48 protein-coding genes, 2 rRNA genes and 3 riboswitches (2 of these 53 cut by a window edge) are annotated in these 56974 nt (G+C 71.5%); of the genes, 22 read left to right on the top strand and 28 right to left on the bottom strand.

Annotated elements, in window-relative coordinates:
* Positions 1-1193, bottom strand: partial view of a cytochrome P450 gene (locus tag OEIGOIKO_RS36615; RefSeq protein WP_125057638.1) — the 5' portion only. It extends 139 nt beyond the left edge of the window; only the first 1193 of its 1332 coding nucleotides appear in the window; it begins with the start codon at positions 1191-1193; its stop codon lies beyond the left edge, outside the window.
* Positions 1194-1706: 513 nt separating this feature from the next.
* A riboswitch (cobalamin riboswitch) is annotated at positions 1707-1931 on the top strand.
* 219 nt (positions 1932-2150) lie between these two features.
* Here OEIGOIKO_RS36615 and OEIGOIKO_RS36610 point away from each other — a divergent pair.
* The 8 genes from OEIGOIKO_RS36610 (at position 2151) to OEIGOIKO_RS36575 (ending at position 10797) form a co-directional block, all read left to right on the top strand.
* Complete coding sequence (locus tag OEIGOIKO_RS36610; RefSeq protein ID WP_125057637.1) at positions 2151-3059, top strand: GHMP family kinase ATP-binding protein; 909 nt, start codon at positions 2151-2153, stop codon at positions 3057-3059.
* Entirely contained in the window at positions 3056-4099 is a 1044-nt protein-coding gene (locus OEIGOIKO_RS36605) for a cysteine synthase family protein (RefSeq protein WP_246177779.1), read from the top strand. Before OEIGOIKO_RS36610 ends, OEIGOIKO_RS36605 begins: the two co-directional genes overlap by 4 nt.
* Positions 4096-5448, top strand: a complete 1353-nt coding sequence (locus tag OEIGOIKO_RS36600; RefSeq protein ID WP_125057636.1) for an ATP-grasp domain-containing protein — start codon at positions 4096-4098, stop codon at positions 5446-5448. Before OEIGOIKO_RS36605 ends, OEIGOIKO_RS36600 begins: the two co-directional genes overlap by 4 nt.
* Complete coding sequence (locus OEIGOIKO_RS36595) at positions 5441-6808, top strand: MFS transporter (RefSeq protein WP_125057635.1); 1368 nt, start codon at positions 5441-5443, stop codon at positions 6806-6808. Before OEIGOIKO_RS36600 ends, OEIGOIKO_RS36595 begins: the two co-directional genes overlap by 8 nt.
* Entirely contained in the window at positions 6777-7526 is a 750-nt protein-coding gene (locus tag OEIGOIKO_RS36590; protein ID WP_125057634.1) for a class I SAM-dependent methyltransferase, read from the top strand. The genes OEIGOIKO_RS36595 and OEIGOIKO_RS36590 overlap by 32 nt, the downstream gene beginning before the upstream one ends.
* A gap of 95 nt (positions 7527-7621) precedes the next feature.
* A riboswitch (cobalamin riboswitch) is annotated at positions 7622-7805 on the top strand.
* Positions 7806-7835: 30 nt separating this feature from the next.
* A complete protein-coding gene (locus tag OEIGOIKO_RS36585; protein ID WP_125057633.1) occupies positions 7836-8885 on the top strand; it encodes an ABC transporter substrate-binding protein in 1050 nt (349 codons plus the stop codon).
* Entirely contained in the window at positions 8882-9982 is a 1101-nt protein-coding gene (locus tag OEIGOIKO_RS36580) for a FecCD family ABC transporter permease (RefSeq protein ID WP_125057632.1), read from the top strand. The genes OEIGOIKO_RS36585 and OEIGOIKO_RS36580 overlap by 4 nt, the downstream gene beginning before the upstream one ends.
* Positions 9979-10797: an ABC transporter ATP-binding protein gene (locus OEIGOIKO_RS36575; protein WP_125057631.1), complete on the top strand. Its 819-nt coding sequence runs from the start codon at positions 9979-9981 to the stop codon at positions 10795-10797. Before OEIGOIKO_RS36580 ends, OEIGOIKO_RS36575 begins: the two co-directional genes overlap by 4 nt.
* Before the next feature lie 88 nt (positions 10798-10885).
* Here OEIGOIKO_RS36575 and OEIGOIKO_RS36570 read toward each other — a convergent pair whose 3' ends face one another.
* The 3 genes from OEIGOIKO_RS36570 to OEIGOIKO_RS36560 form a co-directional block, all read right to left on the bottom strand.
* Complete coding sequence (locus OEIGOIKO_RS36570; protein WP_125057630.1) at positions 10886-11878, bottom strand: ferric reductase-like transmembrane domain-containing protein; 993 nt, start codon at positions 11876-11878, stop codon at positions 10886-10888.
* Between the two features lie 257 nt (positions 11879-12135).
* On the bottom strand, positions 12136-12552 hold the full coding sequence (locus OEIGOIKO_RS36565) for a VOC family protein (RefSeq protein WP_031005272.1): 417 nt from the start codon (positions 12550-12552) through the stop codon (positions 12136-12138).
* A 10-nt stretch (positions 12553-12562) separates the two neighbouring features.
* Positions 12563-12982 (bottom strand): helix-turn-helix domain-containing protein, encoded by a 420-nt coding sequence (locus OEIGOIKO_RS36560; RefSeq protein ID WP_125048403.1) that lies wholly within the window; start codon positions 12980-12982, stop codon positions 12563-12565.
* A gap of 309 nt (positions 12983-13291) precedes the next feature.
* Here OEIGOIKO_RS36560 and OEIGOIKO_RS43265 point away from each other — a divergent pair, with 309 nt between their 5' ends.
* Positions 13292-15754 (top strand): S9 family peptidase, encoded by a 2463-nt coding sequence (locus tag OEIGOIKO_RS43265; protein ID WP_246177777.1) that lies wholly within the window; start codon positions 13292-13294, stop codon positions 15752-15754.
* A gap of 121 nt (positions 15755-15875) precedes the next feature.
* Entirely contained in the window at positions 15876-16424 is a 549-nt protein-coding gene (locus tag OEIGOIKO_RS36545) for a Rieske (2Fe-2S) protein (RefSeq protein ID WP_125057629.1), read from the top strand.
* A 223-nt stretch (positions 16425-16647) separates the two neighbouring features.
* On the opposite strand, the gene OEIGOIKO_RS36540 is transcribed toward OEIGOIKO_RS36545, so the two are convergent.
* Complete coding sequence (locus OEIGOIKO_RS36540; RefSeq protein ID WP_125057628.1) at positions 16648-17316, bottom strand: cysteine hydrolase family protein; 669 nt, start codon at positions 17314-17316, stop codon at positions 16648-16650.
* 265 nt (positions 17317-17581) lie between these two features.
* Between OEIGOIKO_RS36540 and OEIGOIKO_RS36535 the strand changes: the two genes are divergently transcribed.
* From OEIGOIKO_RS36535 to OEIGOIKO_RS36520, 4 genes are all read left to right on the top strand, one after another.
* A complete protein-coding gene (locus OEIGOIKO_RS36535) occupies positions 17582-18046 on the top strand; it encodes a pyridoxamine 5'-phosphate oxidase family protein (protein ID WP_125057627.1) in 465 nt (154 codons plus the stop codon).
* Between the two features lie 182 nt (positions 18047-18228).
* Entirely contained in the window at positions 18229-19683 is a 1455-nt protein-coding gene (locus tag OEIGOIKO_RS36530; protein ID WP_125057626.1) for an acyl-CoA synthetase, read from the top strand.
* 115 nt (positions 19684-19798) lie between these two features.
* Positions 19799-21550 carry a carboxyl transferase domain-containing protein gene (locus tag OEIGOIKO_RS36525; RefSeq protein WP_281288445.1) on the top strand — a complete coding sequence of 584 codons (1752 nt, stop codon included), beginning with the start codon at positions 19799-19801 and terminating at the stop codon, positions 21548-21550.
* Between the two features lie 31 nt (positions 21551-21581).
* Positions 21582-21980, top strand: a complete 399-nt coding sequence (locus OEIGOIKO_RS36520; protein WP_246177775.1) for a GNAT family N-acetyltransferase — start codon at positions 21582-21584, stop codon at positions 21978-21980.
* A gap of 194 nt (positions 21981-22174) precedes the next feature.
* Here the strand turns inward: OEIGOIKO_RS36520 and OEIGOIKO_RS36515 are convergent, their stop codons facing one another.
* Positions 22175-23083: a LysR family transcriptional regulator gene (locus OEIGOIKO_RS36515; protein ID WP_125057624.1), complete on the bottom strand. Its 909-nt coding sequence runs from the start codon at positions 23081-23083 to the stop codon at positions 22175-22177.
* A gap of 74 nt (positions 23084-23157) precedes the next feature.
* Here OEIGOIKO_RS36515 and OEIGOIKO_RS36510 point away from each other — a divergent pair, with 74 nt between their 5' ends.
* The gene (locus tag OEIGOIKO_RS36510) at positions 23158-24180 is read left to right on the top strand and encodes a DMT family transporter (protein ID WP_125057623.1); all 1023 of its coding nucleotides are present in this window, start codon (positions 23158-23160) and stop codon (positions 24178-24180) included.
* 33 nt (positions 24181-24213) lie between these two features.
* On the opposite strand, the gene OEIGOIKO_RS36505 is transcribed toward OEIGOIKO_RS36510, so the two are convergent.
* The 3 genes from OEIGOIKO_RS36505 to OEIGOIKO_RS36495 form a co-directional block, all read right to left on the bottom strand.
* Positions 24214-25335, bottom strand: a complete 1122-nt coding sequence (locus OEIGOIKO_RS36505; protein WP_125051381.1) for an IS630 family transposase — start codon at positions 25333-25335, stop codon at positions 24214-24216.
* A gap of 79 nt (positions 25336-25414) precedes the next feature.
* Positions 25415-25978, bottom strand: coding sequence for a GNAT family N-acetyltransferase (locus OEIGOIKO_RS36500; protein ID WP_125057622.1), 564 nt, complete (start codon positions 25976-25978; stop codon positions 25415-25417).
* A gap of 287 nt (positions 25979-26265) precedes the next feature.
* Positions 26266-27597, bottom strand: coding sequence for an aminotransferase class I/II-fold pyridoxal phosphate-dependent enzyme (locus OEIGOIKO_RS36495; protein WP_125057621.1), 1332 nt, complete (start codon positions 27595-27597; stop codon positions 26266-26268).
* Positions 27598-27632: 35 nt separating this feature from the next.
* Here OEIGOIKO_RS36495 and OEIGOIKO_RS36490 point away from each other — a divergent pair, with 35 nt between their 5' ends.
* Positions 27633-28307, top strand: a complete 675-nt coding sequence (locus OEIGOIKO_RS36490) for a pyridoxamine 5'-phosphate oxidase family protein (RefSeq protein WP_125057620.1) — start codon at positions 27633-27635, stop codon at positions 28305-28307.
* Between the two features lie 11 nt (positions 28308-28318).
* Complete coding sequence (locus tag OEIGOIKO_RS36485) at positions 28319-28960, top strand: FMN-binding negative transcriptional regulator (RefSeq protein WP_125057619.1); 642 nt, start codon at positions 28319-28321, stop codon at positions 28958-28960.
* Between the two features lie 552 nt (positions 28961-29512).
* Here the strand turns inward: OEIGOIKO_RS36485 and OEIGOIKO_RS36480 are convergent.
* The 4 genes from OEIGOIKO_RS36480 to OEIGOIKO_RS36465 all read right to left on the bottom strand — a co-directional run bounded on the left by OEIGOIKO_RS36480 (position 29513) and on the right by OEIGOIKO_RS36465 (position 33226).
* Complete coding sequence (locus OEIGOIKO_RS36480) at positions 29513-30520, bottom strand: EamA family transporter (RefSeq protein WP_125059433.1); 1008 nt, start codon at positions 30518-30520, stop codon at positions 29513-29515.
* Positions 30521-30806: 286 nt separating this feature from the next.
* Positions 30807-31337, bottom strand: coding sequence for a Clp protease N-terminal domain-containing protein (locus OEIGOIKO_RS36475; RefSeq protein WP_125057618.1), 531 nt, complete (start codon positions 31335-31337; stop codon positions 30807-30809).
* Between the two features lie 284 nt (positions 31338-31621).
* Positions 31622-32221 carry a PadR family transcriptional regulator gene (locus OEIGOIKO_RS36470; protein ID WP_125057617.1) on the bottom strand — a complete coding sequence of 200 codons (600 nt, stop codon included), beginning with the start codon at positions 32219-32221 and terminating at the stop codon, positions 31622-31624.
* A gap of 657 nt (positions 32222-32878) precedes the next feature.
* Positions 32879-33226 (bottom strand): MerR family transcriptional regulator, encoded by a 348-nt coding sequence (locus OEIGOIKO_RS36465; protein WP_125057616.1) that lies wholly within the window; start codon positions 33224-33226, stop codon positions 32879-32881.
* Positions 33227-33402: 176 nt separating this feature from the next.
* Here OEIGOIKO_RS36465 and OEIGOIKO_RS36460 point away from each other — a divergent pair, with 176 nt between their 5' ends.
* Positions 33403-34206, top strand: a complete 804-nt coding sequence (locus OEIGOIKO_RS36460; protein WP_125057615.1) for an aminotransferase class IV family protein — start codon at positions 33403-33405, stop codon at positions 34204-34206.
* 215 nt (positions 34207-34421) lie between these two features.
* A complete protein-coding gene (locus OEIGOIKO_RS36455) occupies positions 34422-35246 on the top strand; it encodes a PhzF family phenazine biosynthesis protein (protein WP_125057614.1) in 825 nt (274 codons plus the stop codon).
* Positions 35247-35387: 141 nt separating this feature from the next.
* Here OEIGOIKO_RS36455 and OEIGOIKO_RS36450 read toward each other — a convergent pair whose 3' ends face one another.
* On the bottom strand, positions 35388-36191 hold the full coding sequence (locus OEIGOIKO_RS36450; protein WP_125059430.1) for a CPBP family intramembrane glutamic endopeptidase: 804 nt from the start codon (positions 36189-36191) through the stop codon (positions 35388-35390).
* A gap of 371 nt (positions 36192-36562) precedes the next feature.
* On the bottom strand, positions 36563-38092 hold the full coding sequence (locus OEIGOIKO_RS36445; protein ID WP_125057613.1) for a glutamate-cysteine ligase family protein: 1530 nt from the start codon (positions 38090-38092) through the stop codon (positions 36563-36565).
* Positions 38093-38713: 621 nt separating this feature from the next.
* Between OEIGOIKO_RS36445 and OEIGOIKO_RS36440 the strand changes: the two genes are divergently transcribed.
* Positions 38714-39301 (top strand): hypothetical protein, encoded by a 588-nt coding sequence (locus OEIGOIKO_RS36440; RefSeq protein ID WP_031005225.1) that lies wholly within the window; start codon positions 38714-38716, stop codon positions 39299-39301.
* Positions 39302-39665: 364 nt separating this feature from the next.
* Complete coding sequence (locus tag OEIGOIKO_RS36435) at positions 39666-39872, top strand: DUF5999 family protein (protein WP_030019934.1); 207 nt, start codon at positions 39666-39668, stop codon at positions 39870-39872.
* Between the two features lie 160 nt (positions 39873-40032).
* Here the strand turns inward: OEIGOIKO_RS36435 and gcvP are convergent, their stop codons facing one another.
* Positions 40033-42918, bottom strand: coding sequence for an aminomethyl-transferring glycine dehydrogenase (gcvP, locus tag OEIGOIKO_RS36430; protein ID WP_125057612.1), 2886 nt, complete (start codon positions 42916-42918; stop codon positions 40033-40035).
* A gap of 188 nt (positions 42919-43106) precedes the next feature.
* Positions 43107-43204: riboswitch (glycine riboswitch) on the bottom strand.
* A gap of 114 nt (positions 43205-43318) precedes the next feature.
* Here gcvP and OEIGOIKO_RS36425 point away from each other — a divergent pair.
* Complete coding sequence (locus tag OEIGOIKO_RS36425; RefSeq protein ID WP_170251961.1) at positions 43319-43708, top strand: PRC-barrel domain-containing protein; 390 nt, start codon at positions 43319-43321, stop codon at positions 43706-43708.
* Here the strand turns inward: OEIGOIKO_RS36425 and OEIGOIKO_RS36420 are convergent.
* The 12 genes from OEIGOIKO_RS36420 to OEIGOIKO_RS36365 all read right to left on the bottom strand — a co-directional run.
* On the bottom strand, positions 43612-45516 hold the full coding sequence (locus OEIGOIKO_RS36420; RefSeq protein WP_125057611.1) for a DNA polymerase IV: 1905 nt from the start codon (positions 45514-45516) through the stop codon (positions 43612-43614). The two genes, OEIGOIKO_RS36425 and OEIGOIKO_RS36420, sit on opposite strands and share 97 nt — an antisense overlap.
* 230 nt (positions 45517-45746) lie before the next feature.
* A complete protein-coding gene (locus tag OEIGOIKO_RS36415) occupies positions 45747-46349 on the bottom strand; it encodes a MerR family transcriptional regulator (RefSeq protein ID WP_031005217.1) in 603 nt (200 codons plus the stop codon).
* A 186-nt stretch (positions 46350-46535) separates the two neighbouring features.
* Positions 46536-47009 carry a bifunctional nuclease family protein gene (locus OEIGOIKO_RS36410; protein ID WP_003984965.1) on the bottom strand — a complete coding sequence of 158 codons (474 nt, stop codon included), beginning with the start codon at positions 47007-47009 and terminating at the stop codon, positions 46536-46538.
* A gap of 53 nt (positions 47010-47062) precedes the next feature.
* Positions 47063-47809 (bottom strand): transcriptional regulator FtsR, encoded by a 747-nt coding sequence (gene ftsR, locus OEIGOIKO_RS36405; RefSeq protein WP_125057610.1) that lies wholly within the window; start codon positions 47807-47809, stop codon positions 47063-47065.
* 17 nt (positions 47810-47826) lie between these two features.
* Entirely contained in the window at positions 47827-48639 is an 813-nt protein-coding gene (locus OEIGOIKO_RS43635) for an FHA domain-containing protein (RefSeq protein ID WP_218040073.1), read from the bottom strand.
* 148 nt (positions 48640-48787) lie between these two features.
* A complete protein-coding gene (locus tag OEIGOIKO_RS36395) occupies positions 48788-49759 on the bottom strand; it encodes a DUF881 domain-containing protein (RefSeq protein ID WP_371859001.1) in 972 nt (323 codons plus the stop codon).
* 5 nt (positions 49760-49764) lie between these two features.
* Positions 49765-50097 (bottom strand): small basic family protein, encoded by a 333-nt coding sequence (locus OEIGOIKO_RS36390; RefSeq protein ID WP_003984969.1) that lies wholly within the window; start codon positions 50095-50097, stop codon positions 49765-49767.
* Positions 50094-51008, bottom strand: a complete 915-nt coding sequence (locus OEIGOIKO_RS36385) for a DUF881 domain-containing protein (protein WP_125057608.1) — start codon at positions 51006-51008, stop codon at positions 50094-50096. The genes OEIGOIKO_RS36390 and OEIGOIKO_RS36385 overlap by 4 nt, the downstream gene beginning before the upstream one ends.
* Before the next feature lie 116 nt (positions 51009-51124).
* Entirely contained in the window at positions 51125-53620 is a 2496-nt protein-coding gene (locus OEIGOIKO_RS36380; protein WP_125057607.1) for a mannose-1-phosphate guanyltransferase, read from the bottom strand.
* Between the two features lie 115 nt (positions 53621-53735).
* A complete protein-coding gene (locus OEIGOIKO_RS36375) occupies positions 53736-54344 on the bottom strand; it encodes a CDP-alcohol phosphatidyltransferase family protein (RefSeq protein ID WP_125057606.1) in 609 nt (202 codons plus the stop codon).
* A 227-nt stretch (positions 54345-54571) separates the two neighbouring features.
* A 5S ribosomal RNA gene (rrf, locus tag OEIGOIKO_RS36370) occupies positions 54572-54688 on the bottom strand.
* A gap of 76 nt (positions 54689-54764) precedes the next feature.
* A 23S ribosomal RNA gene (locus OEIGOIKO_RS36365) occupies positions 54765-56974 on the bottom strand (it continues 912 nt past the right edge of the window).

The following is a 56974-nucleotide window of genomic DNA, read 5'->3' as shown; positions in this document are numbered from 1 at the left end:
ACCAGTTCGGCCTCGACCATGGCGAGCTGGGCGCCCTCGCAGCTGCGCGGCCCGATGCCGAACGGGATGTAGGCCAGCCTCGGCCGCCCGGCCACCTGCTGCGGGGTGAACCGCTCGGGGACGAACTGCTCGGGCTCCGGCCAGTGATCGGGGTTCATGTGCACGGCCCAGAACGGGTAGAAAACCGTCGTCCCGGCCGGGAGTTCGTAGTCGCCCAGGACGAGCGGCTCGGTCGTCTCCCGCGCGCCGTACGGGCCGGGCGGGTAGAGCCGCATCGCTTCCTTCAGGACCATGTCCAGGTAGGTGAGGTGCCGCAGGTCGGCGTACTCGGGCACGGCGCGGTCACCGAGGACGCGGTCCAGTTCGGCGGCGACCCGCTCGGCCGCCTCGGGGTGGCGGCCCAGGAGGTGCAGGGTCCAGGAGACGGCCACCCCGGTGGTGTGGTGGGCGGCCAGCAGCGTCACCATGACGGTGTCGCGGATGCGCGCGGGCCGCTCACCGGCCTCCACGAGTGCCCCTATGAGATCGCTGCGGTCCGCGCGCCCCCCGGAGTGGTGCGCCGCGACCACCCGGTCGACCGTCGCGCGCAGGTAGGCGAGGGCCCGGGCCGCCCGCTCGGCGCGTTCCTCCTCCGTGCCCGGAACCGGCACCTGGTAGAGCCGCCCCAGGTACTCGGTGAGCACCTCCTCGAAGGCCGTGACGACGCCCTCCGGGTCCGCGGCCTCGCCCTCCAGCGCGTACGCACAGATCATCCGCAGCGACAGCGCGGTGAGGTCCTTCTGCAGCGCGACGGGCCCGTAGCGGGCCTGCTCGCCCCAGTGGTCGGCGAGTCCGGCCGCCAGCGCGGTGAACCGCTCGAAGTGCCGCTCATGTGACGGGCGCCCGGCCAGCACCGACAGCAGGACGCGCCGCCACGGGGTGTGCTCCTCGGCCGGCAGCACCTGCAAGTTGCCCGCCTCGCACAGCGGGGCCAGGAACGCGAACAGCCGCTCCGGCCGTTTGTCGATGTGGGCCGTGGCCTCCAGCAGTACGGGGTCGGCGACCGACACGGCCGTCTCCGCGCCCGGCAGCTGGAACCGTACGACGGGCCCGTACTCCGCGTGCAGGCGCAGCTGGTAGGTGTGCAGTCCGCCCGCCGCGGCGACCGCCCCCGCCCCGCCGTCCGGCCGGGGCTCGGGTCCAGGGATCCGCATGGCCAACGCCTCCTGACTGACAGCCCGGCCCCGCCGTGCGGAGTGGCCCGCGCGGCGGGAGTGCGCCTCCATCATCGTCCGTCACCGGCGGCCGGGAGCCTTCCGGCTCGCCTCGTCCGCGTAGATCTGCTGGTAACTGTTCCGGTCGAAACAGGCGGCGCCCGAGTCCTTGATCTGCCGCTCCTCTCGTGTGCCGGGGGGCCGGCCGACGGTGGGGAAAGAGCCCGATCACGGGCCACATCGGTCCCAGGACTCCCGTGCGCCTCACCAGCCGAGGGCCCGAAGGCTCGAACCGGCCACCGGGTCCGGCGAGTGGATCTGTGGCAGGACCGTGCCGAGCCGTACCGACATGACATGTTTGAAGCGGGGCACGGGCGGTGTGCTGCACGGCAGGATCGCTGGTGGCAGGCTCCCGCGGGCCGCGGGCCCGTACTGCACACATCCCGCGCCCTGTCAGCGGCACCAATCGAGACAACCACACAGACCTCTCTGTTGCGGTGGCGCGAACACCTCTACGCTGATGTGCGCAGTCGGTTCGCGCCACTCTCCGTGGGGCGTCGTAAGAGGGAACCCGGTGGAAATCCGGGACTGTCCCGCAGCGGTGAGTGGGAGCGAAAGCCGCCGATACAGCACCGGACCCGGTCCAAGGGTGCGGGAAGCGGTGGCCGGTAGTTGTTGCCGGAAGGCCCGGCCGACATGCCCATGAGTCCGGATACCTGCCACTGCGCGCGTGCGAGCGAGGACCGGCGTACGCGCTGTCCACGGTGACCTCGAGGGCTGGGTCGGCGGTGCAGGCGGAGCAACGCGCGTCCCGGCGCGGCCGCCCTCTCACTCACCGGTCGAGATCCTCGGGCCGGGTGCGGCGAGAGAGGGCGTGTTCGTGACCGAGGAATACCGCAGGGAAAGTCTCCGGGGCGGCCGACGGCCGGGCCCGGCAGGGCCGTTGTGCGGTGCCCGATGCTGACCACCCCCGTCGGCGCGCCGGCACGGTGGGTCTCCGGCGTCTGCCAGGGGACGCTGGGCGAGTTGTTCCAGGGCCCGCTGCGCCCCGGCGGTGACGCGGACATCGCGATCGTCTCGTTCCCCGTGGACCGCCACTCCTGGGTGTACTTCTCGCCGGACGCCGGCCCCGGTGACGCACCGCCCGACGCCCCGCCCCACGCACCACCTCTCGGCGCGAAGGCGGCCACGGCCGCGCGGCTCTTCCTGGAGCACTTCGGCCGGACGCTGCCGCCGGGCCGCTGGAGTTCCCACTCGGACCTGCACGTCGGGGTGGGCATGGCCAGTTCGACGGCGGACATCGTGGCGACCCTGCGCTGCCTGTTCCGGCTCTTCTCGCTGCCGTACGACACCGGGGCCGTCCTCCGCGTCCTGTCGGCGATAGAGCGCGCCGACAGCGTGTTCCTCGACGAGTTCGCGCTCTATCTGAGCGGACGGCACCGGGTCGTACGGCGGCTGGGCACCGGCATCGGCTTCCACACCGCTTTCGTCATGGAGCCGGGCACGGTGGACACCGCCGCGGTCACGCCGGTGCTGCGGCGCCACTACCGGCGCTGTGCCACGGAGTACGAGAGGTGCCTGACCGACCTGCTGAAAGGCTTCGCCTCCGGCGACCCGGCGGCCGTGGCCCGGGCCGCGACCTTCAGCAGCGTGCTGTCCCAGGAGGTGCTGCCCAAGCACACCTTCGAGACCGTGCTGGCCCACCGCGAGGAGTTCGGCGCGGACGGCGTCTTCGTCGCCCACACCGGATCGCTCGTCGGTTACCTCTTCAGCGGCCGGCCGGCGCCGTCCCTGAAGGGGGAGCTGTCCGCCTTCTTCCGTTCGCTCGGTCACCAGTGCTCTTTCGCCCAAGGAGGCTACGCGTGACACATCCCCACACGGCCGACCCCCATCCCCACATAGCCGACGCCCTCAAGATCCCCGACCTCGTCCGGCTGTCGGACGGCATGGTGCTGCTGCGCTTCGAGTCGATGAAGATCTACTCCGCGCTGGCCGCCGTCCGGCACCTGCTCGACCGGGGCACCGTCCGTACCGGACAGACCCTGATCGACAGTTCCAGCGGCATCTACGCCTACGCCCTGGCACTGGCCTGCCACCGCTACCGCCTGCGCTGCCACATCGTGGCCTCGACCACCGTGGACGCCACCACCCTCGCCCAACTGGAGATCCTCGGCGCGACGGTCGAGCAGGTCAGACCGTCGAAGAACCTCAAGCTCGACCAGGAGCTGCGGGTCCGGCGGGTCCGGGAGATCCTCGCCGAACGGCCCGACGTCCACTGGATGCGCCAGTACCACGACGCCATCCACTACCTGGGCTACCAGGAGGTCGCCGACCTGGTGACCGCGGCCCTGCCGGACCGCACCCTGACGGTCGTCGGCGGCGTCGGGTCGGGAGCCTCGACCGGCGGCCTCGTGCAGCATCTGCGCCGCCGGGATCCCGGCGTCCGGCTGGTCGGGGTGCAGCCGTTCGGCAGCGTCACCTTCGGGAGCCAGGACCACCACGACCCGGAAGCCATCATCGCCGGTATCGGTTCCTCGATCCCCTTCGACAACGTCCGCCACCAGCTGTACGACGCGGTGCACTGGATGGACTTCACGCACGCCATGTCCGGCGCCGTCGCCCTGCTGCGCGAGCACGCCGTCTTCGCCGGGCTGTCCACCGGCGCCGCCTACCTGACCGCCACCCACGAGTCCCGCCGCCACCCCGACCGGCTCCACCTGGTGATCGGTGCCGACACCGGCCACCGCTACGTGGAACGGGTCTATGCCCGCCACCGGGAGGCCGTGGACCTGGCCGCACTGAAGCCGGCCGAGGTCGGCAGTCCCGAGGAGATGACCATGCCCTGGTCGACGATGGCGTGGAACCGCGCCGCCTGGCCGTCCCGCCGTGCGGAGGCCCGCGCATGACCGTGGTCTGCCTGGAAGCGCTCACCTTCGGGCTGGGCCACCTGACGCGCGCCGCCGCCCGGCTGGGCGAGCCGCTGCGGCTGCTGACCCGCGATCCCGCGTACTACGCGTACGAGCTGGAGCGGCTGCCCGCGGGCGCCCTCGACGTGGTGGAGACCGACACCTTCGACACGGAACTGGTGGCGGAACAGCTCGGCCGGACCCCGGACCTGCGGGGGCTGATCAGCTCGACCGACACCTGGATGCTGGTCGGCGCCGAACTCACCGCCCGCTTCGGACTGCCCGGCCTCGACGCGGCGGTGCTGCGGCTGACCCGTGACAAGGCCGCCGTACGGGACCGGCTGTTCGCGGCCGGGCTGACCCGGGCCCGCGCGGCGGAGGCGGACAGCGGCGACCCGGCGACGGCAGCGCTGCTGGTGAAGGCGGTGGGCCTGCCCGCGATCCTCAAGGACACCGCGGGCACCGGAAGCCAGAACGTCTGGCTCGTACGGGACGAGCGGGAACTGGACGCGGCGCTCGCCGAGGCCGCCGGACGGCAGCTCAAGGGCCGCCTCTTCGCCGAACCGTACTTCTCCGGACCGGTGTACAGCGCGGAGACCCTCACCTGGGCGGGGCGGACCCGGCTGCTGGGCGTCTCCAGCCGGCTGATGTCGCCCGAGCCGCACTTCCGGGAGGAGATCACCGCGTTCCCCGTCGCCTTCCCGCAGCCGCGCCGGGACGCTCTGGAGCGGTGGCTGGACGATGTGCTGGCCGCCGTCGGCTACACCGACCGGTTCGCCCACGTGGAGTTCGCCCTGACCACCGCCGGCCCGGAAGTGGTGGAGATCAACCCGCGGATCGGCGGCGCGCTCGTCGGTGAGGGGCTGTGCCGGGCCCTCGGCGTCAACGTGTACGAGGCGATGGTGGAAGCGGCCCTCGGCAGCCGCCCCGGACTCATGGACGCGGCGCTGCCCGGCGGCCCCGCCTCGGCCTTCGTCCTCGGGTACCCCGCGGAACCAGGGGTGTTCACCGGCGTCGACGGACTCGACCGGCTGCCGGACATGCCGGGCTCGCCCGCCTGGTACCCGGTCAAGCGGACCGGCGACCCCGTCGAGCACCTGGGCGACAGCCGCGGTTACGCGGGCATCGTCTACGCGGAGGGCGAGACGGCCGAACTGGCCACGCACTGCGCGGTCGCGGCGGCCAACGCCGTACGGGTGCGGACGGAGCCGTTCCGCGTGGCGGGGACGACGGACGGGGCAGGCGTGCCGGACACGGCCGGTACGGCGGGCGCAGCCGGTACAACGGGCGCGGCCGGTACGGCGGCGGACGCTACGGCGAGCCAGGCGGGCCAGGGCTCCGGTGACTGAACGCACAGACGGCGGCCCGGGGCTCCGCACCGCGCTGTCCACCCTCACCGGGCCGCTGCGCTTCCTGCTGCTCAGCTCCTTCCTCATCCCGCTCGGCAGTTTCATGGTCCTGCCGTTCATGTCGGTCTTCCTGCACGAGCGGCTGGGCATGGGGCTCGGAGCGGTCGGTGTGGTGCTGGCCGCCGCGTCCCTCGTGCAGTTCTCGGGGGGCGTTCTCGGCGGGGCCCTCGCCGACCGGGTGGGGCTGCGGCGCACGATGCTCTGGGCGCTGGTGATCCGTACGGCGGGCTTCGCGGCGTTCCTGGCGGCGCTGCGGTGGCCGCCGGTTGCGGTGGCGGCGCTGATCCTGACCTGCTGCGGCGCCGCGCTGTACCTGCCGGCCAACAAGGCGTACCTGGTGCACGGTGTGACCGAGGAGCGCAGGCCCGCGTTCCTGTCCGCGGGCAACGCGGCGCTCAACGCGGGGATGGCCGCGGGCCCGCTGGTCGCGGGTCCGTTCGTGCTGTCGACCCCCGGTCCGCTGTTCCTCGTCGTGACGGCGCTGTTCGCCGCGGTGGCCGTGGGGCACGCCCGGCTGCCGGCGGTGGGGCCGGAGAAGGAACGTTCCGGCAGCGCACCGGCGGCCGGCCAGGGTCTGCTCACCGGAATCGCCGTCCTCCCCTTCGTCGCCAACGGCCTGGCGTTCTACCTCTACTTCCACTTCCAGCACTACCTCGCCGTGTACGCCGTCGAGCGCGCCTCCAGCGAGTTCTACAGCCTGGTGCTGCTGACCTGCTCCGTCCTCGTCATCGTCGTCCAGCCGCTCGCGTCGGGTGCCATCCGGCGGATGCGCTATCCCGTCGCCCTGGCGGTCGGGTTCACGGGGCTGGCCGCCGGGATGGCGGTCCTGGCCGCCGGAACGAGGCCCGCCCTGCTGGCGGGCGGTGTCCTGATCACGCTCGGCGACATCGTGCTCTTCCTCAAGAACGACCTGGAGGCGCTGCGCCGCAGTTCCCGCTCGGACGCCGTGGTCTTCGGGCAGCAGCGGCTCGCCGCGGGTCTGGGCGCCTGTGCCAGCGGCGTGCTGGGCGGGCAGCTCTACGGCTTCGGCGAACGCGCCGGGCACGCGGGCTGGTTCTGGCTGTTCGCCGCGGCCCAGTGCGTCCTGCTGCCGCCGCTCCTGCTCGCCCTGCGGCGGAAGCAGGGCACCGCTCCCGCCGCCCCCGACGGCCTCACGGCGGAACGGAACGCAGCTCCCCCGGCTCCGGCCCCCGACGGCCTCACCCCCGCCACCCCCCTCACGGACCTCACGGGTCTCAAGGACCTCAAGGAAGGAACTCCGGTACCCGATGACGCACACGGGCGGATTCCAGGACGATGACTTCTGGACCGAGTTCTACGACTTCCTCTTCTCCGACAGCCGCTACGCCCAGGCCGAGGAGCTGCTCGACACCTCTCCCCTGCTGTCCTTCCCGGCCGGGGCCCAGGTGCTGGACCTGTGCTGCGGCCCGGGGGTGTTCACCGTCCCGCTCGCCCGCCGGGGCTTTGGTGTGACGGGCGTCGACCGCAGCCCGGCGATGCTGGACCGGGCCCGGAAACGGGCCGCCGACGCCGGAGTCACCGCCCGCTACGTCCAGGCCGACATGCGGGAGTTCTCCGAGCCCGGGGCCTTCGACGTGGTCCTCAACATGTTCACGTCGTTCGGCTATTTCGAGGACCCCGCCGACAACGCCCGTGTGCTGCGCACGATGCACGACTGCCTGGCGCCCGGCGGGACCCTGCTTCTGGACATGGCCGGAAAGGAACTGCTGGCCCGTAGGGTCACACCGCCGAAGGTCGTACAGCGCGGCGACGACCTGCTGGTGCAGACCGACACGGTGCTGGACGACTGGGCGCGGCTGCGCAGCGACTGGGTGCTCGTGCGGGGCGACCGGGTGACACGTACGAGCCTGGTCTGGTTCGTCTACAGCGCCGTGGAGTTGCGGCGGATGGCCGGGGAGGCAGGCTTCCAGGAGGTCGAGGTCTTCGGCGGCTTCGACGGCCGCCCGTACGACCAGGACGCCGAGCGGCTGGTGCTCCGGGCGGTCCGCGCGGCATGACCGGGGCGCCGGGCCGTACGGCGCGGCCCGGCGCCCGTGCACCGCGGACGGCGCGCGGAACCGTACGCGCGCCCTTTGCCCCCGGTCCGACCGACCGTAATATCACCTGGTCATCACCGCGACGGGAGACAGGAAGCCGGTGCGAGTCCGGCGCGGTCCCGCCACTGTGACCGGGGAGTGACCTTTCATCAGGCAGTTCGGGCCACCGCGCGCGGCGCGGGACGGCCGGGGGAACGTCGATCCGGGAGTCAGGACACTGGCCTGTCGCGGGCCCGTTCCGAGGAGCGCGGACTCCGCAGGAGGCTCTACGTGTACGACGGCACGACCCGTCCCCCCTTTTCTCCCCCCGCCACCCGGCGGCGCCGGTTCCGGCGCGCCACGGCACCGGCGGTGGCCCTGGCCCTGTCCGCCGCACTGCTGGGCGGCTGCGGCACGGCGCGGGACACCGCGGGTGACGCGGAGCCCGCGGCCACCGCGGCGAAAGGTTTCCCGGTCACCATCGACAACTGCGGCATCCGTACCACCTACCGGAAGCCGCCCTCCCGGGTGCTCACCATCCACCAGCACCCCGCCGAACTGATGCTGGCGTTGGGGCTCAAGGACCGGATGATCGGCACCGCCTTCCCCGACTCGTCCGTCCTGCCGCACCTGCGCAAGGACTATGAGGCGCTGCCGCAACTGGCGAAGAAGGAACCGTCCTTCGAAACCGTTCTGGAAGCCGGTCCGGACCTCGTCTACGGCGGCTACGCCAGCGCCTTCGCCGAGAACGAGGGCCGCTCGCGCAAGGCGTTCGCCGACGCCGGGATCAACACCTACCTCAACCGCGAGTACTGCGGGAAGAAGCAGGTGTCCATGCAGGACACGTACGACGAGGTCCGCACGATCGGCAGCATCTTCGGCGTACGGGACCGCGCCGCCGAGCTGGCCGCCGACCTCAAGGCGCGGGTGGACCGGACCACCGAGGCGGTCAAGGGCGCCCCCGCCGTCCCGGTCTTCGTGTACGACAGCGGCGACAAGGCGGCCTTCACCGCCGGCGGCAAGAGTCTCGGCACCGAGATCATCCAGCGCGCGGGCGGCCGGAACGTCTTCGCGGACCTGGACAAGGTCTTCGGTGACGCGTCCTGGGAGCAGGTCGTCGACCGGAAGCCCGAGGTCATCGCGATCTACGACTACGCGGGGGCCGGGAGCGTCGAGCAGAAGAAGAAGTTTTTGCTGTCGCAGCCCGCGCTCGCCGACGTGCCCGCGGTGAGGAACAAACGGTTCGTCGTGCTGCCGCTGACCGCGACCCTGGTGGGGGTGCGGCCGCCGTACGCGGTGGAGGAGCTGGCCCGCGCCCTGCACCCCGAGCGGTTCCGGTGACCGCCGCCGCCGGGACGGCGGTCACCCGCGAGCACCGGCCCGATACGCCGCCGCGCCGCCGGTCCTTCGCCGTCACCCTCGTCGTGCTCGGCGTGTTGCTGCTGGTCTCCGCCACGGCGGGGATGGCGATCGGGTCGGTGCACGTGCCGCCCGGCGAGGTGTGGGGCATCGTGACCCACGCGCTCGGCGCCGACCTGGCGGACCCGGGGTGGTCCCGGGCGCGCGAGACCATCGTGCTGGACGTACGGGCGCCGCGGGTGGCGCTCGGCGCGGTGACCGGCGCGGGGCTCGCGGTGATCGGTACGGCCATGCAGGCACTGGTCCGCAACCCGCTGGCGGAGCCGTATCTGCTGGGTGTCTCCTCGGGTGCGTCCCTGGGCGCCGTCATGGTGATCGTCTTCGGGGTGAGCCTGTTCGGTCCGGTGTCGCTGTCGGCCGCCGCCTTCGCCGGAGCACTGCTGACCCTGCTGCTCGTCTACACGACGGCCCGTACCGGCGGGCGCATCACCTCGGTACGGCTGGTGCTGTCGGGGGTGGCGATGGCGGCGGTCCTCACGGCGGTGATGGACATCCTGCTGCTGACCTCCGACCGGGGCAACGAGGCCCGGGCCGTGCTCGCCTGGACCCTCGGAGGCCTCGGCGGGGTGCAGTGGGGCACGCTGTGGCTGCCGGGCCTGGCCCTGCTGCTGGGCATCGCCGTCCTGCTGGTCCAGGCCCGGTCGCTGAACCTGCTGCTGGCGGGCGAGGAGGCCGCCACGACGATGGGGCTGGACGTGGCCCGGTTCCGGGCCCGGATGTTCGTCCTGCTCTCGCTCGTCACCGGCGTCCTGGTGGCCGCGGCCGGGCCGATCGGCTTCGTGGGCCTGATGCTGCCGCACGTGGTGCGCCTGTTCGTGGGTGGTGACCACCGCCGGGTGCTGCCCGCCGCCGCACTGGCCGGCGCGGTGTTCCTGATCTGGGCCGACATCGCGGCACGTACCGTCGCCGCGCCCATGGAGATCCCCGTCGGTGTGCTGACCGCCCTGTGCGGCGGACCGTTCTTCCTGTGGCTGATGCGCCGGGACGCCCGCCGTACCGTGCACCGAGGAGTGGCATGAGCGCGACCGAACTGACCGTCGACGGCCTCACGCTCACCGCCGGGGCCCACCGCCTGGTGCGCGACGTCTCCCTGACCGCCCGGCCCGGTGAGGTGGTCGGCCTGGTCGGGCCCAACGGCAGCGGCAAGTCCAGCCTGCTGCGCGCCGTCTACCGGGTGCTGCGGCCCGACGCGGGACGGGTCCGGGTGGACGGCACGGACGCCTGGTCGCTCCCGGTACGGCGGCTGGCCCGCACGGTGGCCGCCGTGGTGCAGGAGTCGGCCGCCGACTTCGACCTGACCGTGCGCGAGGTCGTCGCGATGGGCCGCACCCCGCACAAGCGGCTGCTCGACGGCGACAGTGCCGAGGACGCCTCTCTGGTGGCGTGGGCTCTGGAGTCGGTGGACGCGGCCGGGCTGGCGGACCGGTCCTTCGACCGGCTCTCCGGCGGCGAGCGCCAGCGGGTGCTCATCGCCCGCGCCCTGGCCCAGCGGCCCTCCCTGCTGGTCCTCGACGAGCCGACCAACCACCTGGACGTACGGCACCAGCTCACGGTGCTCGGCATCCTGCGCAGGCTGCCCGCCACGGTCCTGGTGGCGCTGCACGACCTGAACCTCGCCGCGTACTACTGCGACCGCCTGTACGTCCTGTGCGAAGGGCAGGTCACGGCGTCAGGGCCGCCCGCCGAGGTGCTGACCGAGGGACTGCTGGCCGAGGTGTACGGCGTGACGGCCGAGGTCACCGTCAGCCCGCGTACGGGGGCGCCGCAGGTGTCGTTCCTGCCCGGGGAGCGTGACCGGCCGGCTGTCGCGGTGCCGGGTCAGTCAGGTTTCTGAGAGGTGGGGCGGTGTCGCTCCGGTTCCTGGTGGGGGCCGGGGCGGTCACCGGTCACTCCGGTTCCCGAGGGGCTGGACCGGTCACAGGTCACTCAGGTTCTTGACCGGCCGGGGCGGTCGCGGGCGGCTCCTCCGGCCGGGGCCGCCCGCCGTCGTGACCGGAGAGGACCACGGCCAGCAGCCCGACGATCACGGCGGCGGCCGCGACCCGGCCCGCGGCCCGGGCCGTCCAGCGCAGCGGCGCGGCCTCCCCCTGCCGTCCGGGCGCCCCCAGACGCTCGGCCCGCCGCGCGGGACGCAGCAGCCGGAGCAGGAGCAGCACGGCGACGGGCAGTTGCAGCAGCCACAGGACGGTACGCGGCCACTCGTCGTACCAGACGTTGGTCCCGTACAGCAGCGTGTGCCAGACGCTCAGCACGTACACGACGATGACGAAGCGGTGCAGCCGGCGCCAGGCGTTCGCGCCGATGCGGTGCCGGACGTAGAAGAGCAGCCCCAGCGGGACGGCGAGGTACAGGGCGCCCTGGCCGATGGGGATGGCCAGCTTGCCGGTCCCCGAGTCGTACCAGCCCGGCACGAACGTGTCGGCGAACGCCGACCACAGGCGCGCCAGCCAGGCCGTCCCGCCCGCGTCGCGCACCAGTTCGGCCCCGAACATCAGGGCGTGCGCGAACATCAGCGCCATCGTCGTCAGGCTCGTGGTGCGGTGCCAGCGCTCCAGCACGGCCCGGGAGACCGGCAGCCGGCCCGGCCGGGGGCCGGACAGCAGCAGCCCGAGCATGACCGTCCCCCACGACCAGAGCAGCCCGGACCAGCCGAACGCCTGGCTGAGCAGGTACATCCAGTAGGTGCCGGGGTCGTTCATGAAGGGCATGACCGCGACGGTCGCGGACGCGCCGGACCGCATCCGCAGATACAGGAAGACGAACACGGCGACGGTGACCACCACCGCGGCACCGGCGTCGGGGAGGGCCGCCCTGAGGTCGGCGCGCAGCGGGACGCGGCCGGTGGTGCGACTGTCCCGCACCGGCGCCGGCGCCGGCGCCGGCGTACTGTCGTGGCCTGTTGTTTCGGAGTGCATCAGGGGCCCTTCGGACAGTTGTCACCAACGCGTTGTACGTGCCGTACAAGTGTGGCTGGAGAGGCGGACGTTGTTGAGGAGCTATCCAGCCAGAGGAGCTGTCATCCGGCCGTAGCTGCCGTTCGTGCCGTCCCTGCTGTCGCTGCTGCCCCTGCCTGCGGTCCCTGCTGTCCTCCTTGCCGTCCGCGGGCCGGGCCGCCTCCCCTGTGGATGTACGGGGAAGCGGTCCGGCCGTCCTCAGGCGTCGTGCGCCGCGGTCACTGCTTGCGGGCCTGGTTGAACCGCAGCATGTTGCCGGACGGGTCGCGGAAGGCGCAGTCGCGGACGCCGTACGGCTGGTCGACCGGTTCCTGGAGCACCTCGCCGCCCGCGGCGCGGATGCGCTCGAAGGTGGCGTCGCAGTCGTCGGTCGTGAAGATGACGGCCCGCAGCAGGCCCTTGGCCAGGAGTTCCGTCAGGGCCTCGCGGTCGGCGGGCGAGGCGTTCGGGTCCGCGAGGGGCGGTTCGAGAACGATGTTCACGTCGGGCTGCGACGGAGCGCCGACGGTCACCCAGCGCATCCCCTCGAAGCTGACGTCGTTGCGCACCTCCAGGCCGAGCACGTCCCGGTAGAAAGCGAGCGCCTTGTCGTGGTCGTCGACGGCGATGAAGCAGGTCGAAAGGCTGATGTCCATGCGCACCACGCTACGGGCGGGGAGCGGGCCGCGCTTCTCCGTTCCTGACCGGTCGCGTGTAGATCTTGGCGTAGCAGGCGGGGATGGCGGCGCCCTCGTCGTGGCTGCGGGCCCGGTACGCGCTCGGGCTCTCGCCCACCAGCTCGGTGAACCGCGAGCTGAACGACCCCAGGGAGGTACAGCCGACCTCGAAGCAGACCTCCGTCACCGACAGGTCGCCCCGCCGCAGCAGCGCCTTGGCCCGCTCGATGCGGCGCGTCATGAGGTAGCTGTACGGCGTCTCCCCGAAGGCGGCGCGGAAGCTGCGGGAGAAGTGGCCCGCCGACATGAGCGCGGTGCGCGCCAGCGCGGGGACGTCGAGCGGCTTCGCGTACTCGCGGTCCATCAGGTCACGGGCCCGGCGGAGCCGGACGAGGTCCTCCAAGGTCACGGGGCCATCATCCCATGGCGGGGGGCGGGCGGCAGGGCCGATGTCCTCGGGAGCGCCGAGGTGGGGCAGCGTGTTGCCTTCCTTGAGCGCCTCGACGCCTTCTCCCGGTGCTGCGGCGTGGTTGCGGGGACGCGGAGCTGCAGAGGCACGGTGACGCGGAGCCCTCAAGCCCTACAGAAGAGACATAACACCTGAACACATGTACACTTGTCGAACGAAGCCCCGTGGTTCCCCCGTCCACGGGGCTTCGTCGCGTCCACACGTCGTAAGGCGGTGGAAGCCGGAACCGCGCGGTGCCAGAGTCCCGTCATGACTCCTGCCGACGGCCCCTTCCGTTCACCCGGCACCGCCCCCGAAACTGCCGACGTCCCCGCAGCCTCCGTCGACCGCAACTCCGCCGCCTTTCCCGAGCAATACGCCCGTACCCGGCGCTTCTCCCTCGGCGTGCCGCGTCAGTTCGGCGTCTCTCCGGACGGCCGCCGGGTGCTCTTCGTCCGTACGGGCGGGAGCAGCGACCCCGTAGGCCGGCTGTGGGTGTACGAGGGTGGCGTGGAGCGGGTGTTGATCGATCCAGTGGCGTTGGGAGCCGACCCGGCCGCAGAGACCGCCAAGATCACAGAGGCCGCAGAGTCCACTCAGGCCGGGGAGGGGCGGCTGCCCGAGGCCGAGCGGGTGCGGCGGGAGCGGGCGCGGGAGTTTTCCACCGGTGTCGTCGCGTATGCGGCCGACGCGGCGGCGCGCGTGGTGGCCTGCGCGCTCTCCGGCGCTCTGTGGGTGGTCCGCACGGACGGGGGCGCCCCCGTTCACGTACCGGCCGCCGGGCCGGCCGTCGGTCCCCGGCCCTCTCCGGACGGACGGCTGGTCGCGTATGTGACCGGTGGGTCGCTGCACGTCGTCGCGCTGGAGGACGGGAAGGACCGGCAACTGGCGGCCCCCGAAGGGCCGGACGTCACCTACGGCCTGCCCGAGTACGTGGCCGCCGAGTCGATGGGCCGCTCGCGCGGCTACTGGTGGGCCCCGGACAGCCGTCACCTCCTGGTGGCCAGGGTGGACACGTCCGGCGTGGAACGGCGCTACATCAGCGATCCGGCACACCCCGAGCGGCCGCCGCGCGCGGTCGCCTACCCCGCGGCGGGGACGGCCAACGCGGAGGTGTCGCTGCACATCCTGCCGGTGGCCGCCTCTAGGGCGGTGGCGCCTTCCGGGGCGGTGGCTGCTTCGAGGGCGGTGGCTCCTACCGGGACGGTGGCCGCTTCCAGGGCGGTGGCTCCTACCGGGACGGTGGCCGCTTCCAGGGCGGTGGCCGCTTCCGGGACGGTGGCCGCTTCCAGGGCGGTGGCGCCTTCCGGATCGGCGGCCGACGCCGGGGAGCGCCGCGTCGACGTGGCGTGGGACCGGGCCGCGTACACCTACCTCGTCAGCGCCGGCTGGGACAACCACGGGCCGCTCATCGGCGTACAGACCCGCGACCAGCGGACGCTGCGCACCCTGGCGGTCGATCCCGGCACCGGCGCGACCCGGACGCTGCACGAACGCACCGACCCGGCCTGGACCGAGATCGTGCCCGGGACCCCGGCCCGTACGGCGTCCGGGGCCCTGGTCCTGCCCGAGGACACGCCCGGCACCCGCCACCTGAATGTGGGCGGCACCACCGTGACACCGCCCGGACTACAGGTACGGGAGGTCGTCGCCGTGGAAGGCGAGCGGGTGTGGTTCACCGGCGGCGAGGAGCCGACGGCGGTGCACGCGTGGCGGTGGGCCCCGGCGGACGGCCTGACCCGGCTGAGCGACGGGCCGGGACTCTTCACGGCCGCCGCCGGGGGCGGCACGGTGGTCATCAGCGGGCTGACACCGGAGGGGCCGGTTGCCGAGGTGCGCTCCGCCGGGCCGGACCGGCCGGTGACTCGCGTACGCGGTTCCGGACCGGACACAGCCGACGGACCCGCCGGAACCGTCAGGACGATCGGGACCATCGCCTCGCTCGGCGAGGATCCGGTCGTCACCCCACGCCCGGAACACCTCCTCCTGGGACGGCGGGAATTGCGCGCCGCGCTGTATCTGCCCTCCTGGTACGAGCCCGGTACGGGCACGCTGCCGGTGCTCCTCTCCCCGTACGGAGGCCCGGGCATCCAGCTCGCCGTACGGGCCCGCACCTGGTTCGCCTGTGTGGCGCAGTGGTTCGCCGAGGAGGGCTTCGCCGTACTGGTCGCGGACGGCCGCGGAACCCCCGGCCGGGGCCCGGCCTGGGAAAAGGCCGTCCACGGCGATCAGCTCACGCCCGCCCTGGAGGACCAGACCGACGCCCTGCACGCTGCCGCCGCGCGCTTCGCGGACCTGGATCTGTCACGGGTGGCGATCCGTGGCTGGTCGTTCGGCGGCTTCCTGGCCGCCGCTGCCGTCCTGCACCGTCCCGACGTCTTCCACGCGGCGGTCGCCGGCGCCGCGCCCACGGACCAGCGGCTGTACGACACCCACTGGAAGGAACGCTTCCTCGGCCACCCTCGGGAGACGCCGGACCACTACACCCGTTCCTCCCTGGTGGGCCACGGACATCTGCTGCGCCGTCCGCTGCTGCTCGTCCAGGGGCTGGCGGACGACAACGTGGCCCCCGCCCACACCTTGCGCTTCTCCGCCGAACTGCTGGCCGCCGGCCGGCCGCACAGCGTGCTGCCGCTGCCCGGAGCGGGACACGCCCCCACCGACCCGGCGGTCAACGCGAACCTGCTGCGCTTCGAACGTGATTTCCTGCGCTCGGCACTCGACAAGAACTGAACACGCGCGCCCGCCCGCCCGTATGGAACTTCCACAACGCCCAGGGGACGCACACGCCACGTGACACGCACCGCTCACGGCACCCGGCGGCCCCTGGGCCACCGACAGTTGGAGGCACCCCATGACGCAGCAAGCATCGGCAGGGCGGCGGACGAACACACGGACGGGCGCGCGGACGACACGCCGTACGGTCGTCACGGCGGCCGGCGCGGCGGGACTGGCCGCCGCGCTCGCGGCGTGCGGGAACGGCTCGGACGGGTACGGCGACAGCGCCTCGTCCGCGCCGCCCGACGCGTCGGGGAGCACCGGGGGCGACGGGTCGAAGAACGGCGACACGGAGCCCGGCGGCAAGGACCCGGGGAGCGCGGGCGCCGGTGCGGCCGGGGGCGTGCTGGCCCGGACCGCGGACATCCCCGAGGGCGGCGGCAAGGTCTTCAAGGACCGCAAGGTCGTGGTGACCCAGCCCGCCAAGGGCGAGTTCAAGGCGTTCTCGGCGGTCTGCCGGCATCAGGGTTGCCTGGTGAACGAGGTGGCGGACGGCACCATCAACTGTCCCTGCCACGGCAGCAGCTACGCCATCGCCGACGGCAGCGTACGCAACGGGCCCGCCACTCAGGGGCTCGTCGCGGCGAAGGTGAGCGTGGAGGGGGACTCGATCAAGCTGGGGTGACCGGGCCCGTAGCCGGGGCCGAGGGGCCCCGGGCGGGCCTGGTGGCGGGCCCGGTGGCAGCCCGGTGGCGGGCCTGGTCGCGGGCCCGGTGGCAGGCTGACGGCCGGGCCGGTGACGGGCTGGTGGAAGGCCCGGTAGTGGGCTGGTGGCGGGCTGATGGCGGGCTGGTGGAAGGCCCGGTAGTGGGCTGGTGGCGGGCCCGGTGGCCGTATCCGCCGGCCGGTCACTCGGCCGCGGTCCGGAAGCCGGGCGTCCGGCTCCGCGTCCCGCGCCAGCAGGCCAGCAGGTCACCGGTGGTGGTGACGGTGGCGACGAGAGCGAGGGTGTGCCGGACCATCGCCGCCGTGTAGTCGGCCGGCACGCCGGCGATGGCGTCGGCGGGCACCACCGCCGTGTACCCGAGGTTGACCGCGTCGAAGACGGCGTTCGGGATCGCCACGTTCGCCGACACCCCGACGATGACGAGGGTGCGGCACCCGAGATTGCGCAGCAGCGGGTCCACGTCCGTACCGGCGAGCGGCGACAGCCCGTGCAGCCTGCGGACGATCAGGTCGCCCTCGGAGACGGGCACCGGGTCGGCGACCCGTACCGCGGTCGTCCCGACGGTCTGCTGTACGGGCAGCCGCTCGGCGGCGGCGAACAGGCGCGCGTTGCGGTTGGCGCCCCGGCCGTCCGGGCGGCGCTCGGCGACGGCGTGCAGCACCTGCACCCCCGCGTCGTGCGCGGCCCCGACCAGCCGCGCCACCCGGGCGAGCGCCCCGGACGCGCGGACCGCCGCGGCCAGTTCCGGCAGCGCGCCGTCCGGCCCGACGACGCCGCGCTGGCACTCGACGGTGAGCAGGGCCGTCGTCGCCGGATCGGTCTGTGCCAGGAGGCGGGCGTCCGATGCCATCGTCTCGTCCCTTCCCGGGGTAGGTGATCGCGAAGTCGGTCGTCACACGTTGAAACCGCGTCGCCGTACCGAGCCGCAGCCGTGCCGCCGTACCGCCGTGCCGAGACACAGCCGTACCGCCGTACCAAGGCGTCGCGGTGCCGGCGCGGCGTCGCGCCGAGCCGCGCGAGCGTAGCCGCCATTGCGCCGGCACGGAAGAGACCGGATGATTCCTGGCACCTGTTCCTGACTTTCAGTCAGGCCGTACGGCGGAGGTGGACGACGGATGACCGGCACACAGCGGCGCGGGCGCCGCATCATGATGACGCCGCACGAACGGGACGCCTTCCTGACGGAGCAGCGCACCTGCCGGGTGGCCACCGTGGGCGCGGACGGTACGCCGCACATCGGCGCCCTCTGGTTCGCCTGGGACGGCACGGCCTTCTGGCTGTACTCGATCACCCGCAGCAAGCGCTGGGGCCAGCTGCGCAAGAACCCGCGGGTCGCGGTGGTCGTCGACGACGGGCACGACTACGGACAGCTGCGCGGGGTCGAGCTGACCGGCAGCGCGGACTTCGTCGGCGAGGTACCACGAACGGGTGACGCCTGCGCGGAACTGGACGTGCCCGAGCGGCTGTTCGCCACCAAGTACTTCGGTCTGGAACAGATGCCGCACGACGGCCGGCACGCCTGGCTGCGGCTGGTCCCGGAAGCCGTCGTGTCCTGGGACTTCCGCAAGATGCCGGGCTGAGCGGACCGCGCCGGACACCCGTCGCGACCCGGTGCGGGCACCCGGTGCGACGGGCCGGCCGCACTCCCGCGCGGCGGCGCCCGACCGCATTGTCGGTGGTCTCTGACACAGTGGTGGGGTCGGCCCGTTCCAGCAGGTCCGGGGCGGCACCGACGTGCGACGAACAGAACGAGGGAGACCTGGTGAACGTGCTCTTTCCGGCGCTGAGCGACGCGTCGCCGCAGCCCGCGCTGCGCTTCGGTGAGCGGGCGCTCAGTTACCGCCAGTTGGCCGCGGTGGCGGGCCGGCTGGCCGAGCGCCTCGACGGCGAGATCCGGGTGGCGGTCTGGGCCACGCCCACCCTGGAGACCGCGGTCGCCGTGGTGGCCGCGCTGCTCGCCGGGGTGCCCGCGGTGCCCGTCAACCCGAAGATCGGCGAGAGCGAGCTGGCGCACATCGTGTCGGACAGCGGGCCGACGCTCGTCCTGGCCGAGCCGGACGCCGAGCTGCCCGGCGCGCTGGCCGCCCTGCCCCGCCTCGACGTCGATCCCGCCACCGCCGACGAGGAGGTGCCGCCCCTCCCGTACGAGCCGGGTCCCGAGACCGCCGCCCTCATCGTCTACACCTCCGGCACGACGGGCCCGCCCAAGGGCGTTGTGCTCCCCCGCCGGGCGCTCGCGCACACACTGGACGCGCTGGCGGAGGTGTGGCAGTGGACCGCCGACGACGTCCTCGTGCACGGTCTGCCGCTGTTCCACGTGCACGGCCTCGTGCTGGGTGTCCTCGGGCCGCTGCGGCGCGGCGGCAGCGTGCACCACCTGGGCCGGTTCAGCACCGAGGGCGTCGTCCGGGAGCTGACCGCGGACGGTACGATGCTGTTCGGCGTACCGACGATGTACCACCGCCTGGCCGTCGAAGCGGGCGAGAATCCCGCGCTCGCCAAGGCCCTGGGCCGGGCCCGCCTCCTGGTGTCCGGCTCGGCCGCACTGCCGCGTACGGACCACGAGCGGCTCGCCGCGGCCGCCGGATGCCGCGTCATCGAGCGGTACGGCATGACCGAGACGCTGATGAACACGAGTGTGCGGGCGGACGGCGAGCCCGCGCCGGGCAGCGTCGGCGTGCCGCTGCCCGGTGTGTACGTCCGGCTCGTCGACGAGTCCGGCCAGGCCGTCGAGGCGAGCGACGGCGAGACGGTCGGCGAGATCCAAGTCCGCGGCCCCAACCTGTTCGTCGAGTACCTCAACCGCCCGGACGCCACCGCCGCGGCCTTCGACGGCGGCTGGTTCCGTACCGGCGACATGGCCACCCGCGACGCGGCGGGCAACTACCGCATCGTGGGCCGCAAGGCCACCGACCTCATCAAGAGCGGCGGCTACAAGATCGGCGCGGGTGAGATCGAGAACGCCCTGCTGGAGCACCCGGGCGTCGGCGAGGCCGCCGTGACGGGCGAGCCGGACGAGGACTTGGGCGAGCGGATCGTCGCCTGGATCGTGCCGGCGCCGGCGGCCGAGGGCGTCGCCGTACCGTCCGGCACCGAGCTGATCGACCACGTGGCCCGGCAGCTGGCACCCCACAAGCGCCCGCGCGTGGTCCATTTCCTCGAAGCCCTGCCCCGCAACGACATGGGCAAGGTGCTGAAACGGGACCTCCGTGCGTAGCGAGGGACCGGGGAGCGGGCCCGGTGAGGTGGGCGGCGCTGACGTCGGCAGCGGGGGCGCGGGCGGGCGGCCCGCCCCCGCCGGGCCGTCGCCGCGCTGGTCCGCGCGCGAGGCGATCGCCGTGGTGACGGACGACTTCTCGGAGTTTGCCGCGCCGGAGGCGGAGCGGGCAGAGTGGAGTGCGGCGTCGGCACCGGGGGCCGAGCCGGCGGCCATGGTGCCGTACGACAACGGGCCGCTCGGCTGGGACGGCTACGGCTCCGCGCGGCAGCGGGCACGGGAGCGGACCGGGGAGAGCGAGTCCGTAGTCTGCGGCACCGCCCGTGTCGCCGGGGTGGAGACCGTCCTGGTCTCCTTCGAGTTCGGCTTCCTCGGCGGCTCCCTCGGGGAGCGTACGGGTGATCGGCTGGTGTCCGCCTGGGACCGCGCCCGGGAGCTGCGCCTGCCGGTCGTGTCCCTGATCGCCACGGGCGGCAGCCGGATGCAGGAGGGCATGCGGGCCCTGACCCAGCTCCAGCGGGTGGCCGGCCGCTCCGCGCTGAACCGGGCCGCGCGGCTCCCCCAGATCGCCGTCCTCCGCGATCCGACGACCGGCGGCGGATGGGCGACGCTCGGCGCGGGTGCGGATGTCGTGCTCGCGCTGCCGGGCGCACAGGTCGGCTTCGCGGGCTCACGCGTACGGCCGGCGGACGCCGACCCGTACGCGTACAGCGCCGAGGGCCAGGTGGCGGCCGGACAGGCCGACGCCGTCGTCCCGCCGGACGAGGTGCGCACGGTGCTCGGCCGCTGGCTGCGACTGCTGTCGCCGGGAGGCGATGGGGCAGCGGCGGGGGTTGTGTCGCCGTACGGGGCAGCGGCGGCGGACGTGTCGCCGCGCGCGGCAACGGCGGCGGACGCGACAGCGGGTGCGACGACGGGCGCGACAGCGGGCCAGGACGTGGCCGCCGGAGCAGCCGCTGCCGGAGCGGTACCCGCCGCGACAGAGCCGGCCGGAGCGGCCCCCGGCGCGGCAGGCCCGGCCGGAGCAGCCCCCGCCGCGACAGACCCGACCGAAGCGGCCCTTGCCTCGACAGACCCTGCCGGAGTGGCCCCCGCCGCGACAAACCCGACCGAAGCAGCCCCCGCGTCGGCAAACCCGGCCGGAGCGGCCCCCGGCGCAGCGGACCCAGCCGGAGTCGTCCCCGGCGCAGCGCTCCCCGTCACAGCCGACGCCCCACCCCCGTACGCGCTCGGCACCGCCGAACTCCCGGCGTCCGGGTGGGAGGCCGTGCGTTCGGCCCGCGATGCGCGGCGTCCGCGCGCCGTGGCGTATCTGGAGGCGTACTTCGACTGGCGCGAGGAGATCAGCGGCGACCGCTGCGGCGGCACCGACTCGGGCATACGCTGCGGATTCGGCCGGCACGACGGGCGCACGGTCGCGTTCGCCGCCCAGTGCGGCACGGCCGTGCGCCCCGCGGGCTTCCGTACGGCCGCCCGGCTGATCCGGCTGGCGGACCGGCTCGGCATACCGGTGCTCACCCTCATCGACACGCCGGGCGCGGCCAACGACGCGGCCGCGGAACGCGCCGGCGCGGGCGCCGCCATCGCTGACGTCTTCGCCGCGCTGGCCTCGGTCCGTACGCCCGTCACCTCACTGCTGATCGGGGAGGGCGGTTCCGGCGGGGCACTGGCGCTGGCCGCACCGGGCCGGCTGTGGGCGACGCCGGACAGCTACTTCTCCGTCATCGCCCCGGAAGCCGCCGCCGCCATCCTCAAGCGCGACGCGGACGCGGTACGCGACACGGCCGACCAACTCCGGATACGTCCGCAGGACTTGCTGGAACTGGGGCTGATCCAGGGCATCGTCCCGCCTCCCGCATCCCAGTGACGCGACGCGGCCCTTGCCTCACCATGACCCCATGGCCCCCCACCTCACGAAAACCCTCCACATCCGCCCCGCCCGCCCGGACGATCTTGAGGCCGTCGCCGCACTCCGATGGCAGTGGGTGCAGGAGACCGACGAGGCGCCGCCCGTCACCCCGCGCGATGCGTTCGTGCGTCATTTCGTGGCGTGGTCGCAGGAGAACGCATCCTCGCACCACTGTCTGGTCATGGTCCGTGGCGACGTCGTCATCGGCATGGCGTGTCTGGCGGTCACCCGGCGTGTACCGAGCCCACGCGCGCTGGAGCGGGCATCGGGTGATGTGCAGTGCGTGTACGTCGTACCGCACGAGCGGGAAGGAGGCCTGGGCGGGCGGCTCATCGACGCAGTACTGGAACTGGCTCGCGAGCAGGGACTTGAACGCGTGAACGCGTGACAGTCCACTCCAGCGTCCAGGCGGTCCGTGCTTACGCGCGACACGGTTTCGGCACATCGCCCCTCCTGTTACAGGCCGACGCGCCACCGCCAACCGACCGGCCAGCAGCCGCCGCCCCACCCCTACTCCCGGAAGAAGACCTCCGGTAGCCGACGCGGCCCGACCACGAGGAAACTACGGGCCGCCCGAAGCCGTCAGCGCCCTTCGATCTCCTCGCCCGCCGCGCGCAACGCGGCGACCGCGGCACGGATGGACGGCCTCCGGTCGGCGTCGGCGCGCCAGATCGCGTAGACGTGCCGCCGCATCGTGTGGCGTACGGGCACCACGCGCACCCCCGCCGGCACCGGCCCGCGCCCCAGCCGGGGCGCCACCGCGACGCCCAGTCCGGCTCCGATCAGCGCCAGTTGGGTGTGGTGCTCCTCCACCATGTGCGCGATGCGCGGCTCGATCCCCTGGCTGCGCAGGGTGAACATCAGCCAGTCGTGACAGAACTCGCCTTGTGGCCAGGAGACCCACTCGTCGTCGGCCAGCTCTGCCAGTTCGACCGAGTCGCGGTGCGCCAGCGGATGATCGGCCGGCATCGCGACGTCGGCCGGGTCGTTCAGGATCGGCACCTTCGCCAGCCCTTCGGGGAGCGACAGCGGCCGATTGTGCCAGTCCAGCACGACACCCAGGTCGATGTCGCCGCGCACCACGCACCGCACCGAGGCCTCGGGCTCCATCTCCCGCAGCAGCGGGCGGAGTTGGGGGTGCTCGGCGCGGAGACCGGCCAGCGCGGCGGGGAACAGCCCGCGTGCCGCGGTAGGGAAGGCACCGAGCCGCAGTTCGCCGACGGCCTGACCGCGGTGGGCCTCCAGCTCCGCCTGGGCCAGCTCGACCTGCGAGAGAATCCGTACGGCATGGTCCGCCAGCAGCCGGCCGGCGTCGGTCAGCCGCACGCCGCGCCCGTTCTTGGCCAGGAGCTGCTGACCTGTCTCCCGCTCCAGCTTGGCGAGCTGCTGCGAGACGGCGGATGTCGTCACATGCAGCCCGTCCGCCGCCGCACTCACCGAACCGTGCCGGGCCACCGCGCTCAGCGTCCGCAACCGATCAAGGTTCAACATGTAAGCAATGCTAAGCGATACCCCCTACGAAAACTCGCTTGTGCTACGAAATTATGGAGCCGCATCGTAGTCGCATGAGCACCGCCGCCCCTTCCGAAACAACTGCAACTCCCTCGCCACCGTCACCCCCACCCCACTCTCGAACCACCCTCGGTACCGCCCCGGCTTGTCCCACGACTTCACCCCGAACCGCCGCGCACCGGGGCAGGACACGCCGCGCCCTCGACTGGCGCCTGCGGTTCGGCATCCTGTGCCTGGTCTGGGGCTTCAGCTTCCTCTTCATCAAGGTCGGCACACAGGGGTACGCGCCCCTGCACGTCACCTTCGGCCGCGTGGCGAGCGGTGCGGCGGTGCTCGTCGCCGTACTGGTCGCCAAGCGGGAGCGACTGCCCCGTTCCGCGCGGACCTGGGGTCATCTGACGGTCGCCGCGTTCTTCCTCAACACCCTCCCCTTCTCCCTCTTCGCCTACGCCGAGCTGACCATCCCCTCCACCCTGGCCGGCATCTGCAACGCCAGCTCCCCGCTGTGGGGCATGGCCCTCTCCCTGGTCGCCCTCTCCGAGGACCGGCCCACCCGCCGTCGCGTCGCGGGCCTGGGCCTCGGCTTCCTGGGCGTACTGACCGTGCTCGGCGCCTGGCAGGGTTTCTCCGGAACGGACCCGACGGGCACCGCGATGGCCCTGGGCGCATCACTGAGCTACCCCGTCGGCTGGATCTACGTCCGGCGCACCCTGGCCGGTGCCAAGGCCTCCAACGTCGCCCTCTCCGGCACCCAGATGCTCCTCGCCACCGCCCAGGTCGGCCTGGTGACCGCGCTCTTCACCTCCGCCCCGACCGCCTACCCTGTCGTCCCCCTCCTCGCCGTCGCCGCGCTCGGCGCCCTGGGCACCGGTTTCGCCTTCTTGTTGCAGTACGGGTTGGTGGCTGAGGTGGGCCCCACCACCGCCCAGATGGTCACCTACTTCGTCCCCGTGATCGCCACCACGGCCGGTGTGGCCCTGCTCGGCGAGCAGCTCAGCTGGAACACTCCCGTCGGCGCACTGATCATCCTGGCAGGCGCCGCACTGACCCAGAGCCGGCCCCGCCGTACCACCTAGTGCTGTGACCGGGAAGGTTTGCCGGGTTGGTGGTCAGGTCGCGGCAGGCGATGGTCTGCCGCCCCAGCGGACGCCTTTTTCGCTGCGGATGCGGGCGCGTTCGCGTCGTTGGGCGGCGAGGATGTCGGGGTGACGGGTGTGCTGGTTGCGCCAGCGCAGGTAGGCGTGCAGGGCTCTGGTCTGGACGGTGTGGTTTGGATGGTCGGAGTTGGCGAGGGTGAACTGCCGCAGGGGCCCGAAGTGGGCCTCGATGGGGTTGGCCCACGACGCATAGGTCGGGGTGAAGCACAGCTCGACGTTCTTGCGGGCTGCCCACCTGCGGATGCGCCAGTTCAGGTGGGCGGAGAGGTTGTCGAGGATCACGTAGACCGGGGCGCCGTCGGGGCGGGCCGCGCGGATCGACCGCAGGGCGGCCCAGGTGTGGTCGATGCCTTTGCGCTTGCGGTTGACGCCCCACAGTTTGTCGTCGCCGACCGAGTAGCAGCCGTGGAAGTAGGTGATGCCGTGGGTGCGGCGGAACGTGGCCGGCAGCCGCTCGGGCCTGCCGCGTCCGGCCCAGCAGGAGCCGGCAGTGGGGCGGATGCCCAGCGGCCCGAACTCGTCGAACGCGAACGTGCGGTCCGCGCGCTCATTGAGCGCGTACTCGATGTGTTCCAGCTTGGCGTCGAATGTCGGGTCCGGGGACTCCTTCCAGGTCTTGGTGCGCTGGAAGGAGATCCCCCGGCGGGCCAGCAGGCAGCGCAGTGTCTCCCGGCCGATCCGGACGGGCCTGGCGGCGTCGCGGCGCAGGTGATCGGCGAGTTTGCGGATCGACCAGCGGGTGAAGGGCTTGCCCAGCACAGTGGGGCGGGTGGCGGCCGTCCGGACGACGAAGTCCTCGTCGTCACCGCTCAGCAGGCGGGGACGGCCTCCCGTCCACTGAGGGTCCAGGCATGCGAGCCCGATCTCGTTGAAGCGGTGGATCACGTCACGGACGGTGTCCTCGTCCGCCTGGACCAGGTGCGCGATCACTGGGACCGTGCTGCCGCCGGCCGAGGCCAGGAGCATCATCGCCCGCCGAAATCGCACAGAGTTCGTGCTGCCCCGCCGAACGACGTGCTGGAGCTTCTGTCCTTCCTGCTCAGTCAGCCTGCGGACCTTGACCGGTAAAGCCATACCCGCCTCCCATGCCAGTCGGCGTCCTCACACCCGACTAGCACAACCGACAACCCGGCAAACCTTCCCGGTCACAGCACTAGCGAGGGTCTGACCCAATGGCCTGCTCGGTCATCTCGGCCGTCACCGCCCACCGTTCGTGGTCGCGCCACGCGCCGTCCACGTACTGAAAGCGCGGGGAGTGGCCCTCCAGCCGGAACCCCAGCCGCTCGACGAGCCGGACGGAGGAGACGTTGCCGGGCTGGATGTTGGCTTCCAGCCGGTGCAGCCCCAGCTCGGTGAAGGCGTACCGGACGACGAGGCGGAGCCCTTCGGTCATATAGCCGTGCCCGGTGGTGGACGCGTAGGCGACGTAGCCGAGGGCTCCGCTCTGGATGCCGCCCCGCACGATGTTGTTGATGTTGACGCCGCCGACGATCGCACCGCCCTCCCGGAGGCACACCACGAAACCCTCATGGGTGGGCTGGTCGAACTTGGCGACGTACGCGCGGAACGCCTCCTCCGTGGTGTCCCGCGCGGGGATCCACGGGTGGTGCAGTGCGGCGCTCTCGCGGGTGAGGGCCGCGATCTCCTCCCGGTCCTCAAAGGAGATCCGCCGGACAGCCACCCGCGGACCACGGACAAGAAAGCTCTGATCAGGCATCGTGCGATCGTAACCAGCACCGTTCCCCCTCCTTCAGCCAGTCGGTCGATCAGCCGGTCCGGCAGTCGACCGAACGGCAATTCACCAGTCGGCCAGTCCGGCAGTCGGCCGATCGGCGAATCAACCAGCCGGTCGGCCAGTCGGCCAGCCGGTCGGTCAGTCGGCCAGTCGGTCAGACAGTCTGTGAGCGCCTGCCAAAATGCGGTGCCCCGTCAGCCGGCCCTCACGGCCGCCCCGTGGCCGCAGCTCTGCCCCGCTCTCCCTCCTCCCCCGCTCCGGCGAACATCTCAGTCGTAACGGCGCGCCTCCTGCGGTTCGACGGCGGAAGCGACGACGTCCGCCAGTGTCGGCAGTTCCTCCTCCGCGAGGCCCGCGATGGTGATGCGTATGCCGGGCGGCGAGTCCATACGGAAGCGCGCTCCGGGCGCGACGGCCCAGCCCGCGTGCAACAGCCGGGCGACCGCGCCGGTTTCGTCGGGCACCGGAATCCATACGTTCATCCCGCTGCGCCCCCGTGCCCGGATGCCGCGGGCCGCCAAGGCGTCGATCAGCGAGTTCCGGCGTCTGCCGTAGGCGTCCGCGACGGTCTTCGGGTCGACCGCTCCCGTACGCCACAGGTGCACCACCGCGTCCTGCAGGAGGTGACTCACCCAGCCGGGTCCGAGCCGCTGGCGCCCGCGCACCCGGTCCACCGTCACGGCGTCCCCGGTCAGCACGGCGAGCCGCAGGTCGGGGCCGTACGCCTTGGCCGTGGAACGGACCAGCGCCCAGTGGTCCGTGGCGCCCGCGAGCGGATGCAGCGGGAGGTCGACGATGTCGTGGCCGTGATCGTCCTCCACCAGCAGCACGTCCCGATGGTCCGCCAAGACCTCGCGCAGCTCCCGGGACCGGGCGGCGCTGAGCACGGCACCCGTCGGGTTCTGCGCCCGGTCCGTGACGACCAGGGCGCGGGCGCCGTCGCGCACCGCCCGGCCGACCTGCTCGGGCAGCGGCCCTTCGTCGTCCACCGCGACCGGAGCGGCCCGCAGCCCGAGGCCGGGAATCAGGTCCAGCAAACTCCCCCAGCCCGGGTCTTCGACCGCGACCGTGTCACCGGGGCGCAGATGCACACCGAGCACCCGTTCTATCGCGTCCAGCGCCCCGGAGGTGACGGCGATCGAGCCGCTCGGCACCCCGTCGGCCTCGAAGGCGGCGCGGGCCATCCGCTCCAGCTCCGTGGTGACGGCAGGGGCCCCGTACAGCGTCGGGCGCTCCGCGCTGCGGGCGGCGGCCGCGGCCAGCGCCCGCCCGAGGGCGGGCAGCAGCGCGGGGTCGGGATTCCCCGCGGCCGCGTCGCGCACGCCGGGCGGCAGGGGCCCCAGCACCGCCTCGCGGACCGTACTGGCCGGCCGCGGACGCACCCGGCTGCCGCGGCGGCCCGCGGTCTCGATCACCCCCCGGTCCCGCAGCGTCCGGTACGCGGACGCCACCGTGTTGGGATTGACCTCCAGATAGACGGCCAACTCCCGCATCGGGGGCAGGACTTCGCCCGGTTGGAGCTCGCCCGCACCGACGGCTCGCTCGACGCTGGCGGCAATTTCCGATGCGCGCCGCCCTTCGATCCGATACTCTCCTAGCACAAAACAAATTATGCACTAGTGCAATGGAGTACGCAATGCCCCAGGCGCCCAAGGAACTGTCCTTCACCCGGACGGAGCGCACCGTACCGACCCGCGCCCGCGAGCGCGCCGCCTACGACCACGAGACCGTGCACGCCATCCTTGACGCCGGTTACCTGTGCCACCTCGGTTTCGTCCGCGACGGCGCCCCCGTCGTCCTGCCCACGCTCTACGGCCGCGTCGGCCACCGCCTCTACCTGCACGGCTCGACCGGTTCGCGCCCGCTGCGCATGGCCGGCGAGACGGCCGACCCCGGCCTGCCCGTGTGCGTCACCGTCACCCATGTCGACGGTCTGGTCCTGGCCAAGTCGGCCTTCCACCACTCGATCAACTACCGCAGCGTCGTCGTCCACGGCACCGCCCACCAGGTCACCGACCACGACGAGAAGACGGCCGCGCTCGACACGCTGGTCGACCAGGTCGTGCCGGGCCGGGCCGCCGACTCCCGGCCGGCGAACGCCAAGGAGCTGGCCGCCACCGCCGTCATCCGCCTCGACCTGGACGAGGTCTCCGCCAAGATCCGCACCGGCGGCCCGAACGACGAGCCCGCGGACCTCGCCCTCCCCCACTGGAGCGGCGTCCTGCCGGTCGCCCCCCGGTACGGGACTCCCGTCCCGGCCGACGACCTCGCGCCGGACATCGCGGAACCCGCCTACCTCTCGGCCCGCTGAAGGAGGAGCGCATGCTGATCCACCCCTGGGACGCGCCCACCGACGACACCGAGTGGCAGGACTGGCTGGCCGGCCACGACTTCGGCCAGCTCGCCGTCAACGGACCGCCCGGCTCCCCGCCCCTCGTCCAGCCCCTGCACTTCGCCTACGACCCGGCCCGCCGCGAAGCCGTCACCCACCTCGCCCGCCCCAACCCGATATGGCACGCACTGGAGACCGCCCCGGCCGTCCTGCTCAGTGTCGTGGACGACTACGTGTTCATACCGGGGCCGTGGCAGGCCGCCGAGGAGGAACCGCCCGAGCACGGCGTCCCCACCAGCTTCTACACCGCCGTCCAGCTCACCTGCACGGCCCACGTCGTGGACGACCCGCAGGAGAAGGCCGCGCTGCTGGCGCGGCAGGTCGGGCACTTCCAGCCCGAGGGCGGGTCGGCGCCGGTCACCGCGGACGGCCCGCCGTACGGACGCCAGCTCCCCGGCATCCGGGGGCTGCGGCTGGAAGTCACGGACGTACGGGCCAAGTTCAAGTACGCGGGCAAGCGGAGCGGGACCGTACAGCGGCGCATCTCGGAGCGCCTGGCCGAGCGGGCCGCACCCCGCGACGCCCAGGCCCGCACCCATCAGCTGCGACGGCTTGCGGCCGACCGCGGCTGACGGTCCTGCGGACCGGCGGACCGGCACAGCCGACGGCCCGTGTTCAACAGGCAGCCGGGCGCCCGATGGCGGAGGCCGGGTCGAAAGCCAGGGGCCAGGTCGCCCCTCCGCGAGCCGGGCCCCGCCCGGCCCGGCCTGAGCCGTTCAGCGCACCACCGCCGCCCCGCCCGCCCCGTACGGGCCGCCACCGCTCCCCGTGCCTCGGCCACGGCCAGTCCCGCCACGGCCATGAGCAGCACACACGTCGACGGCCGTGCCCGCCGTCAGTGCCTCGCCCAAGTGCCTCCGACGGTACGCCAGAAGGTGAGTGCCGGACGGCCGAGGCCACTGCTGCCGAAGAGGAGGGAGGCGGCCGCGCTACGCGGCGGGAAGGGCAGCACAGCCAAGCGCATGATCGGCACCTTAGGAGGCGCGCCGGCCGGCCGACGAGCCCCGGCCGTCTTCGTCTAGTCCGGAAGTGCCGCCCTCGGGTGCGTCAGCCGTGTCGGTCACGCGATGCGTCGCCGCCCGATGCGGACGTGTCAGATGTGGTCCCGCACGATGCGGACCCGCTCATCGGGACTCCCCCGCCCGTACAGGCGACGCGTCTCCCCCGCCCCCACCCTCGTCACTCTCGTCCGTCCGACCCGCCCGACCCGCCTGCCCCACCTTCGGAGTCGTCTTCAGAGCCGTCTTCGGGATCGCCTCTGAGGTCGCCCTCGGAGTCGCCGCCTGCGCGACGAACGCCCCGGCCAGGACCACCAGTCCCCCCACGACCTGCGGCACGGTGAGGTGCTCGCCGAGCAGCACCCACGCCAGTACGGTCGCGATCACCGCCTCCAGACACGCCACCACCCCCGCCACCTGCGGCGACAGCCGACGCACCGACAGGACACCGGTGACGTACGCCAGCACGGTGGCGACCAGCACGATCCACACGAGCAGCACTACGGCGGGCACCCGGGTCCCGTCCAGGTAGGCGCTGCCGCCGAGCACCGGCCAGTCCGTCTCCCAAGGGCGCGCGACCACGGTCAGCACGGCCGCGCCGATCAGCAGCCCGTATGCGATCACACCCAGCGGGTCCGCCGCGTCCGCACCGTCGCTCCCGTGGTCGGAGAGCACGAAGTATCCGACCTGGCAGCAGGCGGCGCCGAGAGCCAGCGCGAGTCCGACCGGATCGAGACGGAGGCCGGACCACACCTCCACCACACACGCCAGCCCGCCGACGGCCAGGACGACGCCGACCGCCGCGGCCCGCGTGACCGGCTTGCGCTGGACGAACCGCACCCAGCCGAGCACCAGCGCGGGCGCGAGGTATTCGATGAGCAGCGCGACCCCTACGGGGATGCGCGAGAGCGCCGCGAAGTAGCACGCCTGGACGCCGGCGACGGCGAGCAGACCGAAGCCCGCGAGAAGGGCGGGGCGGCGCAGCGGCAGTCGCCGGTGGCGCCAGGCGACGGGCAGCATGACGAGCGCGGCGCCCGCGACCCGCAGCCAGGTGACGTGCAGGGGTTCGAGGCCGGCTGTGATCAGGGGTTTGGCGGCCACACCCGAACCGCCGAAGGCGAACGCGGAGATCAGCGCCAGGGTGAGCCCGACCTTCCGGCTCCCGCCGGTCGGACCGCCGCTCGCCCGCCGTTCCGCCTCCCAGGACTTTCTCGGGCAACCCGGAGCCCACGGAGTCTGCGAGCTCTGCGAGGCTCGCGAGACCTTCAAGCCCCGCGAAGCCCCCGGCTCCCCTGGCTTCCCCGTCTGCCCCGGCTCGCCCAGATTCCCACCGGCCCCCGGGTCCGCTGCACTCCCCGTAGACGCGCGCATCGGCACATCATGACAGGAGCCGTCAGCAGCGTCACCCCCGTTGCGCCTGTCATTCCTGGCCGGAGCGGTCCCCGTCCAGCCGGGCCGCCAGCTGTTCCGTGTCGACCGCGGCCCGACGCAGCACCTCGACCGCGCGCGACTCGGGATCGTCCACGAGGGCCGCGAGCAGGTCGAGGCAGGCGGCATGGGTCGCGTACCGGGCGTGCGCGCGGTCGAGTGCGCCGTCCAGGGCGGCGGCCGCGGCAGGCGACCAGCCCGGTACGACCCCTTCGGTCACCATCGGGACCGCGCCGGAATCCTCGACGGTGCCGTGCCACTGGAGGCCGTACCCGATGCTGCGCTGGACGAGATAGCCGAGCAGCCGGGCGATCTGCGCCCCGCCGTCGAACACCGCCCGCACCGACGGGTCCGACTCCAGAAGTCCGTGCAGCAGGTGGGCCGTGTCCACCTGCCGGTCACCGTCCCGCGTGGCACGCCTGCGGGCGGCGGAGACCACCGACGCGAGCTCCACGGTGAGCCGCGTTTCGAGGTCCTCGCGTGGCGAGCCCCCTCCACTGTTGTACGCAGTACGGTTTTGCACAGTCCCCACCCCACCAGCAGCTGACGTCCGGAACATCCCCGGCGGGAAGCATTTGCGCATCCGCCCGTGGTTGGGCACGCCTTTCCGGAATCTCATCCTTGCGAAGGAGAGACGACGCACCGCCCCCGACACCGAGTAGGACACACACCACCACCCCAAACCTCCGGAACGGGCACCGGTCCGCCCGGACGCAAAAGGGCCGTGACCCGGTGCCCCGGTCACGGCCCTGCGGAACTCACCCGTCATCGTCGCGCCTCAGCCCCCCGCGTGCGACGGCGAGCGGCTCACTCGTCCTCGGCGAGGATCAGGTACAGCTCCTTGCGGGCCTTGTTGACCACCGAGATGGCCTTCTCCCGCTGCTCCGGCGTACCGGTGGCCCACACCTGCCGGAACGCCTCGACCAGGCCGCCACCCGCCTTGCGGATCTCGTTCATGGCCTCCCAGTCGACGCCGCGGCCGGCTTCCTCCCAGGGCGCGTCGGCGACGTTCTCCGCCTCCGTACGTCCGGCCTCGGTCAGCGAGAAGAGCTTCTTGCCGCCCTCGCTCGCACTGCTGATCAGCCCCTCGTCCTCCAGGAGCTGGAGGGTGGGGTACACCGAGCCGGGGCTCGGCTTCCAGGCCCCGCCGCTGCGCTCGGCGATCTCCTGGATCATCTCGTAACCGTGCATCGGCCGGTCCTTCAGCAGGGCCAGGATCGAGGCGCGTACGTCGCCCCGCCGCGCCCGGCCACGCGGCCCGCCGCGGCCCCGGCCGCCGAACGACGGCCCGCCGAAAGGCGGCCCGAACGGCCCGAACGCGGCTCGCCGCTCCTCGAACCGCCCTTCATACTCGCCGCGGCCACCGCGTCGGCCGTGTCCGTGGTGCTCGTGTCCATGGGAACGCATCAGGCGCTCCTTCCTTCTCGTGGCGGTATCTTTGATCAATCGCGACATCACTTTGATCGTTCGCGATGCTTCAACGATATATCGGGACTGTTCGGATGGCAATGCCCGAGGTCGGCGTGTCTTTGTCCGTCGCCTACGGCAGCGAGTGCCAGGGAGGGGCGAGAAGGCGGACGTCGAGTGGCGCGTCCGGTGCCCGAGACCGGCCACGGCCGGGAGCAGACCCCGACGGCCGGCCGCAGGCCGCCATCAGTCCTCTCGCGACGCTCGGGACGCTCGCGCCCTGCTGTCCTTGCGCAGGAGCCGGTGAGTCATGAGGAACAGGAGAGGGAAGTAGACCGTGCCGATGCCCGTCCACGTCAGGGTCCAGGCGCTCGGCTGCTCCTCAGTCAGAGTCAACGCGAACGAAACCGCTTCGAGCAGGAAGAAGGCGACGAAGGCCCGACGCGCCCAGCGGAGACGCCCGACCATCCGATCGGGAAGGGGATGTCGCGTACGCCACTGCATCCGCACCCCCATCCGTACGATGCCCCGGATTGCCGCAGTTGCCGCAGTTGCCGCAGTTGCCGCAGCACCAGTGACCGGCCCCGAACGACCCCGGCCCCGGCCCCGCCCCCCGTCGAGCCCTGAAGGGCGCCGCCCCGCCGGCGCCCCCACGGGTCAGGACTTCGCCTCCAAGTACCCCACGAGGGCGCTACGGCTGCGCTGGAGGTCGCCGATGCGTTCGTCGGTGTCAGCAAGTACCCGGTTCAGGACGGTTCGAACGTCCACGCACATCTCGAACTCCGGCTGCTCGCCCCGGGCACACGGCAGCACGGCGCGGATCACCTCGGTGGTCAGCCCCGCGTCCAGGAGGGCGCGGACCTGGCGCACGGTGACCACCGTGTCCTCGTCGTAGCAGCGGTACCCGTTCGTGCCGCGCTCGGCGTTCAGCAGGCCCTGCGCCTCGTAATACCGCAGCAGCCGCGTACTGACTCCGGTCCGCCGGGACAACTCCCCGATCAGCATGTGCCCCGCCCCACTGCCCCGCCCCATTCGCGATTGACCTTCTCACTGATGTGAGGCCTTAACGTCCCCCACAGGGCCGGCATTCCGCGCCCGCTGTCCATGATCCGGACGGCGGGCCGCTGCCGCCAGCCCCTGTTCCTGTACGAGCGCTTCCCCGTACGAGCTGGAGTGATGTCATGACCTCTTTCATTGTCCAACGTGACGGCCGGGCGGCGACGGCCGGGGACCTGGCGCCGCTCGCCTTCGCGGGCTACGCCCACTTCACCGCCATGCAGGTGCGCGGGGGCCGGGTCCGGGGGCTCGACCTCCACCTGGAGCGGCTGCGGACCGCCTCGGAGAAGATGTTCGGCCGGGCGGTGGCCGAGGACCGGATACGGGGCTACCTGAGGACAGCGCTGGAGGCGGGACCGGCCGACCTGTCGCTGACGGCCACCGTGTACTCGCCGGCGGGCGAATTCACCGTGGCGGGGGCCGAGGTGGAGCCCGAGGTTCTGGTCCGTACGGGCCCGGCCGCGTCCGGGCCGCAGGGGCCGCTGACGCTGGCGACGGTCGAGCACGAAAGGACCCTTCCGGCCGTGAAGCACGTGGGCGAGGTGGGCAAGACGTACTTCCTCCGGGAGGCCGTGAGGCAGGGTTTCGACGACGCCGCCTTCGTCGACCGCCGCGGCCGGCTCAGCGAGGCGTCCATCTGGAACCTCGCCTTCTGGGACGGCACTTCGGTGGTGTGGCCCGAGGCCGAGATGCTGGGCGGCACCACGATGGGCATCGTCCGGCGGCAGCTGGACGGACTCGGTGTCCCCCAGCGCGTCCAGGAGGTCACGCTCGCCGACCTGCCCGCGCTGGCCGGCGGAGTGGTCATGAACTCATGGACGCCTGGCGTGGCCGTACACCGGATCGGTCCGGCTCCCTTGCCGGACGCACCCGGCTTCCTGGCGCTGCTGCACCGCGTGTACGAGGCTGAACCGCTCGTCGCGCCCTGAGCCCAAGAGGGGGCGGGCGACAGCGATTCGGCTGACGGGGACTGGCGGCTCCTTCCGACTGGCGGCTCCTTCCGACTGGCACCTATCGCCTCCTCCTGCGAGATGTCCACTTCTTTCGCCATGGCCCCGACGTGACCCACGACGGCCCGAAAAAGAGTCCACTCTCATCCGATTGGCCTTGGTCGTGCGCGAGGTGGACTCCTAAGCTCCAGGCCATGAGGATTCGTATCGTTGACGCCTTCACCGACCGCCCCTTCGGCGGCAACCCCGCCGGTGTCGTCCTGTTCGACGCCGACGGCTTCCCCGACGACGCCTGGCTCCAGCGGGTGGCCGCCGAGGTCAATCTCTCGGAGACCGCCTTCGCCCACCCGCTGCCCGCGGGCGGTGACGCCGACTGGGCGCTGCGCTGGCTCACCCCGGCCGCCGAGGTGAACATGTGCGGTCATGCCACCCTGGCCACCGCGCACGTCCTGCACACCACCGGGACCGCCACCGGCACGGTCCGCTTCAAGACCCGCAGCGGCGTACTGATCACGACGGCCGACGACAGCGGCACGGTCACCATGGACTTCCCGACGGCCCCGTTGACGGCGGTCGAGGTACCGCCGGCCGTCGCCGCGTCACTGGGCGTGGAGATCCTCGGTGCGTACGACACCGGCGAGAACCTCGGCGACCTCCTCGTCGAACTGGCCGACGAGAAGGCCGTACGGGCCCTGGAGCCGGACCTGCGGACCCTCGCCTCGCCCGGCGGCCGCGGGGTGATCGCCACCGCGGCGGCCGACGCCTCCGACAGCGGTTACGACTTCGTCAGCCGCTGCTTCTTCCCGGCCGTGGGCATCGACGAGGACCCGGTGACGGGCAGCGCGCACACCGCGCTGGCGCCGTTCTGGTCGGCCAGGCTGGGCCGCGCCGAACTCACCGGCCTCCAGGGCCCCGCCCGCCGCACCGGTCTCGTACGGACCGCACTGCGCGACGACCGTACGCTGCTCACCGGCTCGGCCGTCACCGTCATCGACGGCGAACTGCTCACCGCGCCCTGAGCCGGGTCACGGGCGGGCTCGCCCGGCCGCGGCACTCGGGCGAACCATGCCGTGGGCCCGGGTGGACCCTGCCGTGGGCCCGGGTGGACCCTGCCGTGGACCCGGGTGGACCCTGCCGTGGACCCGGGGCGGGCCCGCCCGTCACACCGTGGGCAGCCACCCCACCTTCCCCGCCAGCAGCGCGTATCCGAGGAACGCCACGATGTCGATCAGCGCGTGCGCGGCGACCAGCGGGCCGACCCGCCCCCAGCGCCGGTACAGCAGGACGAAGATCACGCCCATCACCATGTTCCCGACGAACCCGCCGATGCCCTGGTAGAGGTGGTACGAGCCACGCAGCACCGCACTCGCCGCCAGCGCGGCCACCGGGGTCCACCGCAGCTGCCCCAGCCGCCGCAGCAGGTAGCCGACGACGATGACCTCCTCGACGACGGCGTTCTGCACCGCCGAGGCGATCAGCACCGGGAACTTCCACCACACGTCGGGCAGCCCCTCCGGCACCACCGTCAGGTTGAAGCCGGCCGCCCGCGCGCCGAGGTAGAGCAGCAGACCGCTGCCGCCGATGACCGCCGCCACGCCGGCGCCGCGGCTCATGTCGAACCCGGGCCGGCGTCCGTCGAAACCCACCGCCCGGAGGCCGCCGACCCGCTCCCGGATCAGCAGATGCGCCACCAGCGCGACGGGGACGAGCGCGGTGGCGATACCGAACAGCTGCCAGGCGAGGTCGAGCCAGGGGCGCCCCGGCGCGTGCGAGGAGTTCAGCATCGCGGCCTGGTCCTTGAGACCGCCGGGCCTGGTCAGCGCCCCGATGAAGCTGATGAGCGCGGAGACGCCGCTGGCGCCGAGCGAGAGCGCCAGGACCAGCACCGTCTCGCCGCGCAGGATCCGTAGCGAGAGCCCACCGTCCGGCCGCCCTTCCGGGCCACCGCCCAGGCCACCGTCCAGGCCGCCGTCCACGCCGCCGTCCCGCCCCTCGCCCGGGTCCCGCCGCTTCCGGCCAGGGGATTCCGCACCGGTCACGGGACTCGCGTCCGACTGCACAGCTGCCTCCAGTTCCGTACCGCGTAAGACGTCACGACGAAAACGTCACGACCAGGACGTCTTAGCTTGCCCGACGCCGCCCCCGCCGGGCCGCCCGGCCCGCCTGAAGCACGCCGACGGTGGCTCCGCGCGTCCGCGGAACGCGTACGGCGCCGGGCCCGCCGGAACCCACCCGGCCGTCGCAGACCGCGGCACCGTCCCGGACCAGCCCGACGCCATGACGACCGTCGCTGGTTACCGCCTCGACGACGTCGAGACCGAAGACCCCTGTCCCTTCAGCCCTGCCCCCTCACCCCCGCCACCGGCGCGGCGGTCCACTCGACGGGCCAGGCGTGGACCGGCTCCCCCGAGTGCATCAGCTCGCTGTAGCGCTGGGTCATCGCCGCCAGCGCCGCGCCGCGGTCCAGGCCGCGTCCGAGCGCGTGGTGGTACGCCGCGACCTGCCAGGACGCTCCGTTGACGCGGCGGCGGCAGCGCGCTTCGATCACGCCGAGGTAGTGGTCGCGGTCGACCGGTTCGACGCCCCAGGCGTTCAGGCCGGCCGCGGCCATGGGCAGCAGTTCCTGGCGTACCAGGCGTACGGCGGAGACTTCGCCGAGGCCGCCGGAGCGGCCGCGGGGCCACTTCAGTACGGCGTCGATGCCGCGGCGGCACGCGGTGTCGAAGTTCTCGGCGGCCGCGGCGAACGGCATACGGGTCCACACCGGCCGCGGCTCCTCGGCCAGCGTCCGCACCAGCCCGTAGTAGAAGGCCGTGTTGGCGATGACGTCGGTGACGGTGGGGCCCGCGGGCAGGACCCGGTTCTCGACCCTGAGGTGCGGGACGCCGTCCGCCACGCCGTACACCGGGCGGTTCCAGCGGTAGACGGTGCCGTTGTGCAGCACCAGTTCCGCCAGGCTCGGGATGCCGCCGTCGTCCAGGACGGCGAGGGGGTCCTCGTCCGCGTGGATGGGCAGCAGGGGCGGGAAGAACCGCAGGTTCTCCTCGAACAGGTCGTACGGGGCGTCGATCCAGCGTTCCCCGAACCAGGTGCGCGGACGTACGCCCTGGGCCCGCAGCTCGGGCGGCCGGACGTCGGTGGCCTGCTGGAAGACCGGCGGGCGCGATTCGCGCCACAGTTCGCGGCCGAAGACGAACGGCGAGTTGGCGCCGACCGCGATCTGGACGGCGGCGATGGCCTGGGCCGCGTTCCAGACGGCGGGGAAGCGGTTCGGGGTGACCTGGAGGTGCAGTTGCACCGAGGTGCACGCGGCCTCGGGCGCGATGGAGGCCGAGGAGGAGACCAGCCGCTCGACGCCCTCCAGGTCGATCTGGAAGTCCTCGCCGCGCGCGGCCCGCATCTGGTCGTTGAGCAGGACGTAACGGTCGATCTCCGAGAGGTTGGAGGCGACCAGGTCCTCGGCGGCCAGGGTCGGCAGAATGCCGATCATCACGATGCGGGCGGCCACTTCGGCGGCCTTGCGGTCGGCATAGGCCAGCCCGGTGCGCAGTTCCTCGGCGAGCTGGTCGAGGACGCGTCCGGAGAGCCGATGCGGAAGAATATTTACTTCAAGGTTGCACTGGGCCAGTTCGGTCTGGAAATCGCGGCTCGCGATGCGCTCCAGAACCTGCGAGTTCATCATGCGCGGCATACCGTCGGGACCGGCGAGATTCAATTCGATCTCCAGCCCCATCAGGTTCTTGGGGCGGTCGAACCGCTTCTCGTTCAGCAGCCTCTGCAATCCCGTCAGACACTCGTGCAGCTTTCTTCGATAGCGTTGCCGGTCGGTGAGACCGGTGCCGCCCGCCGCAACCTTCTCCCCCATCGGAGCGTCCCTCCTCGTGTCGACGGGCCCGGGCCGGCAGGCCGTCCGGGGCCTTCCGGCAGCGCCCGGTCCGCCGGGCTCCCCGGTGGGCCCGGCGATCGCGCTACGGTCGATGATGCCCGGCAATCCGATCGACAACGCCTCGGACGTGCGCCGGAACCGGTAGGCTCCGGGAGACGGAGGAGCTGGCACATTCCGAGGGCATACCGACGGGACCGGAGGCCGGCTCATGGTGTCGCAGGAAAAGCCGTCGAGATCCGCTAAATGACCGTCCGGATCCGGCCTACCGTGTTCACGGCGGAATACCAGGCCGCGGCGCCGGGCACCGCACAAAGGCACCGAAAATACCGTTCGGAGGGGTCTGGATTCCGCCTTGTCGGCAATCCGCGGAACGGCTAGCCGAAACACCTGGTGAACACACGTCGTATAAACTTCGCTGACGAGGCAGAGAGTTGGCGCCCAGCGTTGCGGTGTTCCACCGGGGCTGCGGCACAGCGGCTGACCCCCGCCGGGCCGGCATCCCCGGTCGGCCATGTACTGGCGCTCTGACCCCGCACGCTGACGACGTCGTCCGCACCATGCCCAGCACCACCGTGTCTCCCAAGTGAGAGGCGACCCACCATGCCGCTGCATGTCCCCCCTGCCCCCGCGCCTGCCCTCCGCAGCGTCCTCGCCGCCCTCGGTTCCCCCACCGCCGTGCGCGAGGCCCGCACCCCCGCCCTCCGTGCCCACCAGGGCCCACTGAGTGCCGAACTCCCCTTGCCCGTATACGTGTTGGACGATGTCAGCCACCCCGCCGGGCCGCCCCGTACCCGGCTCACCGGCTGGCGGTTCCTGATCCGCAGCGGCGAGCGGTCGGTGGCGACCGCGGAAGCCATGCTCACGGCCGACGGCTGGACCTTCTCGCATTTCTGCGAGGGTCCCTACGTCACGTCGACCGAACGGGCACTGCGTCAGGCGGAGTCCGTACCGACCCCGTACCAGCCACGGCTGCTGTCCGTGCCGGAGCTGTACATGCTCACTTTGTGGCTGCACCACGACGTCTCGGCGGACGGCTCCGAGGGGGTGCCCGCCCCGGGTGACGTCCTCGTCCCGCTGGCGCCGGCCCCGCCGGGCATCGCCGCCCACCGGCCGCACCGGGTGGCGGATCTGCTGCCCCGGCTGACCCTGCGCCTCGCACCGGTGCCCCTGCTGGGGTCGCCGGCCTGAGACCCGGCAGGGGGTCCTCCACGGCGACCGGCCGACGCCGTACGACGCAACCGCGCACCGGAGCACACCGCCCCACAGGAACGCGCCCCGCGCCCTTCCCGGACGCGGGGCGCTCCACTGCGCTCACCCGCGCGGAGTACGCGGCCGCCCGGCTCCCAACGCCCCGTACCGGGGACGCACTTGAAATGAACCGACCGCACGGGTGATGCGTCATTATCTAGTGAGTGCCGCTGCAGCCAAATCCCTGCGGAATCCGGCCCGTGGGGCAACACTGGTATCGACCTACTGAAACGGGGGAGCGGCCATGAGCATCTCGTCGAGCCGCAGGACGAATCAGACCACATCGCAGCGAAAGACATCATCCATGTGCCAGCACCAACCACCGTGCCCGACCGCAGACTCCGCCGACCGGGAGGCCGCCCATCTCGTGGCGCACCACCCGGAGCAGGGCTGGAGCCTGCTGTGCAACGGTGTCCTCCTGTTCGAGGACACCGGTGAACTGCTGCCGGACGGCCAGGTCATCGCGCCGCACCGGGTTCTGGGCACGCCGCACGTGGCCACCGCCGCCTGATCACCTCAGCGCACGCAACCACGCGGAACCGCACAGCACGGCACGGCACCGACCGACCGCCGGCTGACAAGAGAGCACAACGGACAACAGGGCCCCCGGCGTCGACGCCGAGGGCCCTTCACATGCCGCGCGACCGCGAGCGGTGCCCGCCGACGGCGGATCAGCCGTCGTACTCCTCCATGGGCGGGCAGGAGCACACAAGGTTGCGGTCACCGAACGCACCGTCGATCCGGCGCACCGGCGGCCAGTACTTCTCCGCCGCCTCGACGCCGGCCGGGAAGACCGCCTCCTCGCGGGTGTACGGGTGCGTCCACTCGCCGCCGAGCGCCGCCGCGGTGTGCGGGGCGTTGCGCAGCGGGTTGTCGTCCTGGTCCCACTCCCCCGAGCCGACCTTGTCGATCTCCGCGCGGATCGCGATCATCGCCTCGCAGAAGCGGTCCAGCTCGTGCAGGTCCTCGCTCTCGGTCGGCTCGATCATCAGCGTGCCGGCCACCGGGAAGGACATCGTCGGCGCGTGGAAGCCGTAGTCGATCAGCCGCTTGGCGACGTCGTCGATGCTCACCCCGGTCGCCTTGGTCAGCGGCCGTACGTCGATGATGCACTCGTGCGCGACCAGGCCGCCGGGGCCGGTGTAGAGCACGGGGTAGTGCGGCTCCAGGCGCTTGGCGATGTAGTTGGCGCCGAGCACCGCGACCTGGGTGGCGCGCGTGAGCCCCGCGCCGCCCATCAGCCGGACGTACGCCCAGGAGATGGGCAGGATGCCCGCGGAACCCCACGGCGCCGCGGAGATGGGGCCGACTCCCGTCTCCGGGCCCGCGGTGGGCTGCAGCGGGTGGTTGGGCAGGTACGGCGCCAGGTGGGCGCGCACGCCGACCGGGCCGACGCCGGGACCGCCGCCGCCGTGCGGGATGCAGAAGGTCTTGTGCAGGTTCAGGTGCGAGACGTCGCCGCCGAACTTGCCGGGCTCGGCGAGGCCGACCAGCGCGTTGAGGTTGGCGCCGTCCACGTACACCTGACCGCCCGCGTCGTGCACGGCCGCGCAGATCTGCGTGATGTGCTCCTCGAACACGCCGTGCGTGGACGGGTAGGTCACCATCAGCACCGCGAGCTGGTCCCGGTACTGCTCGATCTTTGCGTGCAGGTCGTCGGTGTCCACCTCGCCGTCCTCGCCGGTCTTGACGACGACGACCTTCATGCCGGCCATCACGGCGCTGGCGGCGTTGGTGCCGTGCGCCGAGGAGGGGATCAGGCAGACGGTGCGCTGCTCGTCGCCGTTGGCGCGGTGGTACGCGCGTACGGCCAGCAGGCCGGCCAGTTCACCCTGCGAACCGGCGTTCGGCTGGATGGAGACCTTGTCGTAGCCGGTGACCGTGGCCAGCCGCTCCTCCAGCTCCGCGATGAGCGTGAGGTAGCCCTGCGCCTGCTCGACCGGCGCGAACGGGTGCAGCTGCCCGAACTCGGGCCAGGTGACCGGCTCCATCTCGGTCGTCGCGTTCAGCTTCATGGTGCACGAGCCGAGCGGGATCATGCCGCGGTCCAGCGCGTAGTCCTTGTCCGACAGGCGGCGCAGGTAGCGCAGCATCGCGGTCTCGGAACGGTGCTGGTGGAAGACCGGGTGCGTCAGGTACGCGTCGCCGCGCAGCAGCTCCTCGGGCAGCGCGTCGGCCACGGTCGCGTCGAGCTGCTCGATGTCGGCCTGGACGCCGAAGGCGCCCCACACCGCGTGCACCTGCGCGCGTCCGGTGGTCTCGTCGCAGGCGACGCCCACCAGGTCGGCGTCGACCAGCCGCAGGTTGACCCCGGCCTCGCGGGCCGCGGCGACGGCCTCGGCGGCCCGGCCCGGCACCCGTACGGTCAGCGTGTCGAAGTAGCCGCCGTGCACGACCTCCACCCCGCCGGCCCGCAGGCCCGCCGCGAGTATGGACGCGTAGCGGTGGGTACGGCGCGCGATGGCGGCGAGGCCGTCCGGGCCGTGGTACACGGCGTACATGCCCGCCATCACCGCGAGCAGCACCTGCGCGGTGCAGATGTTGCTGGTGGCCTTTTCCCGGCGGATGTGCTGCTCACGCGTCTGGAGAGCGAGCCGGTACGCCTTGTTCCCGTCGGCGTCCACCGACACGCCCACCAGCCGGCCGGGCAGGCTGCGGGCGAACTTCTCCCGTACGGCCATGAATCCGGCGTGCGGGCCGCCGAAGCCCATCGGGACGCCGAAGCGCTGCGTGGTGCCGACGGCGATGTCGGCGCCCAGCTCGCCCGGCGAGGTCAGCAGCGTCAGCGCCAGCAGGTCGGCGGCGACGGTCACGATCGCGCCCAGCTCGTGCGCCTGCTCGATGACGGCACGCGGGTCCCGTACGGCGCCGGAGGCACCCGGGTACTGGAGCAGCACGCCGAAGACACCGCGCTCGGCGGCCTCCGCCGGGATGCCCTCGGACAGGTCGGCCACCACGACCTCGACGCCGGTCGGCTCGGCGCGGGTCCGGATGACGGCGACGGTCTGCGGCAGACAGTCGGCGTCGACCAGGAAGACGCCCTGCTTGACCTTGCCCACGCGCCGCGAGAGGGCCATCGCCTCGGCCGCGGCCGTGCCCTCGTCCAGCAGCGAGGCACCGGAGGTGGGCAGTCCGGTCAGGTCGGCGACCATGGTCTGGAAATTGAGCAGCGCTTCGAGCCGGCCCTGCGAGATCTCCGGCTGGTACGGGGTGTAGGCCGTGTACCAGGCGGGGTTCTCCATCACGTTGCGCAGGATCACCGGCGGGGTGAACGTGCCGTGGTAACCGAGCCCGATCATCGGGGCGAGCACCTGGTTGCGGTCCGCGAGCGCCCGCAGCTCGGCGAGGACCTCGGCCTCCGTACGGCCCTGGGGCAGGCCCAGCGCCTCCGCGCTCTTGATCACGTCCGGTACGGCGGCCGCGGTCAGTTCGTCCAGCGATCCGAACCCGACCTGCGCCAGCATCTTGGCCTGGGCCTCCGGGCCGGGGCCGATGTGCCGCTGCTCGAACGGGGTGCCTCGTTCCAGCTCGGTCAGGGAGCTGCGGGTGGTGGTCATCTGCGGGGGCCTCCTGGTCGTTTCGACCTACGCGGGGCACCACGGCGCTGGTGCCCGGACGGCCTCCCCCTCTGTCATCTCAACCTGAGAGCTTCACCGGTCCCGCACGCGGTACCGGCTTTCACCGTCGGTGAGGAAGGGTTCCGGCGCTGTGTCCGCCCGTGGCCCGCCCTGCTTTCCAGAGTGACCTCGTCCATGCGGTACGTGAGCCTGAGAGATTCCGGGGAGGAGTTGCTCCTTCGGCGCCTCCGCCAAGATCGACGAAGGACTCTCCCGCATGGGGTCGACAGCCGCTCGCCAGCCTACCAGCGCGGCGAACGGACGTTCCTTCGAGTGGCCGGGGCATGAATTGTGCCGTTTGGTAGTTGTCACAAGGCAGTTGCGACCACTAGGAGGGACCGTGCAGACCGATATCGATCCCCGCAGCTTGATCGGCCGCAAGGCGTTCGACAAGAACGGAACCAAGATCGGCACCGTCGACGAGGTGTACCTGGACGACGCGACCGGTGAACCGGAATGGGCGGCCGTACGCACCGGGATCTTCAGCCGGGACGCGTTCGTGCCCCTGGAGCCCAGCGATCTGGTCGACGAGGCACTGCACGTCCCCTACGACCGCAAGCTGATCAGGGACGCGCCGGACTTCGGGGTGGGCCGCCACCTCTCGCCGGAGCAGGAACTACAGCTCTATCACCACTACCGTCTGGACATCCCGGCCCCCGATCCCGCGCCCGGCTCGGACGCCGCGCCGGCCGACACGGAGTTCGGGCGGGTGGCCGGCGCGGAGGACTGAACACCGGGCGGAGAGGGAGGAGCCTCACGGCCGCCGGACGCCTCCGCCACACCGTCGCCGGATTCGTCGGGTTCCTCCAGCATGTCGCCGCCGGGTCCGTCGGGTTCCCTCAGCATGTCGCCGCCGGGCCCGTCGGGTTCCCTCAGCATGTCGCCGCCGGGCCCGTCTGGCTCCTTCAGCACGTCGCCGCCGGGCCCGCCGGGTTCCCTCAGCACGCCACCGCCGGGCCCGCCGGGCTCCTCCAGCACGCCACCGCCGGGCCCGCCGGGACGGCCGGCGCCCCCGGACCCGCCGGGCTCGTCGGCTTCCCCGGACCCGCCGGGGCCACCGGCCTCCCCCGATCCGCCAGGCCCGTCCACCTCCCCGGCCTCGCGCTCACCACGACCGCCGGACCCGCCCGCCCCGCCGGGCAAACCGCCGGGCAGACCGCCCGGCAGCCCGTCGCGCCACCCGTCCGGCGGACCGCCCACCAGCGGCAGCGGCTCACCGGGCCGCAGCGCGGGGTCCTCGACCGGGAACGTGCGCACCCGCCCGGGCCCGGACCACGGCTGCTCGAACCGTACGGTCACCCGGCCCACGCCGCTGCCCTGCACCCAGCCCGCCCCGTGCTCGTCATGGATCACGTCGAGCCCCGGGAGCCAGCGTCGGGGCCGCTCGGGCTCGTCGGCGGCCAGCCGCGCGGCCTCGTCGGCCGCCCGGCGCGCCCGCTCGGCCTCCTCCTCGGCCGCCTTCTCCGTCGCCACCTGGGCGAACAGGTCCTCCTGCGTGAAATCCGCGAGGCCGGTCACCCCCACACCCAGCAGCCGTACGCCGCCCGTCGTGTCCACCAGGTCCAGCAGCCGGGCCGCGGCCTCCCGCACCACGCCCTGGTCGTCCGTGGGCCCGCGCAGCGTCTCCGACCTGGTCAGCGTGGAGAAGTCGTAGTTACGCACCTTGATCACGACGGTCCGGCCGGACCGCCCGGCCGCCCGCAGCCGTTGCACGCACCGGTCCGCCAGCCGCATCACCTCGGCCCGCACCCGTGTCCGGTCCGTCAGGTCCACCTCGAAGGTGTCCTCGACCGATATCGACTTCGCGTCCCGCTCGGCCACCACGGGCCGGTCGTCCCGGCCCAGCGCCATCGCGTACAGCCCGGCGCCGTGCGCCCTGCCCAGCAGCCGTACGAGCTCCGCCTCGCCCGCCTCCGCCGTCTCGGCGACCGTGTGGATGCCCGCCCGGCGCAGCGTCTCCGCCGTGGCCGGGCCGACGCCGGGCAGCGTACGCACCGTCATCGGGCCGAGGAGCTCCCGCTCCGTGCCGGGCTCGATGACCACGAGGCCGTCCGGCTTGGCCTGCTCCGAGGCGATCTTGGCCAGCATCTTGGCGCCGGCCAGTCCCACCGACCCGGTCAGCCCCGTCCGGCGCCGGATGTCCCGTCGCAACCGCTCCCCCACCGCCCGCACCGCCGCGGTGTCCGCCGCGACACCGCCCGCTTCCAGGTCGACGAACGCCTCGTCCAGGCTGAGCGGCTCCACCAGCGGCGACAGCTCGTGCAGCAGCTCCATCACCACGTCGCTGACCTGGCGGTACAGGGTGAAGCGCGGTGTCAGGTACGCCGCGTTCGGACAGCGGCGGCGGGCCTGCGCGGTGGGCATGGCGGAGCGCACCCCGAAGACCCGGGCCTCGTACGAGGCCGTGGAGACCACACCGCGCGGACCGATCCCGCCGACCACCACGGGTTTTCCGCGCAGGCTCGGCTTGGCCGCCTGCTCGGCGGCCGCGAAGAACGCATCCATGTCGAGATGCAGGATCGTCGGCGCACGTCTCACACGACTGATGCTCCCCCACACCACTGACAATCGCGCCGGCCGTCCTCGCCGGACGGCCTGAGAGCCGCTGTACGAGGCCCCCGGCCCGCTCCGTGCCCCGTGAGGCCTCGGGTGCGTCCTGGTACGACAGAGGCGCAGGAGACCGCCGTAACGGGCGTACGCAGCAGCCGGGCGCCGTCTCCGTACGCCCTGCCGCTGCCGTTCTGCGCTTTTCGCGCCGTACGCCCCGCTCAGCCCGCCCGGTTGCGCCGCCGCGCCAGCTCGTCGTGCGGGTTGTGCCGGACCAGCGTCTCGCCGGTGTCCACCCGCTCGCCGTGGAGCTGCGACAACGCGCCCTCCACGTCGCGCCACACCACGCCCACCGCGATGCCGAAGACACCCTGCCCGCCCTGGAGCAGGTCGACGACCTCGTCGGGCGAGGTGCATTCGTAGACCGTCGCGCCGTCGCTCATCAAGGTCATCCGCGCCAGGTCGGACAGCCCGCGGGAGCGCAGGTGCCGGACGGCGGTGCGGATGTTCTGCAGGGACACGCCGGTGTCCAGCAGCCGCTTGACGATCTTCAGGACGACGACGTCCCGGAAGTTGTAGAGCCGCTGGGTGCCCGACCCGTAGGCGGGCCGCACGCTCGGCTCGACGAGCCCCGTACGGGCCCAGTAGTCGAGCTGGCGGTAGGTGATCCCCGCGGCCGCGCACGCCGTCGGGCCGCGGTAGCCGATGGTTTCCGCCCCGCGGTCCCCCGGCACCTCGGCGGCCTGTGCCGGGGTGCGGTCAACAGCCCCGGGGTGGAGCGGCAACGCCCCTTCCGCCGCCGTACCGTCGCCGGTGATTGCCACGCCGACCTCCGTCCTCCACGTCCCGGACGGGACCTGCCCTATCGACGGTATGCAGTCACTCGGGGTGCGTCAACGATCGCCGCGCTCGCCACGCCGAGTGATAATCACCCTGCGAGTGGTTTCTCGTGCCCCCGGACGGGGAAAGGCTACTCGAATGCGCGGAAGACGGCCCTCCGCGCACCCGGCTCACTGACTGTTGGTGCCGAAGTCCTCGGGCGAGATCTGGTCGAGGAACTCGCGGAACTTCTCCACCTCGTCCTCCTGCTCGTCCGGGATGGCGATGCCCGCGTCGTCGAGGACCCCGTCGGTCCCGTAGATCGGCGTACCGGTGCGCAGCGCCAGCGCTATGGCGTCGGACGGACGGGCGCTGACCTCGACACCACTGGCGAAGACCAGTTCGGCATAGAAGACCCCCTCGCGCAGGTCCGTGATGCGGACCTGGGTCAGTTCCTGGCCCACCGCTTCCAGCACGTCCTTGAAGAGGTCGTGCGTCAGCGGCCTGGCAGGGGCCATCCCCTGCTGGGCGAAGGCGATGGCGGTGGCCTCCCCCGGCCCGATCCAAATGGGCAGGTAACGGTCGCCTCCTACCTCCCGTAGGAGCACGATCGGTTGGTTGGAAGGCATTTCCACCCGGACACCCACGACATCGAGCTCGTTCACACAGCAACCCTAGGACGTGCCCGGGCGGTTTGGGTAGTCGGGCCACCCATTGCTCACGTCGGCCGGACCCGCAGGGCGGACTGGACCAGCGCCGCGTGCAGCCGTACGGACAGCGTGGCCAGCTCTCTGGCCGTGGCCTCGGCGTGCTGCCTGGTCTGCGGATTGCGGTGCCGGCGCAGCGGCGCGACGACCTGCTCGACGAGGTTGGCCTCCCGTTCGGCGGCCGCCTTGACCGCCCGCAGATGGCGGGGTTCCAGGCCGAATCGCCCCAGTTCGGCGACGAGCCTGGCGACCGTCACGGCCTCGATGTCGTACCCGCCGTCGGCGTCCGGGACGATGAGTCCGTACGCCTCCCAGTCGGCCAGCTCGGACTCCTCGACCTCCGCGGCGGCCAGCAGCTCCGCCCGGCCGATGCGGGCGGCCGTGGGCAGGTCACCGGCCGACTCGCCGAGACCTTCGAACAGCTCCCCCGCGGGCGCGGCGGGAGCCGGCAGCGACACCTGTTCGCCCCGCGCGAGAGCGTCGAGGTGCTCGCGGATCACTTTCAGCGGAAGATAGTGGTCACGCTGCATCCGCAGGACGGCCGCCAGCCGGGCGACGTCGTCCGCGCTGAACTTGCGGTATCCGGACGGGGTGCGCCGCGGCTCGACGAGCCCCTCGGCCTCCAAGAAACGGATCTTGGAGATGGTGACCTCGGGGAACTCGTCGCGCAGCGCGTTGAGCACCGTACCGATGCTCATCAGCTTGCCGTCCGAGGTGGTGCCGGCGGACCCGGCACCACCCGGCGCAGTGCGGTGCATATGCCTTCCTTGGCCGGTCAGAACCCGACGCCCCGCTGGCTCGCGTAGAAGACCAGCCGGAACTTGCCGATCTGGACCTCGTCACCGTTGGCGAGCGGCACCGAGTCGATCCGCTCACGGTTGACGTACGTGCCGTTCAGGCTGCCGACGTCGGCGACGGTGAAGCCGTCCTGGCCGCGGCGGAACTCCACGTGCCGGCGCGAGACCGTCACGTCGTCCAGGAAGATGTCGCTCTGCGGGTGCCGCCCGGCCGTCGTCAGGTCGCCGTCCAGCAGGAAGCGGCTGCCCGAGTTCGGACCGCGGCGCACCACCAGCAGGGCCGAGCCCATCGGCAGCGCCTCGACGGCCGCCTGGGCCTCGGGGGACAGCGACGGCACCGCCGTCTGCCCCGTCGTCTCCGCGTCGTACGCCTCCAGCCCCGAGATGGAGATGGTGGAGGTCGTCTCGGACGCACGCTCGGCCTGCGCCCCGGGGCGCAGCGGCGCTCCGCAGTTGGAGCAGAACCGGCTCGCCTCGGCGTTGCGGTGACCGCACCTCGTACAGACCGGCAAGGCAACCCCTCCACCCGTGTTCGCGGCCGACGGTCCCTGGGAACCTATGCGGCCGGGCACGGAGGGGTCAACAGAATGAGCACCCGGCGCTCCGGGGCCACCGACCTGGTCACGGAAGAGCGGACGCTCTCCGCCGGCGCCGCCCTCCTCGGGCTGGCGCGAGGCACGGTGCTTGGCCGAGCCGCTGCCGCCCTCCTGGCGTGCGCTCTTGCCGAACAGCTTTGCAAACAACTTCACGGGCGATTCCCCTTGAACGAAACAGACCCGCCCGTGGGGCAGGACGAACCCTCGATGCACACACCGGCCGATCCGGACATCTTGTTAACGTCCGTGGCCTTCACACAGTTTCCACCACGCACCACCCGTACGGTGCGCCGACCCCCCGCTACCTCATGACCGACCCGAAGCGTCCGCATTCGTCGCCGGCTCACCGCGATGACGACCGAGCGTAGTCAGGCCGCTTCGCCTCCCGCAAGGCGTCCACGATGATCTTCTCGTCACGGCTCACCGACACAGTGGCCTGCTCCTTCTCCAAAGTCTGCACCACACCGCCAGGGATGTTCAGCGCCGGTTCCAGGTCCTCGGGCTTGCCGATCACCTTGAAACGGTACGGCTGGGTGACGCGTCTGCCGTCGACCTCCACGCCGCCGCGGACGTCCGACAGGTACGAATCGGCCACGATCCGTACCTCGTTGATCTGAATGGCCTCGGCACCGGCCGCCCGCAACTCCTGGACGGTGTCCAGGAGTTTGTCCGCCTCGACGGAGTGCGTCGGATCGTTGATGGTGAGGTTGATGCCCGGCCCCTGGGCCGCCACCGTCCCCGCCAGCACGCCGAGCTGCTGCTCCTTCTCCACGGTCTGCTTCCGGGCCTCCTCGGCCTGGTCCGAGCTGTTCTCCAGCTCGGTCTTCTGGCCCTCCAGCCTGCGCTGTTCATCCGTCAGGCGTTGCGAACGGTTGTCCAATTCATCCAGGATGCGCACCAGGTCCTCCTGCCGCGCGCCCCGTAGTGCGCTGTTGTCACTCGTGGAACGTACCTGAATTGCCAGGCCGAGACCGAGAATGAACAGCAGCAGGGCCACGATCAGTTGGGCCCGGGTCAGCCGCGGCGGCCACAGACCGGCCACCAGACGCTGCCGTCCGGTCACCTGCGGCTCCGCCGCACCGGGCCCGGCCGTCTGGTCCGTACCTGCCGCCGGCGCCTCGTCAGCGGCGCTCCCAGCGCCGTCCTGCCGGTCCTGGGACCGGCTCTCCGGAGGCATCGGCCGCCGGTCGGCCGGCCGGTCCGCCCCACCGGGGCCGTGGTCCGCACCGCCGGACCCGCCGGGCGGCACCTTCCGCGGCTCCCCGCCCGGCTCCGGCGGCGTGCCGTCCGGCCCGGGAATGTCGTCCGTAGCCATCGGCATCAGGCCCTGAAGACGTGCCGGCGGATGGCCGCGGCGTTGGAGAAGATGCGGATGCCCAGTACGACGACCACACCGGTGGACAGTTGGGCGCCGACGCCGAGCTTGTCCCCGAGGAAGACGATGAGCGCGGCGACCACCACGTTGGACAGGAACGAGACGACGAAGACCTTGTCGTCGAAGATGCCGTCCAGCATCGCGCGCAGACCGCCGAAGACGGCGTCCAGCGCCGCGACGACAGCGATCGGCAGGTAGGGCTCGACCACCGTCGGCACCACGGGTCGGACCACAAGCCCGACCACGACTCCCACGATGAGGCCCAGTACGGCGATCACGATGTGCCCTTCCCTGTGTCGGCGCCGCCCGCGGCACCGGCCTTCGGCTGTGCTGTACGTACGATCAAACTGGGCGCGGGCGGCAGCCTGACCTCGTTCTCGGCGGAAATCTTCGTACGAATCCCGTAGTTCTTGCGCAGCACGTCCAAGTACTGGCCGTCCGCACTGTCCTGGAACGCGGTCGCGAGCTTGCGCCCGTCCCCCACCGCCAGCACCGTGTACGGCGGCACCAGCGGTTTGTTGTCGACCAGTATGGCGTCTCCCGCGGCCCGGATCGCCGAGAGGGACGTGAGCCGCTGCTCGTTGACGGCGACCGCCTCGGCGCCGGACGCCCAGAGGCCGTTGACGACCCGCTGCAGATCGCGGTCGCGCAGCCGCCCGGTGTCCGAGAACCCGGTGCTCTCCCGCGGCCCCCCGCCGCTCGACTTGGCCGACTTGGCGTCGTCGACGACGAGTTTCACCCCGGGGCCGGTCACCTGCGTCGAGCCTGCCAGCAGTGCCAGCAGCTCGGCCCGGTCGCCGCCGTGCTTCTTCAGCGCCTCGCGCTGCATCGCCCCCACGTCGTCGCGGAGCGCGTCGACCCGCTTCTGCACCGCGTCGGCGTCGGACGTACCGTGCTCGATACGGTTGATCAGCTCTTCGCGTTCCTTCGCCAGGGTGGGAGCCGATATCCGCGCCTGGGCGGCACCGACCGTCACCACCACCGCGGCCAGCACCAGGCCCGCCGCCAGCCCCAACTTGGCCCGCAAGGTACGGGGCAGGCCGCGCGTCCCCGCCGCCGCCTTGCGCTCCGCCGCTTCCGCGTACCCGTCGTCGAGGGCGTGGTCCATGACGTTGGTCAGCAGCGACATCGAGGCGTCGGGGCGCGATGCCTGGTGGGGGGTGCTCCGATCGGGGCGCTGCTGCGACATGCCGCACATCGTCGCACGTCGGCGCCGCAGTCACCCAATGGCCCCACCGGCGTGCCGAATCGCGGCGCGCCGGTGGGGCCACGGAACGGTACGGACGTCCGTACCCCCGCCGTGGATCAGCGGCCCGCGCTGTCCACCACCGCCGACCATTCGTCCAGCAGCTGCTGGGCCGAGGCGTCGTCCGGGCCTTCCGCCCACAGATGGGTGACGGCCTCCGCCGGGTCCGGCAGCACCAGCACCCAGCGCCCGTCGGCCTCCACCACCCGAACGCCGTCGGTGGTGTCCACCGACCGGTCGCCGGCCGCCTCCACCACATGGCGCATGACCAGGCCCTTGACCGCCCACGGTGTCGCCAGGTCCCGCTTGAGCACATGCGCCCGCGGGATCCGCGCGTCGATCTGGCTGAGCGTGAGCTGCGTACGGGCGACCAGCCCGATCAGCCGTACGAACGCCGCCGCGCCGTCGAAGACGCTGCTGAACTCCGGAACGATGAAGCCGCCGCGGCCGTCACCGCCGAAGATGGTGTCGTCCCCGCGGCCCACCCGGGTCAGATCGTCGGGCGAGGTGGTCGTCCACTCCACCTGCGTGCCGTGGTACGCGGCCACCTGCTCGGCGATACGGGTCGTGGTCACCGGCAGGGCCACCCGGCCGCTGCGCCGCTCGGCGGCCACCAGGTCGAGCATGACCAGCAGCGCCCGGTCGTCCTCGATGATCCGGCCGCGCTCGTCCACCAGCGACAGCCGCTCACCGACGGGGTCGAACCGCACCCCGAAGGCCGCCCGCGCGGAGGCCACGATCTCCCCGAGCCGGACCAGCCCGGCGCGCCGGGCGTCGGCGGTCTCCGTCGGCCGGGACTCGTCCAGGCCGGGGTTGATGGTCAGCGAATCGACGCCGAGCCGCCCCAGGAGGCTGGGCAGCACCAGGCCGGCGCTGCCGTTGGAGGCGTCCACGACGACCTTCAGACCGGACTCGCCGATGCCCTCGGTGTCCAGCGACCGGAGCAGCGACCCGGTGTACGAGTCGTAGACGCTGGAGGGGAAGTGCAGGTCGCCGATCTCGCCGGGGAAGGCCCTGCGGTACTCCTGGCGTGCATAGACCCGGTCCAGCTTGCGCTGGCCCGCCAGCGAGAGGTCGGCGCCGCGCTCGTCCAGGAACATGATGTCGACGGAGTCCGGCACGCCCGGTGTCGTACGGACCATGATGCCGCCGGCGCTGCCCCGGGCCGTCTGCTGCCGGGCCACCGGAAGCGGCACGTTCTCCACGTCCCGTACGTCGATGGCGCTGGCCTGGAGCGCGGAGATCATCGCGCGCTTCAGCGCCCGGGCACCCCGGGAGTGGTCCCGGGCGATGGTGACCGTGGACCCCTTCTTCAGGGTCGTGGCGTACGCGCCGGCCAGCCGTACCGCGACCTCGGGGGTGATCTCGACGTTCAGGATGCCGGAGACGCCACGGGCGCCGAACAGGTGCGCCTGGCCGCGGGACTCCCAGATCACCGAGGTGTTGACGAAGGCGCCGGCCTCGATGGTCTTGAACGGATAGACCCGGACATTGCCCTGGACAATCGATTCCTCACCGACGAGGCACTCGTCGCCGATGACGGCTCCGTCCTCGATCCGGGCCGCCCGCATGATGTCGGTGTTCTTACCGATCACACAGCCGCGCAGATTGCTCTGCTGACCGATGTACACGTTGTCGTGCACCACGGCCTTGTGCAGGAAGGCGCCGCTCTTGACGACGACGTTCGACCCGACGATGGTGTGCTCGCGCAGTTCCGCGCCGGCTTCGACCTTGGCGTAGTCGCCGATGTACAGCGGGCCGCGCAGTACGGCGTCCGGGTGCACCTCGGCGCCCTCGGCGACCCAGACGCCCGGCGAGATCTCGAAGCCGTCGATGTCGACGTCGACCTTGCCCTCAAGGACGTCGGCCTGGGCCTTCACATAGCTCTCGTGGGTGCCGACGTCCTCCCAGTAGCCCTCGGCGATGTAGCCGTAAACCGGCTTGCCTTCCTTCATGAGCTGGGGGAAGACGTCACCCGACCAGTCCACCGGGACGTCGGGTTCCACGTAGTCGAAAACTTCGGGCTCCATGACGTAGATGCCCGTGTTCACCGTGTCGGAGAAGACCTGGCCCCAGGTCGGCTTCTCCAGGAAACGCTCGACCTTGCCTTCCTCGTCGACGATCGTGATACCGAATTCCAGAGGATTGGGGACCCTCGTGAGGCAGACGGTGACGAGCGCGCCCTTCTCCTTGTGGAAACGGATCAGGTCGGTGAGATCGAAGTCGGTGAGCGCATCTCCGGAGATCACGAGGAAGGCGTCGTCGCGGAGCGCCTCCTCGGCGTTCTTCACGCTGCCGGCCGTCCCGAGCGGTTTTTCCTCGTTGGCGTAGGTGAGCTCCATGTCGAGCTCTTCCCCGTCACCGAAGTAGTTCCGGACGAGCGACGCCAGGAATTGCACGGTCACTACGGTCTCGCTGAGCCCATGCCGCTTCAACAGCCGCAGCACATGCTCCATGATCGGCCTGTTGGCCACGGGCAGCAGCGGCTTGGGCATACTCGACGTCATGGGGCGAAGGCGAGTGCCTTCACCACCGGCCATCACAACGGCCTTCATGTCGGAAGCGTCCTCCTCGAAACAGACGACGGTCCTGCCGACTTCGCCCGTCCGGGAGAGTTTCCGTTCTCCGTCTTCGCACCCGGTGGGCCGGGTGCGAGGACTTTCGGCGAGTTCAGTCGGCCTTGGTGTCCACCTTGATGATCCGGCGGACCTGGACCACATAGAGAATCCCTGCCCACCAGTACAGTGCTGTACCCCATCCGGCGAACGCCCATCCGAAAATTTCAGCGAGCGTGTGGAGCCAGCCTTCTCCGTCGCTGAGCAGCAGCAACGGGAAGGCATACATCAAGTTGAATGTAGCCGCCTTGCCCAGGAAGTTCACCTGGGGAGGGCCGTACTTGTGGCGGGCAAGGGCCGCGACCGCGATCAGCAGCATCAGTTCGCGCGCCAGGAGGGCCGCGGTGACCCACAGCGGGAGGATTCCGCGCCAGGTCAGGCCCACCAGGGTGGAGAGGATGTACAGCCGGTCGGCGGCCGGGTCGAGGATCCGGCCCAAGCTGCTGATCTGGTTCCAGCGGCGGGCCAGCTTGCCGTCGAGGTAGTCGCTGACGCCGCTCAGCGCCAGGACCAGCAGTGCCCAGTACTTGGTGTCCGGGCCGCCGAACTCCTTCCACAGGATCAACCACAGGAACACCGGCACGCCGACGAGGCGAGCCATGCTCAGAATGTTCGGGATGGTGAGGACACGATCCGTTTGGACGCGCGTCTCCTGGACCTCCACCCGGGGGCCTCCTGTGGGAACGTACCGACGATGCCCCCTGACCTTACCTGGCCGCTCCGGCCCGGCACACCGCGGGTCCCTTGTCCGGATACCGCACGACAACACGCACATAACCGGTGGCCGGCCCGCGGGAGCTGCCGGACGCCTTCCGGACTCCCGCCGGCACCGGGGCACAAACGCAGAAAGCCCCGCACCATACGGTGCGGGGCTTCCCACTATCAAAAGGAGTTCGGCGGCGTCCTACTCTCCCACAGGGTCCCCCCTGCAGTACCATCGGCGCTGAAAGGCTTAGCTTCCGGGTTCGAAATGTAACCGGGCGTTTCCCTAACGCTATGACCACCGAAACACTATGAAGATAACAACTCCAGCCGACAAGGCGAGTTCGTTACTTCAGAACTAACACAGTGGACGCGAGCAACTGAGGACAAGCCCTCGGCCTATTAGTACCAGTCAACTCCACCCGTTACCGGGCTTCCATATCTGGCCTATCAACCCAGTCGTCTACTGGGAGCCTTACCCTCTCAAGGAGGAGGGAGCCCTCATCTCGAAGCAGGCTTCCCGCTTAGATGCTTTCAGCGGTTATCCTTTCCGAACGTAGCCAACCAGCCATGCCCTTGGCAGGACAACTGGCACACCAGAGGTTCGTCCGTCCCGGTCCTCTCGTACTAGGGACAGCCCTTCTCAAGACTCCTACGCGCACAGCGGATAGGGACCGAACTGTCTCACGACGTTCTAAACCCAGCTCGCGTACCGCTTTAATGGGCGAACAGCCCAACCCTTGGGACCGACTCCAGCCCCAGGATGCGACGAGCCGACATCGAGGTGCCAAACCATCCCGTCGATATGGACTCTTGGGGAAGATCAGCCTGTTATCCCCGGGGTACCTTTTATCCGTTGAGCGACGGCGCTTCCACAAGCCACCGCCGGATCACTAGTCCCTACTTTCGTACCTGCTCGACCCGTCAGTCTCACAGTCAAGCTCCCTTGTGCACTTACACTCAACACCTGATTGCCAACCAGGCTGAGGGAACCTTTGGGCGCCTCCGTTACTCTTTAGGAGGCAACCGCCCCAGTTAAACTACCCACCAGACACTGTCCCTGATCCGGATCACGGACCCAGGTTAGACATCCAGCACGACCAGAGTGGTATTTCAACAACGACTCCCCCGCCACTGGCGTGACGAGTTCACAGTCTCCCACCTATCCTACACAAGCCGAACCGAACACCAATATCAAGCTATAGTAAAGGTCCCGGGGTCTTTCCGTCCTGCTGCGCGAAACGAGCATCTTTACTCGTAGTGCAATTTCACCGGGCCTATGGTTGAGACAGTCGAGAAGTCGTTACGCCATTCGTGCAGGTCGGAACTTACCCGACAAGGAATTTCGCTACCTTAGGATGGTTATAGTTACCACCGCCGTTTACTGGCGCTTAAGTTCTCAGCTTCGCCCTGTCGAAACAGAGCTAACCGGTCCCCTTAACGTTCCAGCACCGGGCAGGCGTCAGTCCGTATACATCGCCTTACGGCTTCGCACGGACCTGTGTTTTTAGTAAACAGTCGCTTCTCGCTGGTCTCTGCGGCCACCACCAGCTCAGAGTGCAAGACTCATCACCAGCAATGGCCCCCCTTCTCCCGAAGTTACGGGGGCATTTTGCCGAGTTCCTTAACCATAGTTCACCCGAACGCCTCGGTATTCTCTACCTGACCACCTGAGTCGGTTTAGGGTACGGGCCGCCATGAAACTCGCTAGAGGCTTTTCTCGACAGCATAGGATCATCCACTTCACCACAATCGGCTCGGCATCAGGTCTCAGACTTCATGCACGACGGATTTGCCTACCGTGCGTCCTACACCCTTACCCCGGGACAACCACCGCCCGGGCTGGACTACCTTCCTGCGTCACCCCATCACTCACCTACTACAAGTCTGGTTCGTCGGCTCCACCACTCCCCTACGCTCCGAAGAGCTCAGGGCGGCTTCACGGACTTAGCATCGCCTGATTCGATGTTTGGCGCTTCAAAGCGGGTACCGGAATATCAACCGGTTGTCCATCGACTACGCCTGTCGGCCTCGCCTTAGGTCCCGACTTACCCTGGGCAGATCAGCTTGACCCAGGAACCCTTAGTCAATCGGCGCACACGTTTCCCACGTGTGTATCGCTACTCATGCCTGCATTCTCACTCGTGAACCGTCCACAACTACCTTCCGGTGCTGCTTCACCCGGCACACGACGCTCCCCTACCCATCACAGTCCCCGTTAGGAGTACATACTGCAATGACACGACTTCGGCGGTGTGCTTGAGCCCCGCTACATTGTCGGCGCGGAATCACTTGACCAGTGAGCTATTACGCACTCTTTCAAGGATGGCTGCTTCTAAGCCAACCTCCTGGTTGTCTCTGCGACTCCACATCCTTTCCCACTTAGCACACGCTTAGGGGCCTTAGTCGATGCTCTGGGCTGTTTCCCTCTCGACCATGGAGCTTATCCCCCACAGTCTCACTGCCGCGCTCTCACTTACCGGCATTCGGAGTTTGGCTAAGGTCAGTAACCCGGTAGGGCCCATCGCCTATCCAGTGCTCTACCTCCGGCAAGAAACACACGACGCTGCACCTAAATGCATTTCGGGGAGA

Origin of the sequence: Streptomyces paromomycinus (genome assembly GCF_003865155.1) — a bacterium.
Lineage (GTDB): Bacteria > Actinomycetota > Actinomycetes > Streptomycetales > Streptomycetaceae > Streptomyces > Streptomyces chrestomyceticus.
The sequence above is the reverse complement of the archived record's forward strand: the minus strand, read 5'-3'. Positions and strand labels throughout refer to the sequence as shown.

What these genes read in the sequence shown, in the direction of transcription:
- OEIGOIKO_RS36610 (WP_125057637.1), top strand. Translation starts at nt 2,151, where the DNA reads ATGCTGACCACCCCCGTCGGCGCGCCGGCACGGTGGGTCTCCGGCGTC.
- OEIGOIKO_RS36600 (WP_125057636.1), top strand. Translation starts at nt 4,096, where the DNA reads ATGACCGTGGTCTGCCTGGAAGCGCTCACCTTCGGGCTGGGCCACCTG.
- OEIGOIKO_RS36590 (WP_125057634.1), top strand. Translation starts at nt 6,777, where the DNA reads ATGACGCACACGGGCGGATTCCAGGACGATGACTTCTGGACCGAGTTC.
- OEIGOIKO_RS36575 (WP_125057631.1), top strand. Translation starts at nt 9,979, where the DNA reads ATGAGCGCGACCGAACTGACCGTCGACGGCCTCACGCTCACCGCCGGG.
- OEIGOIKO_RS36570 (WP_125057630.1), bottom strand. Translation starts at nt 11,878, where the DNA reads ATGCACTCCGAAACAACAGGCCACGACAGTACGCCGGCGCCGGCGCCG.
- OEIGOIKO_RS36565 (WP_031005272.1), bottom strand. Translation starts at nt 12,552, where the DNA reads ATGGACATCAGCCTTTCGACCTGCTTCATCGCCGTCGACGACCACGAC.
- OEIGOIKO_RS43265 (WP_246177777.1), top strand. Translation starts at nt 13,292, where the DNA reads ATGACTCCTGCCGACGGCCCCTTCCGTTCACCCGGCACCGCCCCCGAA.
- OEIGOIKO_RS36545 (WP_125057629.1), top strand. Translation starts at nt 15,876, where the DNA reads ATGACGCAGCAAGCATCGGCAGGGCGGCGGACGAACACACGGACGGGC.
- OEIGOIKO_RS36540 (WP_125057628.1), bottom strand. Translation starts at nt 17,316, where the DNA reads ATGGCATCGGACGCCCGCCTCCTGGCACAGACCGATCCGGCGACGACG.
- OEIGOIKO_RS36535 (WP_125057627.1), top strand. Translation starts at nt 17,582, where the DNA reads ATGACCGGCACACAGCGGCGCGGGCGCCGCATCATGATGACGCCGCAC.
- OEIGOIKO_RS36520 (WP_246177775.1), top strand. Translation starts at nt 21,582, where the DNA reads ATGGCCCCCCACCTCACGAAAACCCTCCACATCCGCCCCGCCCGCCCG.
- OEIGOIKO_RS36515 (WP_125057624.1), bottom strand. Translation starts at nt 23,083, where the DNA reads ATGTTGAACCTTGATCGGTTGCGGACGCTGAGCGCGGTGGCCCGGCAC.
- OEIGOIKO_RS36510 (WP_125057623.1), top strand. Translation starts at nt 23,158, where the DNA reads ATGAGCACCGCCGCCCCTTCCGAAACAACTGCAACTCCCTCGCCACCG.
- OEIGOIKO_RS36505 (WP_125051381.1), bottom strand. Translation starts at nt 25,335, where the DNA reads ATGGCTTTACCGGTCAAGGTCCGCAGGCTGACTGAGCAGGAAGGACAG.
- OEIGOIKO_RS36500 (WP_125057622.1), bottom strand. Translation starts at nt 25,978, where the DNA reads ATGCCTGATCAGAGCTTTCTTGTCCGTGGTCCGCGGGTGGCTGTCCGG.
- OEIGOIKO_RS36490 (WP_125057620.1), top strand. Translation starts at nt 27,633, where the DNA reads ATGCCCCAGGCGCCCAAGGAACTGTCCTTCACCCGGACGGAGCGCACC.
- OEIGOIKO_RS36485 (WP_125057619.1), top strand. Translation starts at nt 28,319, where the DNA reads ATGCTGATCCACCCCTGGGACGCGCCCACCGACGACACCGAGTGGCAG.
- OEIGOIKO_RS36470 (WP_125057617.1), bottom strand. Translation starts at nt 32,221, where the DNA reads ATGCGTTCCCATGGACACGAGCACCACGGACACGGCCGACGCGGTGGC.
- OEIGOIKO_RS36465 (WP_125057616.1), bottom strand. Translation starts at nt 33,226, where the DNA reads ATGCTGATCGGGGAGTTGTCCCGGCGGACCGGAGTCAGTACGCGGCTG.
- OEIGOIKO_RS36460 (WP_125057615.1), top strand. Translation starts at nt 33,403, where the DNA reads ATGACCTCTTTCATTGTCCAACGTGACGGCCGGGCGGCGACGGCCGGG.
- OEIGOIKO_RS36455 (WP_125057614.1), top strand. Translation starts at nt 34,422, where the DNA reads ATGAGGATTCGTATCGTTGACGCCTTCACCGACCGCCCCTTCGGCGGC.
- OEIGOIKO_RS36445 (WP_125057613.1), bottom strand. Translation starts at nt 38,092, where the DNA reads ATGGGGGAGAAGGTTGCGGCGGGCGGCACCGGTCTCACCGACCGGCAA.
- OEIGOIKO_RS36440 (WP_031005225.1), top strand. Translation starts at nt 38,714, where the DNA reads ATGCCGCTGCATGTCCCCCCTGCCCCCGCGCCTGCCCTCCGCAGCGTC.
- OEIGOIKO_RS36435 (WP_030019934.1), top strand. Translation starts at nt 39,666, where the DNA reads ATGTGCCAGCACCAACCACCGTGCCCGACCGCAGACTCCGCCGACCGG.
- gcvP (WP_125057612.1), bottom strand. Translation starts at nt 42,918, where the DNA reads ATGACCACCACCCGCAGCTCCCTGACCGAGCTGGAACGAGGCACCCCG.
- ftsR (WP_125057610.1), bottom strand. Translation starts at nt 47,809, where the DNA reads ATGCACCGCACTGCGCCGGGTGGTGCCGGGTCCGCCGGCACCACCTCG.
- OEIGOIKO_RS36395 (WP_371859001.1), bottom strand. Translation starts at nt 49,759, where the DNA reads ATGGCTACGGACGACATTCCCGGGCCGGACGGCACGCCGCCGGAGCCG.
- OEIGOIKO_RS36385 (WP_125057608.1), bottom strand. Translation starts at nt 51,008, where the DNA reads ATGTCGCAGCAGCGCCCCGATCGGAGCACCCCCCACCAGGCATCGCGC.
- OEIGOIKO_RS36380 (WP_125057607.1), bottom strand. Translation starts at nt 53,620, where the DNA reads ATGAAGGCCGTTGTGATGGCCGGTGGTGAAGGCACTCGCCTTCGCCCC.